The organism is Streptomyces sp. NPDC004111, from assembly GCF_042874215.1.
GTDB lineage: Bacteria > Actinomycetota > Actinomycetes > Streptomycetales > Streptomycetaceae > Streptomyces.
On record NZ_JBIAMU010000022.1, the window covers coordinates 57,672 to 112,484 of the forward strand.

Below are 54,813 nucleotides of genomic sequence, written 5' to 3' on the forward strand. Positions count from 1 at the left end.
TCCCGGCACGGGGCCGCACAGGTCGGCCGGGAACCGATTTGCATCACACCCCGGTTGTTGGGCTAAAGTCTGGAGCACGCCGAAGGGCAAGGCCGAAAGGCCCGGCCCCAAGCAGCGTGCGGGTGTAGTTCAGTAGCAGAACATCCTCCTTCCAGGGGGAAGGCGCAGTGTGCAATTCCTGTCACCCGCTCTGCATCGCTCAACCGGTTACCGGGCACTCCGGTGGTTCGGGTAGGCTGATGCCGCACCACCAAGCAGTGCCTTGCGGACGTAGCTCAGTTGGTAGAGCGCAACCTTGCCAAGGTTGAGGTCGCCAGTTCGAACCTGGTCGTCCGCTCAGAGAACGAAGGCCCCAGTCGTCACGACTGGGGCCTTCGTCGTGTTCCCCTCCTCCGCACCCGCCCCGGGCTCCCGGGCCCGATGACATTTGTCATCGGGAGCGATGACAGCGCGCACTGCCGACGGCCCCGGGCCGACGGGAGCCTTGAGACATGACCACCAACGAGCTTGTCATCGACGTCGAAGGGCTCCGGCGGACCTACGCCGGAGGGTTCGAGGCCGTCCGATCCGTGTCCTTCTCCGTGGCGCGCGGCGAACTCTTCGCGCTCCTGGGCACGAACGGCGCGGGCAAGACCTCCACCCTGGAGCTGCTGGAGGGCCTGGCCGAGCCGACCGACGGTGCCGTACGGGTACTGGGGCACGACCCGTACCGGGAGCGGGGCAAGGTCCGTCCGCGGACCGGAGTGATGCTCCAGGAGGGCGGCTTCCAGGCCCAGTTGACGGTGCTGGAGACCGCGCGGATGTGGGCGGGGTGCACGAGCGGCGCCCGCCCCGTCGAGGAGGCCCTGGAGCTGGTCGGGCTCGGCAAGCGCGGTTCGGTGCGGGTGAAGCAGCTGTCGGGCGGTGAGCGGCGCAGGCTCGACCTGGCGATGGCGGTGCTGGGCCGACCGGAGATCCTCTTCCTGGACGAGCCGACCACCGGCATGGACGCCGAAGGGCGGCACGACACCTGGGAGTTGGTGCGCGAGCTGCGCGAGCAGGGCACGACCGTGCTGCTCACCACGCACTACCTCGAAGAGGCCGAGGAGCTGGCCGACCGGCTGGCGATCATGCACGAGGGCCGGATCGCCGCCGAGGGGCGGGTGGACGAGGTGGTGGCCGCGCACCCGTCCCGGATCAGTTTCGAACTGCCCGCCGGGTACCACCTGGGCGATCTGCCGCCGCTGGGCCAGCTGGGCGTCACCGCGCACCAGCTCAACGGCAGGACGGTGCAGTTGACGACTCCCGAACTCCAGCGGGCGGCCACCGGGCTGCTGGTCTGGGCACAGGGCGCCGGGCTGGAGCTGCGCGGGCTCGACGTGCGCTCCGCCTCGCTGGAGGAGGCGTTCCTGCACATCGCGCGGGAGGCGAAGGACTCGTCGGGGCCGGAGGCGGCACGGCGGACCAACACGACGACGAGGGAAGAGGTGGCGGCGCGATGAGCGGCACACTGACACGGGCCGCGCACGCGGCGACCGGGAACGCGGCACCGACCACCACGGCGGCGGGCCGGATGAAGGCACTGGCACGCACCGAACTCGCCCTGCTGACCCGGAACAAGGCCGGGCTGGTGATGGCCCTGGTGCTGCCGCTCGCCCTGACCTTCACGACCTGGACCACCGCCAAGGGCATGGACCTGGGCAAGGCCGGCCTCTCGCTCGGCTCGATGGTGATCCCGACGGCCGTGGCGTACGTACTGATCTTCACCGTGTACACGACGCTGGTCGGCACGTACGTCACCCGCCGCGAGGAGCTGGTGCTCAAGCGGCTGCGGACCGGCGAGCCCGGTGACATCGAGATCCTCACCGGGACCTCGATCGCCGCCCTCGCCACGGGGCTGATCCAGGGCCTGGTGCTGCTGGTGCTGGGCGCCGTGGTGCTGGACGCGGAGATGCCGTCCAACCCGCTGTTCGTGGCGGTGGGCATCCTGCTCGGCGTGGCGCTGGCCACCCTGCTGGCGATGGCCACCTCGGCCTTCACCAGGAGCACCGAGAGCTCGCAGCTGACGATCGCGCCCATCATGCTGATCTCGATGTTCGGCTCCGGGCTGGCCTTCCCGCTGGAGTCGCTGCCCGACAAGGTGGCCTCGATCTGCCACCTGCTGCCCTTCTCCCCCGTCGTGGAGCTGATGCGCGGCGGCTGGTCGGGCAATCTGACCTGGTCCGGGGGCATGGGAGCGATGGCCGTCGCGGCGGCCTGGATCGTACTGTCGGTGTACGCGGTCCAGAAGCGGTTCCGCTGGGAGCCGCGGCGCTAGAGCCGATGTCCGGTCCGGAGCCGGGGTCCGGTCCGGAGCCGAGGTCCGGTCCGGAGCCGAGGTCCGGTTGTACTGCCCGCAGACGGTCCGCCGCTGCGGGCAGCGGCCGGTTACTAGGGAGTGGTGACGGGGATGAAGGGCTTCTGGCGGGGGCGCAGCAAGGCCGCCAAATTGGATCTGTACATGCGGATCACCCTGTACGCGCTGCCGTGGCTCCTGCTCCTCGGTGTCATGGCCCCCTTCGCCAGCGATCTGGTGCGCGAGCCGGGTGCGATCGCGATGGCGCAGGGGCTGCTGGCGCTCGCCTTCGTGATGACCCTGCTGTCGATGCACGCCATCAACCGGGGTATCGCTCATCACCGGCACGGAAGTCCGGCACCCTGGCGGACAGCGGTGCTGTCGCTGGTGCTGGGGGCGATGTTCACGGCCCTTGCCGTGACGCTCCAGGTCACCGGGGGCCTCGGGGCCAAGGACAACGACGGTTCGGGCCTCAGCCTGACGCTGTGGTTCGGTCTCTCCCCAGTGGTGATGTGCGTGTACGCGCTCTCCACGGTCCGTCGGCTGTTCCTGTTGACACTGGCGGCTTCGGTCCTGGCCGGTGCCGTCGTGCAGGTCGTCACCGGGGACGGGCCCACCGCCGTGATCACCGGCGTCGGCGTCGTCCTGTCGGGTGTCTACGGCCTTGGCGCGTACCGCTCCTCGCTCTGGTTCATCGCCACGATCTGGGAGCTGGACAAGGCCCAACGCATCCAGGCCCGCCTCGCGGTCGCCGAGGAACGGCTGCGCTTCGGACGGGACCTGCACGACGTGATGGGCCGCAACCTCGCCGTCATCGCGCTCAAGAGCGAGCTGGCCGTGCAACTCGCCGAACGCGGCAGGCCGGAGGCCGTCGCGCAGATGGCCGAGGTGCAGCGGATCGCGCAGGAGTCGCAGCGGGAGGTGCGCGCGGTGGTGCGCGGGTACCGGGAGGCCGATCTGCGCAACGAGATAGAGGGCGCGCGCGGCGTACTGGCCGCGGCCGGGATCAGCTGCGTGGTGGAGGACCGGCTCGCCGCCGAGCTGCCCGCCGCCGTGCAGTCGGCGCTCGGCTGGGTAGTCCGCGAGACCACCACGAACGTGCTGCGGCACGGCAACCCGAAGCAGTGCACGCTGCGGCTGTTCTCCGACGGGGACCGCGCGGTGCTCGTCGTCGAGAACGACGGAACGACGGCCGACGGCGGCGTCGCGTCGTCGGGCACCCCCGGATCGGGTCTGGCGGGCCTGCGCGAGCGGCTGGCCTCGGTCGGCGGCACGCTGGTCGCGGGGGCCACGGACACGGGACGGTTCCGGGTGACGGCGGAGGTCCCGCTGACCGCCGCCGACGGGCCGTCGGGGAACGGAGAGAGGGAAGTGGGGCTCATGGACCCGGAATCACCGGAGCGGCCAGGACCGGAGCGCAAAGGGAAGGGACGGCCCGGGGCCTCCGAGGGCACCGCGGCCTTCGGGTCCTTGCTCGGCGGCAGGTTCCTCGGCGGCGGTCTGCCCGGCGCGAGGTTCTTCCGGCGCTCCGCACGGACGGGGGCGGATGCCGGATGAGTGCCGTGCGCATCCTGCTCGCCGACGACGAGCACCTCATCCGGGGCGCGCTGGCCGCCCTGCTCGCGCTGGAGGACGACCTGGAGGTGGTCGCGGAGGCCGCCACCGGGCCCGAGGCGCTCGCCATGGCGCTCCAGCACCGGCCCGACGTGGCGGTGCTCGACCTCCAGATGCCGGGGCTCGACGGTGTGGCGGTGGCCACATCCCTGCGGACCGAACTCCCCGACTGCCGGACGATGATCGTGACCAGTCACGGGCTGCCCGGACATCTGAAGCGGGCCCTGGAGGCGGGCGTGCGCGGGTTCGTGCCGAAGACCGTCAGCGCCCAGCGGCTGGCCGAGATCATCCGTACCGTACGAGCGGGAAACCGTTATGTGGACCCGGAGTTGGCGGCCGATGCCATCGCGGCGGGGGACTCCCCGCTGACCGTGCGGGAGGCCGAGGTGCTGGAGCTGGCGGCGCACGGCGCACCCGTCGCGGAGATCGCCCAGCGGGCGGCGCTGAGCCAGGGCACCGTACGGAACTACCTGTCGTCCGCGGCCTCGAAACTGGGGGCGGAGAACCGTCACGCGGCAGTGCGTCTCGCACGGGAGCGAGGTTGGGTATAGTTGTCCTCGCGCCACGGCGCAACGCGGACGTAGCTCAGTTGGTAGAGCGCAACCTTGCCAAGGTTGAGGTCGCCAGTTCGAACCTGGTCGTCCGCTCCAGTTGATCCAGAAGGCCCCGGTCATCGCGACCGGGGCCTTCTGCGTGTCTGCTGTCCGGACGTGCCTGCCGCTCGTCCGGGTGCGGCTCTCTCCCGGGGGTTCGGTCCCGCCCCCGGCGTGCCTGGCCGGGGGCGGGTGCCGGACTACGACCAGCTCTGGCCGGTGAGGCGCTCGTACGCCTCGATGTACTTGGCGCGCGAGGCGTCGACGACCTCCTGCGGGAGGGCCGGCGGCGGGGTCTCCGACTTGGCGTTCCAGCCGGAGGCGTCCGAGGTCAGCCAGTTGCGGATGAACTGCTTGTCGAAGGACTGCTGGGTGCGGCCCGGCTCCCAGTCGGCGGCGGGCCAGAAGCGCGAGGAGTCCGGGGTGAGGACCTCGTCCGCGATCACCAGCCGCTCGCCGCCCGCCGGGTCCGCCTCGAAGCCGAACTCGAACTTGGTGTCGGCCAGGACGATGCCCCGGTCGCGGGCGATGTCGCGGGCCCGGCCGTAGACGGCGAGGGTGGTCTGGCGCAGCTGGGCGGCGGTCTCCGCGCCGACCTGGCGGGCGACCTCCTCGTAGCTCACGTTCTCGTCGTGGTCGCCGACGGCGGCCTTGGTGGCGGGGGTGAAGATCGGCGCGGGCAGTTCCGAGCCGTCGACCAGTCCCTCGGGCAGGGCGAGCCCGCAGACCGTGCGGGACTCCCGGTACTCGGCCAGGCCGGAGCCCGTGAGGTAGCCGCGGGCCACGCACTCCACGGGGACCATCCGCAGGGACTTGCAGACCAGGGTGCGGCCCGCCCAGTCGGCGGGGGCTTCCGCGGGCAGTTCGGTCGACAGGACGTGGTTGGGGACGAGGTCCGCGAGCTGGTCGAACCACCACAGCGACAGCTGGGTGAGGACGCGGCCCTTGTCGGGAATGTCGGTGGGCAGCACCCAGTCGAAGGCGCTGGTGCGGTCGCTGGCGACCATCACGAGGTCGCCCGCCTCGTTCTGGTACAGGTCGCGCACCTTGCCGGTGTGCAGGTGTACCAGGCCCGGCACCTGCTGGGGCTCGGGCTTTACTACGAATCCGGACACGGTTCCTCCCCGTGGTTATGGCCAATCGTGTCGATTCTCCCGCACGCGCGGAGGAAGTCCCCGGTCAGGGTGGCCGGGGCGCGCGGACGGTGCGCAACGGAGGGATGGGGCGCACGGGGTCGGCGGCGGCCTCGTGGCGGGATTTCCACGGGGTCGGGGCGGGGCCTGCGGCGGGATTGCGCGGGTGGGGCCCTCGGGTCGGGACGTGGCGCTCAGGGGCCCTTGGCGATGCGGTCCAGGAGGTTCGCGGTGGCGCGCTGGATGCGTGGGTCCACGTGGCCGGGGCGGTCCAGCGCCGGGGACCACGCGAAGGTGCCGGAGGCGAAGACGAGGGCGCCGCTGGGGGCCCGGTAGAGCGAGGTCTCCTGGTGGCGCAGGGCGCCCTCGCTGTCCCGGTACGGGGAGTGCGCCAGCAGGATCCGGCCGCGGTGCTCGGGCAGGGCGGTGCGCGGAAAGTAGCGGTCGGCCTCGCCCGCGACCAGTCCCTCGATCTCGTCTCCCTCGCCCGCGCCGGTGGCCTCCCAGAGCCAGTGCTCCGCGTTGCGCACGACGAGCGGGCTGGGCTCGGGGACCCGGCCCGCGTACTGGATGCCCATCAACTGCTGTTCGGGGCGGTCCACTTCGCGCCACAGGGCGGCCTTCCCCGGGCCGCGCCGCTTGCGGCAGGTCAGGAAGCGGTCGGGGACGCCGGAGGGCGCGGCGGTCAGTTCGACCTGCCAGTACATGGTGTTGGCGGAGAGGAAGACCAGCGAGGTGCCCTCGTCGCGGGCGCGCTCGGCGGCCCGGCGCATGGGCACCGACCAGTACTCGTCGTGGCCGGGGAAGACCAGGCCGCGGTACTGGGAGGTGTCGATGCGGCCCGCGTGCAGGTCGCGGGCGTCCGCGTAGGCGAGGTCGTAGCCGTACCGCTCGGCCCAGCGGATGAAGTCGTAGGCGTGCCCGACGTGCAGGGGCAGGCCCTGGCCCGCGTACGGCCGGTCGAAGGAGACGGTGGTGGCGGCGTCCTCCTCGCCGAGCAGCCGGCCCCGCTCGTCCCAGGCGTGGTAGAGGCTGGCGCCGGTGCGGCCGTCCTCCGGGAAGAGGTTGTACGCCTGCCAGGTGACGTCGGGCATCAGCAGCAGGAAGTCGGCTGGGCGGTCGTCGCGGACCGTGAAGGGGATGTGGCTGCGGTGGCCGTCGGCGCTGGTCAGCACGGCGACGTACGCGCCGAGGCTCCAGTACTCGGGGATCTGCAGGCGCCAGGACTGCCACCAGTGGTGGCAGGAGACGGTGCGGTCGGCGGTCAGCGGGGCGGGCTGGACGATGCCGGAGAGCCGGGGGCTGGTCTCGACGTTGAGTGCGCCGGCGCCGCTGTAGTGGCCGATCCGGTAGACGTACGCGGAGAACTCCTGCGGCGGGTTGACCGTGATGTGGAAGTCGACGGAACCGCCGGGGGCGACGGAGCCGGACGAGGTGAAGCCCTTGATCTGGCAGTTCACGTCGTCGGCGGTACGGGGGCCCTCGTGCCGACGGGGCTGGGGGACCTTGGCGCCGGTGGCGGGATCCAGTTCGGCGTACCAGGGGGCGACCGTGCCGTCCGCGTCGAGGTACTGCTCGCCGCCGCGCAGCCACGGCAGCGGGCCCTGGCCGAAAGGGTCCGAGACGGCGTGCGCGAGCGCACCCGATTCCCAGCGGATCTGCTCCGTCCCCATGTCACATCCCTCCCTCGGTCCCCCGAGACAACAGCGGCCCCTCAGAAGCGCAGTGGTGCATCGGCTGTCAGCTCCAGGACCCCAGCACATCACATAACGCACGCACTCCGTCACCGTTCGTCGCGAATTGGCGTGAAACGGAACCCAGTAGTCCGTTCGTGCGACGTGTCGGCGGTTCTGCGCGCCGTACGGACACATCCGGAGTACGGGGTTCGATGCTGCTGCCGGGTGTGCCGGATGCCCTGCTCATACGAGGCGCACGGGCTTTTCCGGCCGTACGCCGACGGCGGCGAGCCAGCCGCGCAGCGGGCCCGCGTCGCCGTCCTCCACCAGGCTGAGCACCGGTCCCGTCAGGTCGGAGCGGCGCTTGCCGTCGACGAGCAGGGCCGGGCCGTCCAGCCAGTCCAGGCCGGGCGCGGCGCCCGCGGTGTCGACCGCGGCGCAGCAGACCATCGCGGTGACGTGGTCGGCGAGCAGGTCGCGGCCGGTACGGGGCGGCTGGATCGGGAACACCGGCAGCGGGCCCTCGTCCCAGGAGCCGCCGTCCCACAGCTCGTGCCCGTCGCCCAGCGGGACCGGCTCGGGCCGCGGGGCCAGGGCCTCCTCGCGGGCGGCCTCGGCGGTGATCCCGGCGGCCAGCGCGTCCGTGCGCTCCTCGTCGCCGCGCCCGTCGTCGGGGCCCGGCGCGCCGTCCAGCACGAGGGGTTCGGCGGCGAGGTGGTCCATGACGCGGGCGAGCGTCGGGCCCGTACCGGCGGTGCGGCCGGTGCCGCCGCCGGTGCCGTCGCCCGAGCGGGCGGCCAGGGCGTCCAGCACGCGGTGCAGCCGGGCCGCCTCGGTGCGCCACTTGCGGTCGACGACCTCTTCCGGGTACGCCTGCCAGTCGACCGGGGACCAGTCGGGGCCCGGGGTGGCGGGGCCGCCGTGGAAGAGCCGGGCGGCCAGCAGGGACGCGGCCTCGTCGACGGCTCCGGGCTCTTCGAGGAGGTCGCAGGCGGGGCGCTCGCCGAGCCGGGAGGCGAATCCGTCCGCGAGGCGGTCGCGGCGGGAGAGCTCGGTGAGGGCGGAGACCACTCCGGCGTCGAGCCGGGACGGCCAGCGGCCCATCCGCCAGGCGGGCAGCGCGACCCGGGTGAGCAGCCGGTCCCAGCCCGCGTAGGCGAGGCCGACCTGCTCCTGGGCGACGATCCGCAGCCCGTAGTCCACGGCCTGGGCCCGCTCGGACGCGGCGGCGGCGACCCCGCGCTCCAACTGGGTGATGTGCTCGCGGCAGGCGCCGAGCAGCAGCCGGGAGATCCGGCCCAGCGGCGCCAGGGCCGGCCTTCGCAACAGGCCGAAGGGGCCCTGTCCCGGCTTGGCCGCCAGGGCGACCGCCGCGTCCAGGCCCCGTACGAAACGGCGGGCGGCGGCTATGTCGGGGTGCGCGGCGGGGCCGGTGCCCGCCACGACGGGAGCGAGGACGGCCCGCAGCTCGGCGACGCGCATCCACCACAGGAAGGGCGAGCCGATGACCAGGACGGGGGCGGTGGGCCCGGTACGTATGGACTCGGCGGAGCCGGAGCCGGCCGGGCGGGCCGTCGCGTTGGTCCGCTCCTCCAGCCAGCTGTCGCAGTCCGGGGTCAGGGCTATCGCGGACGGCGCGGGCACGTCGAGCCGCTCGGCCAGGTCCTCGACCAGGCGGTACAGGTCGGGGGCGGAGGACTCGGTCAGCTCCACCGTGGGCGTCATGGCGGGCCGCGCCCGCGCGACCACCACGGCGACCAGCAGCCCGGTCAGCAGCACCACCGCCGCGACGCCGGACACCGCCCAGCGCGCCGCGTCCCAGCCTGGCCCCACGAGCCGTCCCGAGGCGCCGCCGGCCAGCAGCACGACGGCCACGGCGGCGGGCAGCAGGGCACCGGCCAGCGCCCGGCCGCGCACCCGCAGAACGGCGAGCGCACGCTCCCGCGCGGCCTGCGCGCCCTGCTCCTCGCCCAGGCCCCGTGGGGCGCGCGGCGCACCCGCGCCACCGCTCGAACTCAGCCCCTCGGAACCACCGGAACCACGGGAGCCATGGGAACCACCAGAACCGGACCGAGAACCGGGGCCAGTGGAACTGGCACCGGAATCAGACACACCGGACACGACCGGATTCACCCCCTCTGCCCTGCGACGGGTTGCTCACTCCCCCACTGTGGCACCCGCCACCGACATCGCAATGTCGGTGGGCCAAGTGCCGGAACCGCTTGCGCGGCACCCTAGTTGGGGCTTTGGCACCAGTCATCCGGATGGGCGAGCCGTCACCCGATTGAATGGCTTTGGGCAAAGGTGCTGGCTTCCGGGGCGGAACCGGGCTCTCCCCCGCGGACCGGCCCGTACGCGACAGGGGCGGACCGGGCATCCGCCCGGTCCGCCCCTGTCGGCGTCCTGCTCAGCCCCGGGCGTCCTGGGCGGCCTTCTGCGCGATGTCCGTACGGTGCTGCGAGCCGTCGAGCCGGATCCGGCCGACGGCGCGGTACGCGCGCTCCCGGGCCTCGGTCAGGTCGGCGCCGGTCGCGGTCACGGACAACACCCGGCCGCCGGCGCTCAGCACGGCGTCGCCGTCCCGCTTGGTGCCCGCGTGCAGGACGTACGCCTCGGGGGCGTCCTGGGCGGCCACCTCGGCGAGGCCCTCGATGGGGTCGCCGGTGCGCGGGGTGCCGGGGTAGTTGTGCGAGGCGACGACGACGGTCACGGCCGTCTCGTCGCGCCACTTCAGCGGGGGCAGGGCGTCCAGGGTGCCGTTGGCCGCGCCGAGCAGCACGCCCGCGAGGGGGGTGCGCAGCCGGGCCAGCACGACCTGGGTCTCCGGGTCGCCGAAGCGGGCGTTGAACTCGATGACCCGCACCCCGCGGCTCGTGATCGCGAGACCCGCGTACAGCAGACCGGAGAACGGGGTTCCGCGGCGCCGCAGCTCGTCGACCGTCGGCTGGAGCACGGAGTCCATGACCTCGTCGACCAGCTTGGGGTCGGCCCACGGCAGCGGCGAGTAGGCGCCCATGCCGCCGGTGTTGGGGCCCTCGTCGCCGTCCAGGGCACGCTTGAAGTCCTGCGCGGGCTGCAGCGGCAGCACGGTGACCCCGTCGGTGATCGCGAACAGCGACACCTCGGGCCCGTCGAGGAACTCCTCGATGACGACGCGCTCGCAGGCCAGCGCGTGCGCCCGCGCCTCGTCGACGTCGCCGGTCACGACGACGCCCTTGCCGGCCGCGAGACCGTCGTCCTTCACGACGTACGGAGCGCCGAAGGCGGCCAGCGCGGAGTCGATCTCCTCCGGCGTCGTACAGACGTAGCTGCGCGCGGTGGGCACCCCGGCGGCGGCCATCACGTCCTTGGCGAACGCCTTGGAGCCCTCCAGTTCGGCGGCCTCCCTGGACGGCCCGAAGACCGGAATCCCGGCTTCGCGGACGGCGTCGGCGACTCCCGCGACGAGCGGGGCCTCCGGGCCGACGACGACGAGACCGGCGCCGAGTTCGGTGGCGAGGCGCGCGACGGCGGCCCCGTCGAGGGCATCGACCGGGTGCAGCTCCGCCACTTCCGCGATGCCGGCGTTGCCGGGGGCGCAGTAGAGAGCGGTGACGTCGGGGTCGAGGGACAGAGAGCGGCACAGGGCGTGTTCGCGGGCGCCGCCGCCGATGACGAGGACCTTCACGGGGTGCAGCCTAGCCGTGCCGGAACACCCCGAATCCCGGGGCAGCCCTTTCGACGCCCCGCCACGGGGAAACCCCCGGCCCCACAAGGGGCGCGGGGAACTGCGCGAACGACCAGCCACACCTCCGCCGCCGAAGAACAGCCCCGCAAGGGGCGCGGGGAACTGCGCGAGCGACACAACACCTCCCGCGGGGAAACCCCGGCCCCGCGGCGAGCGGTTCAGGGAAGGGGCGGGGAGGGGCAAAACCCGCCGCAGGCGCCCCCCCACCTACTCGTTCACGAACTCCTCGACCACCGTCGCCCCCAACTCCCGCACGATCAGGTCGTGCCCGGACAGCGCCGAATCCACCAGGTCCGGATCGTCGTCCTCCGGCACATCGTCCTCGACGGAGACCGGCTGCCGCTGCGGTACGGGCTCGGGGCGCGGTGCCTCGGGAGCCGGAGCCGGATTCTGCGCCTGGTGCTGCGCCTGCGCGGGATGCACGGCCGGGGCCTGCGCGGCCCCCTGCACCGGGCCCCCGCCCCCCTGCGGCGCCGAGGCCTGCGGCGGACGCGGCGCGGCCGGGGCCGGAGCCGCGGGGGCACCGCCGTAGCCGCCCCCGCCCCCACCGAATCCCCCGCCTCCGCCACCGCCGCCACCGAAGCCACCGCCACCGCCGCCTCCGCCTCCGTAACCGCCGGAAGGCCCGCCCGACGGCTGGCCGCCACCGCCCCCGCCGGTCGCGTCGACGACGGACTCGATCCGCCACTGCACGTTGAAGGACTCGGCGAGAACTTGCTTCAGCACGTCCTCACTGCCGCTGCTGGCGAAGTTGTCGCGGGCTCCGGCGTTGATGAAGCCGACCTGGAGGGTGGTCCCGTCGAAGCCGACGACCTGGGCGTTCTGGCTGAGCAGGATCCAGGTGAACCGGCGGCGGTTCTTGACGGCCTCCAGGATTCCGGGCCACATGTTCCGCACCTGGGCGGCACCCTGCGCGGCGGCGGCGCTGGGCCCCGCCTGACCGGGCGCACCGCCACCCGGCGCACCGGCCTGCGCCTGTGGAGCCGGGGCCTGCGCCTGGGGCTGCGGCGCCACCGGCTCGGGCCGGCCCTGCCCGGGAGCGGACGCGGTGGGCCAGCCACCGGGCCGCCGCGCGGGAGCTTCGGCGGGCGGCGCGGCAGCCGGGGGTGCGGCAGCGGCGGGCGCGTACGGAGCCTGCGCCCCCGGCCCCCCGGCACCCGGGTCCACCCCCGCCGCGGGAGCGGACGCCGCGGGAGCAGCAGCGGGCACCGCCCCCGGAGAAAAAGCAGCCCCAGCACCAGGGCCGGCCCCAGAACCAGGACCTGCCACGGAACCAGGACCTGCCACCGGACCAGCCCCCACCGCAGGACCAGCCCCAACCGCCCCGGACCCGGCCCCATGCCCCTGCCCCGGCATCTGCCCCGCCGCATGGCCCTCCGCGCCCGCCCCCGGCACGTACCCCATCGGCGGCATTCCGGGCATCGGCCCGCCGGCGACGAACGCACCGCCGCCGCCCCCGCCGTTCCGCTCCAGCCGGTCCAGTCGCGCCTGCACGGAGCGCTCGTCGTCGAAGGCGGCGGGCAGCAGCACGCGCGCGCAGATCAGCTCCAGCTGGAGCCGGGGCGAAGTGGCCCCGCGCATCTCCGTAAGACCGGAGTTGACCAGGTCGGCGGCCCGGCTCAGCTCGGCGGCGCCGAACACGGAAGCCTGCGCCTGCATCCGTTCCACCACGTCGGCCGGGGCGTCGATCAGCCCCTTCTCCCCGGCGTCCGGCACAGCGGCCAGAATCACCAGGTCGCGCAGCCGCTCCAGCAGGTCGGCGACGAACCGGCGCGGGTCGTTGCCGCCCTCGATGACCCGGTCCACGACCTCGAAGGCCGCGGCCCCGTCCCCAGCGGCGAAGGCATCGACGACGGAGTCCAGCAGGGACCCGTCGGTGTACCCGAGCAGCGCGGTCGCCATGGCGTACGTCACACCGTCGTCGGCCGCGCCCGCCAGCAGCTGGTCCATCACCGACATCGAGTCACGCACCGACCCGGCGCCGGCCCGCACCACCAGCGGAAGCACACCGTCCTCGACGTGGCTCTCCTCCTTGGCGCACACCTCGCCGAGGTAGTCGCGCAGCGTCCCTGGCGGCACCAGCCGGAAGGGGTAGTGGTGGGTCCTGGAGCGGATCGTCCCGATGACCTTCTCGGGCTCGGTCGTCGCGAAGATGAACTTGAGGTGCTCCGGCGGCTCCTCGACCACCTTCAGCAGGGCGTTGAAGCCCGCCGAGGTGACCATGTGGGCCTCGTCGATGATGTAGATCTTGTACCGGCTGCTGGCAGGCCCGAAGAATGCCTTCTCCCGCAGGTCACGGGCGTCGTCCACACCACCGTGGGACGCCGCGTCGATCTCGATCACATCGATCGAACCGCGCCCGTTGCGCGCCAGGTCCACACAGGACTGGCACTCGCCGCAGGGGGTCGGGGTGGGCCCCTGCTCACAATTGAGACAGCGCGCCAGGATCCGCGCACTGGTCGTCTTTCCACAACCGCGCGGCCCGCTGAACAGGTACGCGTGATTGACCCGGTTGTTCCGCAGGGCCTGCATCAGCGGGGCAGTGACATGCTCCTGACCGATGACCTCGGCGAAGGACTCGGGGCGATAGCGGCGGTACAGCGCAAGGGACGACACACATACGAGGTTATCGGGACCCACTGACAACGGGTCCCGCCGACAACCGGTAGCACCGACAACCGGCCCCGCACCCGAGAACAACCGGCCCCGACCGCGCCCCCGGCCCGCCCCCGGCCCGCCTCCGGCGCCCGACCTCACGGAACCCGGCCCTCCGGGAACGCAAAGACCCCCCACGCACCCGCCAGAGCCAACCTACCCTTGCTGCCTTCCGGCCCTGGGGGAGTTCAGTCAGATAGCGCCACGTGAGGGGCTGACCCCCACCCTAGCCGATCCCCCGGCCCAAATACGACCGGCTCCCACCTCGGAACTTCCCCGGAAGCCGCCCCCGGGGAACGTGGTCGCAAGCACCCCTCAACGTCTTGTATTGTTTGCGGCGGAGGATTCGCCTAGTGGCCTAGGGCGCACGCTTGGAAAGCGTGTTGGGGGCAACCCCTCACGAGTTCGAATCTCGTATCCTCCGCAGGCAGAAGGCCCGGACCGTGCAAACGGTCCGGGCCTTCGTCTTTTCCCGTCTCAGTTTCCGTCTCAGTCCGGGTCCGGCGAGCCCCAGAGCGCGACGCCCACTTGATCAGCCACCTTTTTCAGCATCGGGCCAGTGACGTGCATGTACCGGGCGCGCATCCGAGCGGCACCGCCAGGCTCCCAGCCCATGATTGCGTCGACCACCACATCGGGGACCCCGAGCAGGAGAAGGACCGTCGCGGCCGTGTGGCGGGCGTCGTGCAGTCGCCCGTCTCGTACGCCAGCGTCCGCCAGCAGTTGCTTCCACCGGTGGTAGTCGGTGTTCGGGATCAGCGGCGTCCCAATCTCCGAGGCGAAGACGTACCCCTTGTCCTCCCAGAGGTCCCCGGCGTCCTGCCGCTCCCTCTCCTGATCTTCCTGGTGCTTGCGGAGAATCTTGGTCACCGGGTCGGGCAAGCCGATCGTCCGTCGACCGGCGCGGGACTTCGTGTTCTTGAACTCCCGCCGGGTCTGTTCCCGCTTCGGGCAGTACCCGGGCTTGCGACCGCAGGTGTCTCCGCAGCCGTGCGCGTACTTCGGGCGCAGCCGGTTCTTCCGCGTGCGGATGTATCCGGCGTCCAGGTACACGTCCTCCCACTTCAGCCCGAGCGCTTCGCCCTGTCGCAGCCCGAGAGCCAGGGCCACGACCCACCGTGCGCTGTTGCGGAGCTTCGATGCCTCCAGCAAGAGGCTCTGCACTTCTTCGATCGAGTACGGCTCGATGTCCTCCTCTTCGAGACGCGGAGCCTTGGCGATCTCAGCGACGTTCCGAGTGACGTGCCCACGCTTGACCGCCTCACCGAGCGCAACCCGGATCGTCCGGTGAACGTGGTGGGCCGTTCCGGCGGCGCTTCCCCGCTTCTGCATCAGCTCGTAGAAGGCTTCCAGGTGTTCCGGCTCAAGGCGCTCCAGCTTGTGAGCCCCCAGGCCCGGCACCAGGTGGACGCGCACATCTACCTCGTAGCCGTCGTAGCTGTTCTCGCTCACGTACTTCTTGGCGATGTTGTCCACCCAGTGCTCAAGCCAGGTCTTGACCGTCCACCGCTGACCCGCCGAAGGAACCTTGCCCTCGTCCCGCAGCCCTTCCAGCTTCCGGACCGCCCTTGTGACTTCCGGGCGGGTCTTACGTTCCACATGCCGACGGTCGGGCCTGCCGTCGGGGCGTACGCCGACCGTGACGCGGCCGTGCCACTTGCCATCCTTACCGAGGTAGATCGATGAAGCGCCGTTGGGCTGCCGGGTCCTCTTCTGCTCAGCCATGGTCAGCCCCTCAAGCGGCCAGCGCGGAGGCGCGCAGCTTGGCGACGTAATCGGGCACGGCGTTGGCAGGTACGCGGCGGAGGCGGCCCACCGTGACCGACTCAAGCTCTCCGGTGCTCACGAGCTTGAAGCAGGTCGTACGCCCGACACTGAGGCGGCGCGCAGCCTCGTCAACGGTGAGGAGGGCCAACGTCGGGTCCACTGCCACGATGGCCAGCTCAGGTGTCTCGTTCACTGCCAGTCCCCCTCTTCTGAGTCGTCTAGGTCTGCGAGTGCTTCGCGTGCGGTGTCGCGGTTGGTCTTGAGATCGCGGGCGATGCTGGCAGCGAGCCAGGATTCACCCGGGGTGTGTCCGTGCCCGGCGTACTGCCAGTGCGCGAGGACGACCGTGGAGCCCTCCGAGTCGTCGTCCAGGACTTCCGGGAGCCCGCGCTCGCGGCGTTCCTGGCGGGCCCGGTAGTCGGCGCGCACGGCCCGGCGCTCGGTAAGGGTGGTGGAGTAGACGCGGGACTTGGTCATGAAGTGGCCGCGGAAGCCGAGCATGTGCGACCACTTGGCCAGCAGCCGATCCGGATAGGCGTCGTCCAGTTCCCAGCACGCTTCGATCAATCGGCGGGCATGGGCGGGCAGGCCCGGCAGCTTGGCAAGTTCGGCACGTTCCCCAATCCGCCGATCCACCGTGCCGGAGGTCTCGGCCGCCTTCGTGGCGTACTTCGCGACGTAGGAGGCAACCGCACTGTCGGTGAGTTCCACCTGATTCATGCCGCCGATGGCCTGGACGTCAACCTGTCGCCCCCAGCGCAAGGACCGGGCCGGGTGCCCGGCGGCCGGCGGGACCGTCACCGAGACCCGGGACGCCGCAGAGCGGATCGCATCGGTGAGCAGGCCCACCGTCGCCCAGGACGGCGGCGCGTCCTCATGCCCGGCAGGGCCGTCGAGGCGCACCACGGCATGGAAGTGGACCGCTCCGCGCTTCTGGAACTCCGCGACCTTCCCGAAGGAGACCCGGCAGAAGTCCGGCAGCTCCCGTTGGGTGAGGCCCGCACGGGCGGCGATCTCCCGGCGCAGGTAGATGCTGAAGCGCTGCCACAGGGCCCCGGCGAAGTTGTTGAACAGCACCGCCCCCGCGTAGTCGTAGGTGGCCGGGTCCAACGCGGTGCCCAACAGCGGAGAGTCCTCCTGGTGGGCGGTGCCGCACCGGCAGCGCCCCGTGTCCGGCCGGTTGTGGACGGGCCCGAACGACGGAGCCGTCAGCGTCGCGAACACTCCCGGGTGCTGACGGACCCGACTCGTGACACCCATCCGGGAATCGCCAGTGATCCCGGCCCTGATCAGGTGGTAGACATCCCCGGCATACGTCCAGGCGCACGAGGGGCAGCGGGAGGCCCGCCGGTTGCCGCACGCGATCCGTAACCGGCCGCCCGGCTCTTGGTCCGTCGCGTAGGAGTGCAGCACCTCACCGGTAGCCGCGTCCCGGGTAACGGTCGAGCCCGTCAGGTGGATCGGGTCCGAGCAGCCACCCGTACGGCGGACCTGCTCACGCCACCGGTCGAAGTCCGGGGAACCAGCCACCCGCAGCAGATCAGCCAGGGTCAGGGGGTCGGTGCCCATGGAGGCCGCAGCATCAGCCACGGCCCCAGGAGCGACGGGGAAGACCGTCACGCGTCCTCCCTCGGATAACCGTGCCCGAGAGGCGGGTAGAGCCCGAACAGCTTGGCCTCTTCCTCCGCGTAGTGCGCATCGTCAATCACCATGAAGAACCGGCTGTACGGCCGCACGTCGTACGCGTCGAGGTACAAGGCGATCCGCTCGGTGCGCTTTTCGTCTGCGATCTCAGCCGCGTGCAGGGCGTCGTCGAAGGGGCTCACGCGAACACCCCCACCGGACTCGGGATGTGCCCGTCAGGGTTGTGTCCCGGGCAGTTCACCTTGGCGACCGAGGTCGGCTCATCAAGTTCGTAGCGGAACTCAGTCCACCCCGTGCCCGCGCACCGGCATGCCCCCTCGACCTGCGGGCGCTTCCCCCGCTCACAAGCCTCATCACTCATCCTGAAGATGAGGACCGTGAGGGACGCCAGTTCCCCCACCCGACGCAGACGGCCCTTCTTCGGGAAGCGAACTCGGTGGGCCTTCGTCTGCTCGCTCGTGGCGAAGCGGCCCAGCAACTGGAAGCCGCTGAGAAAAGCAGCCGACTGGTGCAGCTCGTCCAAGCCCAGACGAACGGCACCCTCAACGATCCAGGACTCAAGTTCCTGATCATCGTCACGAGACCGGTGGCGGTACGCGTCGGGCATGTCCGAGGCGTAGAGCGCCACAGCCCGCTCACTGTTCGACAGATCGCGTACGGACAGCGCTGGCAGCGCATCGGGAGACCTCAACGGAGATCGCGACGGCTGAAAGGCACCCGAGACCTGCACCGGTAAAGACAGAACCGTCATGATGGGACCACCCCTTCGGGGTCAGGGGAGCGGCTGACTGCTTGGCGGTAGGGAGCCGCTCCCTGCTCTTGGAAGCCGCAAGTTTGTGGGCAAACCCGCGAACTATTCAAAAGCTAGGCCTACTTGACCGCACACGCAAGGGGTTTGCCCACAAACCCGCGAAGTCGCATCATGAAGGCATGGACCCACGGCCGACGGCGGTAGACCGTCCCATCCAGTTGCAGATCGCAGACGACATCCGGATGCAGATCGAACGGGGCGACCTTGAACCCGGTGCCTCGCTTCCGACGCTCGATGAGCTGCGCCAGAGGTGGTCATGCTCGATGAACTCAGCTCGGGGAGCCGTTGCGCTGCTGAAGTCGCAAGGGCTGATCACCTCTGGTCGTGGGAAGGCACCTCGCGTACGCATCCCGCCAGCGCGAGTGATCCGGTCCTCAGAGCGTCACCAGGCGGAAAAGGACCTCGCTCGCCGCCCCGAGAAGGAACGGGCGACCGTCGGCGAGGCAGAAACCAACCTCGGCATGTCCATACAGGAGCAGTCGTTCCGGACCGAGTACTCCACCATCGAGGCCAGTACTGAACTGGCCAAGTCGCTTGAAGTGACCGCTGGCACGCTGGTGCTGCAACGGCTCTACGAGTCGACGGATACCCGCACCGGTCACTTGCTCTCTCACAGCACGTCGTACATCCCGCTTGCTCTCGTCGAGGGCAACCCCGAGTTGCTTGACCAGAACCGGGAACCTTGGCCCGGGGGCACACATCATCAACTCTCAACTGTGGGTATCGAGATCAAGACCGTCGTGGACGAGGTGACCGGCCGCATGCCGACCACCGTCGAAGCGCGAGCGTGGGGCCTGTCGGACGGCATCCCGCTCCTGATCTGCCGCCGCATTTCACTGGACGCCGATGATCGAGTGGTCGAAATCTCGGATGCCGACTACCCCGCTGATCGGACAGAACTGCGCTTTGTCACGCCCCTGAAGGCATGGCGGAAGGCGTCCCGTACGACTCGCTGAAAATCGAGCGGAACAGGGAGAAGCAACGTATGAGTACTCAGCTCAGCAGTACGGATGAAGAGTTCCTTGAATACGCTATTCGCCTCTCGCAGCACTCTCTCGAACAGGGAGGAACCCCCTTTGGTGCGATCGTCGTAATTCAAGGGGAGATCGTCGGGAAGGGGACGAGCAGCGTCGTAGAGCTGCGAGATCCAACCGCTCACGCCGAGGTCATGGCCCTGCGCGAGGCGGGCGCGAAGCTCGGACGGCACCTGTTCGAGGATGGAGTGATGTACGCCAGCAGTGAGCCGTGCCCTATGTGCTTGGTGGCCTGTTATTGGGCGCGAATTCCCAGGCTTGTGTACGCCGGGACAAGCACAGATGTGGCGGTGAATGGATTCGAAGACTTGCAGTTCTACAGGGAGCTTTCAATGCCCGCGACGCAACGCACTCTGATTGAGCAGGCACAGAGCCCAGCCCTGCAAGAGCAAGCCACTGCGGTGCTTGAAGCGTGGGCGGCACGACTCCCCGAACCGGTGCAGCCGAAGCTCTGACGGAAACGGCAAGCCCGGAGCCCAGCGGCTGTTACAGGTTTCTCTACATCATCAAGTGGCCCGCTCACGCGGGCCTGGCCCCTTGGCTGCGGGCTCTGTGCCTTCGGCACCCGCCCGCGCCCTGGGGCCGGAAGCAACCGGCCAGGGATGGGAAACCACGCCTTGGCTGGGGCGGCCGGCTCCACGGCTTTAGGCAGCCACTTTGGGGCGAGCCTCTACGATCATGGCCCCGATTCGGGCTATTGCGGGCAGGCTAGGTGCTGCCCGAATCGCGGCCAGCGTAAGGGGCCATGATCACTCGCCCCAAAGCAGCTCCAGCCCAAAGCCGCTCCACCAGCCTCATGCCGTCCGTAGAGTGCGGGTATGACTATCCCACGTGAAGCCAACGGGCGTCCGCTCACGTTCTATACGTTGGATCTAGAGGCCGCCCTTGCTTACGCTCGCGACGCGCTGTCTGAAGGACTGAACGTCAAGGTTCTGGACCAGGACCTTCGCGACACGAAGACCTATAGAAGCTTCCAGGAATCCCCGATCCTGGTGAAGTACTGGGCCGTCGAGGTCAGCGAGCATGACAGCGCGAGGGGGTACCGGTCACATTCCGCGCATCAGATCATCGATGCTGTCGAGGCTTTGAAGCCCGAGGAGTACGGGGCCATCCACGCCGACGACCTGGTGACGTTCTGCCGAGTTCACTACGACAAGGCCAGCAGCAACCGGAAGTAGGGCCCTCCTCCGTCTCAGTTTCCGTCTCATTCGCCAAGGTCCAACAGCGTCCACCGAAGTACGCGGCCGGTTCGAGAGACTCGCTGCGGCAAGGCATGAACGCAGGTGAACGACCCTGCACCGACGCATCAAGGCGACGATCAGACTTGGAAAGCGTGTTGGGGGCAACCCCTCACGAGTTCGAATCTCGTATCCTCCGCAGCTAGAAGGCCCGGACCGTGCAAACGGTCCGGGCCTTCTGCTTTGGCAGTCTCATCCACAGTCTCAACGAGGCTGTTCAGGATCTTTCTCGTCCGCCCCGCCGTCGCTCTTCGCGACCTCCCAAATGAGCCCGCCGACCTTCTGCGCGACGTCTTGCAGGATGCCGCCAGTCACGTGCTGATACCGGGCCGCCATCGCGGTGGACGACCACCCCATGATCTGCATGACCACTCGTTCCGGAACCCCGAGGATCAGCAGCACCGTGGCGGCGGTGTGCCGCGCGTCGTGCAGTCGCCCGTCACGGACCTTGGCGTCGGCAAGCAACGTCTTCCACGCGTCATAGTCCGTGCTGGGTACAAGAGGGGCCCCGAAGGGTGAGGTAAAGACGAAACCCCTCTCGACCCACTCTTGGGCGGCTCGTGCTCGCTCTCTCGCTTGCTCCTGCCGGTGCAACTCCAGCAGCCGGGCCAGTTCGTCGGGCACACCAATCACCCGTCGGCCAGCGCGTGACTTTGTGTTCGCCGTGTCCTCGTTCTTCCGCACCCGCTGCTTGCAGTACCCGGGCTTGGTCCCACAGTCCCCGCCACAGCCGTGCAGATACTTGGGCCGGAGACGGTTCGTACGGACCCGCAGAATGCCCGCCGGTAGGTCGACGTCAGACCAGCGCAGTCCGAGCGCTTCGCCTTGCCGCAGACCGAGCGCGAGAGCGATGGACCAGCGGGCACTGTTGCGGAGCTTGGCCGCTTCGGAGAGGAGCCGCTGGACCTCCTCGATGTCGTACGGCTCAACTTCCTCGTCTTCAATCCGGGGCGGCACAGCAAGCGAAGCAACGTTCCGGGTTACGTGGCCACGCCGCATCGCGTGGTTAAGCGCCGTCCGGAGCGTGCGATGCGCCTGGTGGGCCGTGGCTGGTTTGCTGCCGTTGGCCAGCATCTTCGAGTAGAAGCGTTCCAGGTGCTCCGGCTCAAGCTTGTCCAGCCTGTGCGCCCCGATACCTGGCGTCAGGTGCACCCGGACGGCGACCTCGTAGCCGGCGTAGGTGTTCTCCCGTACGGACGGCTTGGCAATCTCTTCCACCCAGTGGTGAAGCCATGCCTTAACGGTCCAAGGCTTGCCGGGCTTGCGGACCTTGCCGGCATCCCGCTGCTTCTCCAAGGCGCGAACCTTCTTGATGACCTCCCCTTCACTCACCTTGCTCATGACGTGCCGTCGGTCAGGCGTGCCGTCATCGCGGACGCCGACCGTCACACGGCCGTGCCAATAGCCGTCCTTGCCGAAGTAGATGGACGACGCTCCGTCGGGACGCTTCGCGCGCTTCTCCATGAGTCTCCTTAAGCGGCCAGGTGCTGGCCGTGCGGCTGCATTCGAGCGGTGAGGTAGTCGTTGAGTGCCTGCACTGGCACGCGGCGGAGGTGCCCAATGCGCACGGTCTGGATCGCCCCGTCACGGATGAGGGCGAACATCGTGGTCCGGCCGATGCTGAGGCGTCGGGCCGCTTCCTCGACCTTGAGAGCAATGAGCGTGGGGTCTGGCCCGCTGTCGATGGGGGCGGGGGTCGGCTGGGGGGCGGTCGTCACGTTGAGCCTCCTTGGCGGAGTCTTCGGGGCGAGGGAGAGGCGAACTCTGCGGACGTCGTGAGCCGTGTGCGTCCGAGGTTCGGATTTCTGCGTCATTGCGACATGCACGTCATTCAGGGCTCTGACCTGCGGGTTTTGATGACGCAGGGCGGTCGGGGGTGCGTCATGGATGACGTGGGTGCGTCATGGGCCATGACGCAGATGACGCAGGATGACGCAGCCGTCTGTGTCTGCGTCATGCTTCTTTCCGCAGCTCACGGGCGGTTTCCTCGCTTGCATGACGCGGATGACGCAGGTCTTTCCTACTTAGGAAAAGAGGGGGCGTGTTTCTGTCTTTGGTGGGGTGCGTCTTCGCGCGTGAAGGGCGAAGAGCGGGCCGCTGCGCGGCGCGTCTTGTGCAGCGGCGGCGGTGCCGCCGGAACAACAAGAGGAGCACCCGGGGCGGGGTGCTCCTCTTGCTCTTTCACGGTCCGCGTGCGCGCTCGGTGGGTCAGAATGCGGCCTGCTGCTGTGGGGGCGGTGGCGGGGCGGGGCGGGCCATTTCGATGTAGCGGGCGGTCATGGTGCGGCCCCAGTCGACCAGGACGCCGCGGGCGGCCAGGGTGGGTTGGAGGCGCTTGAGGCGGTCGGAGAGGACTTTTCCGGTGGTGGGCCACCCTTTGGGCAGCGGGTGGTAGTCCTCGCCGGTGTAGAGCTGGGTGAGGGCGTGCAGCCATTCCGCGGCCGTCATCCGCTGCTCGGTGCCCGCCTCCATGCCGGCTGCGTGCTTGAGAACGGTCTGGGCGAGGAGGTCGCCCTCGATGACGTCGTCGTTGAGTTCGTCCAGGCTTGCCCGGTAGGCGGCGAGCACTCCCCAGCTCTGCGCCGCATCGAGCTGTGCGCACAGGTGGGCGAAGTCCGCCATCCGCAGATCGGTCGGGGTGTCCGCCTGTGCGCTGCGCACCTTCACGGTCAGGTCCAGCAGCGATCCGAGCACGATGGGCAGGGCTTCCGCGTACTCCGCCCACAGTTCGGCTTCGGTGCGCCGCACCTGGGGCCGCTCCAGGCGTAGGGGCAGGAGGCGTTCGGCGAGGTCGGGGCGGATGATGCCGACGTCGATGCCGGTGAGCAGGAGCGGGCGGCGGTAGCGGGAGCGGTAGACGTCGCCGTCGCTGAACAGGGCCCGCTTGATGCTCTCGGCGCCGGTGACGACGCAGCACATCAGGTCCGAGAGGTCCGGCGGGAGGTGGGACAGGTTGTCCAGGGCGGTGATCCACCCGGCGGCCACCGCCGTGATCAGGTTCTCTTCGTCCTTCGGGGCGCGGCGCAGGTCGCCGGTCATGCCCTCGATGATGCGCACGAGCATCCGTCCGCCGGTGGACTTCCCCGCCCCTTGCGGGCCGGTGAGGAAGGGGGCGGGGACGGGGACGGACGGCTCCAGGCAACCGATCAGCCAGGCCAGGGCCAGGCATTCCGTGTCGGGCCCGGCGAAGTTGCACAGCCGCATCAGCAGGTCGATGCCCTTACCGTCGGTGTCCTTGGCGGGCAGGGGCAGTTCCCCGGTGAGCTGGGTGCGCCGCCAGGACACCTCACGCGGGTCGGGGGTGCGGATGTCCCACCCGGTGGGGTGGATCCGCACCGACTGCCCGTCGTCCCTGCCCAGGTCCAGCCAGGTGGCCCCGTCGAAGCCGGGGGCGACGCGGATATGGGTGGGCTGCACGTCCTGACTGAGGGCGAGTGCTTCGATCAAGTCCAACGCCTCCTTCATGGCCGTCCCGTTGAACACGCCCAGACCGGCGTTGAACAGGTCGACCATCAACTCCTGCCGGTGACTCCCGGTCGTGCCCTGGGAGCGGATCGGACGGGCCACGGGGTGCCCGTTGCGCTGCGCGTACACGGTGCCCTCGGTGGTGCGGAAGTACCGGAAATGCGCCTGCGCATAGTCGGTGATGACCTCCCGCGCGGGAGTCTTGTCGTCCTCGGACATGACTCACACCCCCAACGCGGTGCGGGCGTTGGCCCACGCGTCCGCACAGTGCCGGAGCGATTCCCCCTTGGCCTGCGCCGCGGTGAACAGCCGGGCCACGTGGCCGTCCGTGAGGCACCCGCACCGCCCGTGCGTGGACAGCACGGCAAGGAAGGTGCGGTAGACGGTGGTGTGCACCGCGTCGTGCGCCGTGGTGATGCGTTGCTCCGCCATCGTGATGCCCCGCTCTAGGTAGGCGGGGGTGCGGTGGCGGCACCCACCACCCGCCGGTGCGGGCACCATGTTGGCGGGTACCGGCCGGGCCGCGGCCGGCTTGTCAGCCAGTGCGCGCACAACGTCCGGCAGCGGGACGGTGGTGCCGGTGCCGTGGTCGCGCCACCGGGCGTAGGACATGGACGACTTGAGGTCGACCCCGGAACGTACGGCGTTCACCGACCGCATGGTGCCCTGGTAGATCCAGTGCTCGCCGCGGCTGGTGGGCACGGTCTGGGTGGCGGGCAGGATCTCGCGAGCCCATGCGACGGCGGCCGGGTTGTCGAGGTCAACGACGGTGAGGCCGGCGCCGCCGGGGTGGTAGGCCACCGCCTCCGCTCGCTCCCAGGCGCGGGCCCATGGCGGGGAGGTGATGACGTCGGGGTCGGTGGTGGCGGCGGCCCACGCGTGGCACGGCGCCGGGCAGGTGCAGGGGCCGGGGGTCTTCATGTGGGGGCGCCCGCCGCAAGCGTTGCGGGTGCAGGTGGGGCAGTTCCCGAAGGGGACTTTGCCCGCGCGCAGGGGGAGCACGGGCAGCCCGGTGCGGGCCAGATCCAGGGCGGTGGTCAGCAGAGTGTTCATGCCGCCACCGCCCCGGTGGCGAGGTGGGCGAGTGCGGCGGTGCCGATGTGCTGGGTGTAGGCCGGGGGGATGGCTTCGGTGAGTTCCTCGCGGACGTCGGTCCAGGTGATGCCCATGGCGTGCTGCATCTCGGGGACGGTGGCCTTGCCCCCGCCGGAGCCGTAGGCGGCGACGTAGGGGCCGTCGAAGTACTGGCCGTGCCGCCAACCGCGCACCCTGCCCCGGTGGGGACGGTGGACGGGCTGTGCGGTGGTCCAGCCGCCCAGTTCGAAGGTGCGGTGGCGCAGGACTCCGAGACCGAACATCTCCCCGCACAGGTTCAGGTCCTTGCGGACCGGGGCCCGCCCGTTCGGTTGTTCGATCACGTACGGAAGCCCCGTGGCATCCAGCAACTCCCGCAGGGTGGGGATGAGTTGGACGTGGGTGCGGCCCCAGCCCATGGCCCGGTTGGTGCCGACGGTGAGTGCGCATCCGTGCTGGCACGGCGGGGAGGTGTGCACGGCCGCGTACTGGCGGATCTCTCCGGTGGCGATCAGGTCCGCGAGGAATTCCAGGGCGTCGCCCTGGTGGAAGGTGAAGGGGTAGGCGGGGCGGGCGACGATGTCGACGCCGGTGACGTCGAAACCGGCCCGGTGGTAGCCCATGGCGGCGCCGCCGGCGCAGCAGAACAGATCCAACAGGCGGGGTCGCCCATTGTCGGTGGGTTGCGTCATGCTGGGTGTCACCTGCTTCTCTCGGTAGAAGTGGTTGGACAAGGGCGGCCCCGGACTTGTGGCGAGAAGGGGGCCGCCCTTGGTGTTGCTACTCGCAGATGCAGTCGGGGCGTTCGCTGGACCCGTTGGCCCCGCAGCCGGGGCAGTGCGGCGTCTCCCAGGTGTCGGGGTCGTCCGGGTCGTACTCGGTGTCGTCGTCGAAGTCGTCGAAGAGGTCGTTGTTCACGGGGTTCCTCACAGGTTGGGGATGGCGTTCAGGACGGATTCGATGACCTTGTTGATGGGCTCGGAGGCACCGGTGGAGGCCAGGAGGAAGCCGAAGCCGGCGGCGATGAACGCGGCCCCGTAGCCGAGGGACTTGCCGCGCAGGAGGAAGAACAGAACCAGCGCGAAGAGCACGACCAGCGAGACGGTCACAGCCATGACGGGAGTCCTTCTCTGTTCAGGGAGCGGGGCGGTTGAGGGGCGGGCGGCGGGTGCCGGCCGTGTGGACGCGGCGGGCACTGTTGGTCAGACGCCGCCCTGCGCGGAGCCGGTAGCGGGAGCCGCGGCAGCGGCGGCAGACCTTGGCCTTGCGGCGGTTGCCGACGTGCCGGACACCGATGCCGTCGCACGCGCGGCAGGAGGCGAACGGCTGCACAGCGCACAACGCTGCGTAACCGGCGAGGCAGAGCAGGACGGCGAGGCTAGCGAGGAGCACGACGGCTCAACTCCCTTCACAAGGCGGGTTTCGGGGGTTTGCGCAGGTGGGCCGCTAGGCTCTAGTTCCCTGATCACAGGGGGTGCGGGCTGCTAGCGGGGGTGCTAGACCTAGCAGGTGCGGGTGCTAGGTCTAGCACCCGCTGCTGACCTCAGGCGGCGGCCCGATCGGCGTCACGGCGGGTGATGGCGGCGGTGAGGTCGGCCCGCTTGATGCCGCGCCTGTTCTTGCCCTCCCCGGCGTCGGTCTGGCCCCAGACCTGTCCCGCCTTGATGCCCCAGGGCTTGAGGGTGGCAGTCACGTTCTCGCCCTTCCACCCGGCATAGACGTCCGGGTTGTGGGCGGCGAGGCGGGTGGCGATGCGCTCGCACCACACGGCGTCTTCGCCGGGCGGGATGACGGCGAGAGCGTCGGTGAGAATGTCGCTGGTGCGGGCGGCTGCGGGGTCCAGGCCGATGGCGTGGCCGGTGACGTTGCCGTACTCCTCGCGCAGCACCCTGGCCCGTGCGACGACCTTCTCCGCGCCGACGGCGTCCACGAACGCGGAGGCGACGATGCGCGGGTCGTCCCCTTCACCGGCCATCCAGCAGATGCCGCGGTCGGAGCGGGAGAACATGGTGGCCCGGTAGCCGGCCTTGTAGGCGCCGGTGCTGAGGACCATGTCGTTGACGGTGTGGCTCATGACCTTCAGGCAGAACCGCAGGATCGCGTTGGAGGAGATGCCCGGCGGCAGCGACTTCGCGTCCGGGCGCTGGGTGCCGAACATGGCGACGAACCCCAGAGCCGGGCCCCGCTTGGCCAGGTCGGTGCAGATCTCCTCGATCTCCGCCCCGTGCTCCTTGTGCTCGAACGGCACCTGGCACTCGTCGAACGACACCACGATCGGGTGCAGCCGCAGGGCCTTGTCACTGGCCAGCTCCGGAGTGACCTTCGACTCCGGGCACCGGGAGCGCGGCAGACTGCGCACCAGCTTGGTCCGCCGACGCAGCTCCTCGCGCAGCTCCCGCAGCGAGTTGAGGACGTACTCGATGTCTTCGTCGTCGTCTCCGGCCCGGTAGCGGTGGCAGACCGGTTCCAGGGCGCCGAAGTCGCCGGTGCCCTTGAAGTCGAACGCGTGCAGTTCGGCCCGCGGGTCCAGGGCGGCGATCAGCAGGAGCAGCCGCATGAGGAACGTCTTTCCCATGCGGGGGACCGACGCGATGATGATGGACGCGAACATGAGGGTGACGTCGATGTCCCGCATCCGCTGGTCGTTGCCGAAGACGACCGGGCGGAACAGGTCCACCGTCCCGGACCGCAGCAGTGGCCAGGCCGGTTTGGTGGTCTCGTTCATCGGCTTGTCGCCGACCCACAGGACAAGCCGTCCCTCGTGCTCGGTGGGGTCCGGTGCGGGCCACACGCAGCCGACCTTGCGGCGCAGCCCCGAAGCCAGTGCCTCGCGCTGCTGCATCACATCGTCCGGAGTGACGCCGTACGGGAGATCCAGATCGGCGCGGTAGCCGGGGCCGTCGCGCACGATCTCCGAGGTGAAGCGCATGCCGTTCATGTCGCCGCCCTTCTTGATGGCGGCGCTCACCTTCTGGTTGCCGATCGCGTCCAGCGCCCGCAGCACGATCGACCCGGTGAGCTTCTGCAGCTCCGTCTTCATCACGGCCGGGCCGACCACGGGGGCGTCCGGCTGCTGGCCGGCCGTGCCCAGCAGCAGCACCCCGCCGGCCGCGAACGCGTACAGCAGCCCGGGGGCCATGACATACAGCCACAGGGCGAACCCGAGCCCGAACACGGCGGCCACCAGGGTGACCAGGCCGCGCAGCCGCACCCGCCCGGAGCGCAGCCGGGCCAGGCGCATGTACTCCTCCACATCCTCCTGCCGCACCGCGAAGTCGCGCAGCGGGGCCGCCTCGCGGTCCCACACCCACCGGTTCGTCGACGCCACGAACCGGCACGCCCCGCGCGGCGCCATGGTGGTCAGGCGGGCGGCGTAGACGGGCAGGCGCACGGTGTGGAACAGCGAGGCGTACGCGACGTTGGCCCCGGCATGCTTCGCGTTGGCCAGGAAGTCGCGGCGGTTGGTCAACCATCCGGCCAGCACCGGGCGCCGCTTGTCGTTGCGCACACCGGGCTTGGGCAGCTTCGGGTTGTCGACCGCGGCCGGGGCGGTCGTCTCCTCCGCGGTGGCCGGATCGGGGTCGGGGACGGCGTGCAGGCGCGGGGCGTCGGTCATGATGGGGTTCTCCTGCTTCTCTTCGTTGGGTGGGCAGGGGCCCGGGGCGGCCGGAATCCTTGGCCGGGTGAGGCCGCCCCGGGGCACTGCTACTTGGACTGTTCGCGCTCCTCGCGCTGGCGGGCGCCGTCCAAAATGCGGTCCATCTTGCGTTCCAGGTCGCGCCGGTCGACGGCCTCACCGGCGAACTCCCGCTTGCACATCCGCGCCGTCAGCAAGGCAATCCGGGCCTTCTCACCCGCCGTCAGACGCGGGTCACCGGTGTTCTTCACGCGGCAATCTCCGATCCGGTCGCGGTGCCCGGCACGGCGGTGGCGGGCCGGGTGGTCTCCTCGATCGCGGCGGCGGTCGCGAGCTGCGCCCACACCCGCGCCTGACGGATGTAGCGCTCGGGCACGTCGTGCGGGTGGCGGCCGGTGAGGAGCTGTTCGGCGCGCTCCCGGTACTCCTGGCTGGTCACAGCAGGTCTCCCGTTCCGGGGCCGGACTGTCCGGCTCCCCGCCCGCCCCGAACCGCGGGGTCCGGGGCGGACGGGCAGCCGTCAGCGGCGGCGGCCCCGGCGGGTACGGGCCACGGTCTTGGCGGCGGCCTTGCCGTGGGTGCCGCCGACCGTCTTCACGACGGTGACCACACCCCAGGCCATCGCCACGGCCAGGAACGCCAGCAGGGCGAGGTTGGCGGCAATTGCGGTGAGCGCGCCGACCAGCAGCGGCCCGAAGTACACGCCCGCGGCCACCGCGCCGGCGCCGACACCGGAACCCAGTGCAAGGCGGGCCACGGTGCGGTCCGGGGGCGCCTGGTGGACGTGCACGACCTGCGGGGCCGCCGGCTGGTAGGTGGCGGGGAGTTGGTTGCTGTAGGTGTGGGTGCCGTCGGGAAGCTGCACCACATGGGGCAGCTCGGGCAGGGATTCCATGACTCTCCTTGACGTCCGCGCAGCTCAGGCAGCGCGCTGCTCTTCGGGGTAGGCGCAGGGCACGCACATGCCGAGCGAGGCGGGGATGACGTATCCGGCATCCCGGCGGCAGGCGGGGCAGGTGCGGCGGGCGGCATTCGCCTTGGCGAGCGCGGCCCGTTTCGCGGGGGTCATCGGCCGTTTCGGCTTGGCCAGATCGACCCGGTACAGGTAGGCGATCAGCGGGCCGCGCCGGTAGCGGGGGCGGAAGAGTTCGATCTGCACGCCCTGCCCGCCGGGCCGCAACCCCATCGCGTCCAACTGCCGCAGCGTGGCGTAGCCGGTCGGGGCGCACCGCCACAGCACCCGGGGTATCTCACCGTGTCCGGCCGGTGCCGGAGCTTTCGCCAGGCACCGGCCGTAGAGGGTGCCCATCAGGCACTCACCAGGTCGTCAAGGCGGGGCGGGCGCTGTTCGGCGTAGCGGTTACTGACCCAGCCCACCGACCAGCCGGACAATTCCGCTGCGGCCCGCACCGGCAGACCGAGCGCGAACGCCTGACCCACCAGCGAGCGCGCCTCGTCCTCAGCCAGCTTCTCAGTGGCAGGACCGCGGGCAAGGAGTTCGGCGCGTTCACGCTCCGCCCGCTCCTCACGTTCACGGTGTTCACGAGCGGCGCGCTCCGCGGCGTCGCGGCGCTGTTTCTCGGCGCGCTCCGCGGCCTGGCGCTCACGCTGTTCACGCTCACGCTCGGACTGTTCACGGGCGCGTTCACGGCGTTCACGCTCCGCCCGCTCTGCTTGCTCCGCCGCCGCGATCCGGGCCTGTTCCTCGGCCCGCTGGCGGTCCTCGCGTTCACCGGCCTCCCGCGCCAGACGGGCCTCGTGCTCCCGCTGTTCACGGGCGAGCTGCGCGGCGTGCTCGCGCTCCTCGCGGGCCTGCGCCCGCACCGCCTCCGCCCGCTCCCGGGCGACCCGTTCGCGGCGCTCCCGCTCCTCCTGCGCGTCCTTCTCCAGGGCGTGCACGGCCGCGGTGATGGCCCGCCGGTAGGCGAGTCCGGCCTCCGCGGTGACGATGAGCAGGAGCGGCGCCACCGCGTGGATGGCCATGCCCACCAGGTCCCCTTGCAGGGCCGCATCGCCCGTGTTGAGGGCCAGGGTCATGGCGCCGGTCATCCACCGCAGCACCACCGGCCAGCGGCCCCCGTGCCCGCCCAGCCGGGCCAGCACGGAATCCAGGCGGACCACGATGACCACGGCCGCGTCCACGACCAGTGGCAGGATCGGGGCCGTCCACCGCCACGCGGGGGCCGTGTGGGCGGCCATCAGCGGGGTGACGGTGAGGATCGAATAGAGCATGGCCCCGGCCACGATCAGCCAGGAACCCACTGACAGTGCCGTCTCCGCTGAACGGATCTGAACACTGTTCATTGCGGTCTTCATCCCGCCGCCTCCAACGCGCTCACCGGCGGCGCCACCACGCTCACGAAGTAGTCCTGCCCGACGTCGAAGATGAACGGAACCGTCACCCACCGGGAGGCGGCAGAGGGAAGCTTGTCCTCGGGCACCCACGTGTTCAGCGGCGCCCCGTGGGTGGCCGCGAACGCGCGGGCGGCCGCGTCGTCGCGGTGGAGGCTGTGCGGCTGGCCGTAGTGGAGCAGCAGCACCGGCACCGTGTCCGGCGGCGCCTGAAGAGCTTCAATCTGCCGGGCGCGGGCGGCCAGCTCCGTACGGGCGTCGGCCAAGTCGTCCCGGGCATCATCCAGGTCGGCCGCCGCAGCCTCCAAGGCCACCTGGAGCATGCGCATGTCGGCCCGCAGCACACTGATCTCCTGCTCTGCGGACTCGGCTCGGGCGGTGGCCGCGTACAGGGACCGGATGTGCTCGGAGAAAGCGGTATCCGCCTGCTCCCGCACCTCCATCGCCTCAGCGCGGGCGTCCTCCGCATCGGCGGTCAGGCGCTCGATACGGGACTGGGAAACGAGACGGATCACAGCGCACCGCCCGCAGCGATCAGAGCGGCCAGGATCAGCAGGGCCCCACCGGCACGGGTCAGGTCGACCGCGCGCTGTAGACGGGTGAACTTGGCGACGGCCAGCCGGGACAGTCCGGCGATGTCCGCCGCAAGGTCGTCGGCGTCCAGTGCACTGATTTCCTCGGCGGTGAGGGTGGCCCACAGCGGGAACCCGTGGCCCCCCTTCAAGCTGGGGCGCACCGACCCCAGCAGCATCCCGGCCGCCACGACCAGCACCAGCAGACCGGCCACACCCGCGATGGTGGCGGGCCAGTTCAGCGGCAGGTCCCGGCCCGCCGTCCACGCACCGGCGATGACCGCACCGACGAACGCCAACAGCAGCGCCGTCTTGGTGTCCGTCCGCGTGATCTCCGCCTTCACCTCAGCGTGCTGCGTGCGAAGACCGGTGTCGGTGGCACTCATGCGGCACCCCCGGACAGGCTCGCCGCAGCGTTGGTGCGGTTGAGCAGGGCGACGCGGGCAGCGAGGGCGCGGCGGCGGGCCCGGCGGATACGCCGGTCGTCCAGCTCACTCGGGGCGCGGTCCAGGGTGACGATCTGGGCGTCCAGCAGGTCGACGTCCGCCAGGATGACGGGCATCTCCACCTCGATCGCGTCCAGCTCCGCGTCGGTGGGCTCCATGAAGTCGGCGAACGCGGTAACAGCGTCCTGAAGTGTGACGATGTGGTCCATGGGTCGTATCTCTCCTTAGACGGTGGGCGGCCCGAAGCGGCCCCGGATCTAGCCATCCGGGGCCGCACGGTTTGTGGCGATTGGCCCTGCCGCAGAGCACGGCGGGCAGTGCCCCGGACCGGAGTCGAACCAGTCCTGCGACCATCGGGGCGGTGACTGCTAGGCGGTGAGGTGGCGGGCCGCAGCCTCGGTGAGGGCATCTGCGGCGCGCAGAGCCTCCGTACGGGCGTCTGAGAGCTGAGTGGCGCTGGTGGCGTCCCGCAACGCGTAGGCAGCCTTCGCGGCCTCGGCGGCGGCCGGCGCGAGCGCCGGAAGCAGGATCGACACGAGGGTCTGCGGGGCGGTCACGGCCGACCGGGTGGCGTAACTGGCATCGCGGGCGTCGGCTATCGCCGCCGCGTCGGCCCCGGCCAGACGCAGTGACTCGCGGTGCCACATCGTCCGGCGGTGGTCGGCCAGTGCAGCGGCCAGATCGGCCACGGCGGCAAGACCCTTGTCCCGCAGCGCCTCACGTCGGGCGCGGCGGGCGGTGGCCTGCTGAAGTCCGCCAGCGACGATGGCGCCAAGCAGGGTGCCGATCACGGCGATGATGCTCGCGGTCATGGGGTGCTCCTTCTGCAAGATGTGGATACTCCGGCTCCCTGCAACCCCACCCGTACGGCACACCCGGTCAAGGACGGCCGGACGGGTGAGGGAGGCAACAGGCCCCGTACTTCGCTAGCGCGCCGTTGCCACGGCGGGCCGGACCCGAGACGGGGAGATCGGTGCGTCATCGTCACTGCTCTGACGCCAGCAGGGCGGCGTGCACCAGGTGGCAGACCAGCGGGTTCGCCCCCGTGACGGCGGGGAGCCCAACGGCTGTTCTCCAGAGCTGGCACACATCAAAGGGGCCGCCAACACGGTCATCACCCGGACCGTTACGGGGCAGGGGTTCGAGCCCTGCTCTTCAGCTCACTGTTCAGTTCTCAAGCAACCCCCAGCGCGGGGCCCCTAGTTAAGGCAGGCCATCCCGAACCAGAACCGCTTCGCCGTGAGGCGGTGCAGCGTTGCCTCTACAGACTGGACCGGTGGACCGGTCCAGTCAAGCGTTGAAAATGAAGTTGGTGAGCGAGGAGAATCATTTGCCCAGTTCAGCGGCCCTAACGAAGCATCAAAAAAGCTGGACCGGCGGACCGGTCCAGCTTGTCGATGCGGTCTTGCCTACATGGCGTAGGTGTCCACTTGCTCGAAAAGTGCGGCCGGCGTGACGCCCTCTTCGCAGACCAGTGGGTGCCCCTCCTGATCGTGTGCCGTGTGCAGCAGGACCGCGACCGCGCTACCTTGCTCGATCCCCAGTCGCTCGGCCTCAACTTCGTTGGCCAGACGGACGGTTGTAACGTCCACGCCTTCCACGGGGAAGCGCCCGGTCTGTCGACGGACGTAGCGGGTTGTTCCCTCTGCGATGGGTGCCGTGTCGGAAAGGCGAGGTGCAGCCTCTCCGACCTCCGGGGGGAACCACGCTTCCACGCAGCTATTGGCGCTCCCATCGGGAAGTTGGAGAACTCGCACACGGCGCAGAGCCATGGCGCCGGGCGCGAGGCCCAGGGCGGTGGCGACGCGCGTGGGCGGTTCGGCCCAGTCGGGCGTTCCGATCCTCAGGAACGGCATCCCGCCCAAGATGCGTGCCGATCCGGCCCGCCGGGCGCCAGCGGGCCGCGCCACGGGCGTTTCCGTGACCACGAAGCCGGTCCCCTGCTTGGCCACGACGACACCATCGCCGCGGAGCACATCCACGGCTTTGATCGCGGTGGCCCGTGACACACCCCACTGCTCGGCCAGGTCTCGACCGGACGGGATTACCTCGCCAGGGGCGTACTCACCTGCGGCGATGCGGGTCCGAAGTGACTCGGCGATCTCCTCGTACTTCAGAACAGCCATTGGCTTCCCCTACCTTGCACGCTGGACTGGTCCACCGGTACACACGATACTGCGGGCATGTCGAATCTCGAATTGGCTCCCTCCGTGATGCGGTTCTATGGCGAGACAGTGAACGAGGACAGCCGTCTGCGCAGCTCGGCAGACGGGCGGATGGAGCTGGTCAGGACTCAAGAGCTTCTCCGACGATTTTTGCCCCCCGCTCCGGCCCGTGTGCTCGACGTTGGCGGAGGGACTGGGATTCATGCCGAGTGGCTGGTGAAGGATGGCTACGAAGTAACAGTCGTGGACCCGGTGCCCCGCCACGTCGATCACGCTTCAGCCGTGTGCCATGCGGTCGTAGGCGATGCCCGTGACCTGAGCGAGCCGGACGACAGTTACGACGTAGTGCAGCTCCTTGGACCGCTCTACCACCTGCCGGACCCAGACGATCGGCGTACTGCGCTGGCAGAGGCGAGCCGCGTGGTGAAGCCGGGCGGACTTATCGCAGCGGCAGCCATCAACCGGTACGCCTCGCTGTTCGAGCACGTGACGTACGCCCACCTGCACACGGAGCGGATCCGGGACTCTGTCTCAAAGATCCTTGAGACATCCGTCTATGACGGCGTCCGAGGGTTCACCCTGTCTTACTTCCACAGGGCTGAGGAACTGGTCTCAGAGCTGGTTGCCTCTGGGCTCACCGAAGTGCAGGTTTACGGGATCGAGGGCCCGGCCTGGTCCCTCGTCAAAGCAGCCGAGCAGCAGCCCGGCGACGGGCCCACAGATGAGCTGATCGCATCGGCCATGGAGGCGGCTCGTATGGCTGAGCCGTACCCGGAATTGCTGGCTGCCAGCTCGCATCTCTTGGCCGTTGGACGGGCCCCGGTTGACATCAACGGTGGCGCACGCTAGCGGACAGTCACGGCCAATCCACCTCGGGCGCGGGCCACTTTAGCTGGGGGCAGCAGGGGGCGTCCGGCGCGCGCACGCGCCGAGGGCACACCTGCGGCTCAGTTTGGGGAGCCGCGCATAACCGACGTTGCCGATGTTGCCGGAGCAGGAATCGAACCGCCACTACTCTGATCGGCTTCAACTCCCAGTAGTACAGCGAACACTGCCGCTACTGCCGCTCCCGCCATTACCGCTGTACCAAGGTCACCCCGGGTTGCCGTTCCGTCGTGCCCACGTGCGGAGTTTCGAAAGACGAGGATTCCGGCAACACTGCCGATGATCAGAACCATGGCAACGCTTTGAGTGATGTGTACGGTCATTCCTGGGCCTTCTGGCTCGGGGGGTCTGCTCGTCGTGACCGCCAGATCCAGCGGGCAGGCCCCTACTCGCATCTCACCCCAGGTCAGGGCGAGATCTCCTTAAGGAGAAGAAGGCTCGGAACTACAAACGGGCCCAACTCTCCCTTAAAGGAGTTGGACCCGACGACGACCAACAGATCGTCTGTCACCGCACCGACAAACCCGTGACTAACCGCCCTCGTTCCGTCAGGTGCGGAAACTACGTGCAGTTCAAGGGCCCTGCGACCTCGTGACTGCTCTGGTTTCCAGGAGCGCCGCGAAGTCGTCAGCCACCTTCTCGACCACACGGACCTCTTCATCGCTCATGACGGCTCCGTGCTCAACAAGCGCTTGGAGAAACCGCGCTGCCTCTCCGGCACGCCGAATCGTGTGTAGCAATTCCTTCGCGCGCTTACGGCCTTCCGCGTACGACTTCTTGCGGCAAGCATCGGAACAATATTCTCGGAGTCTGCCAGTGGGAGCTTCCTTGACCCGGAGGCCACAGAGCGAACACAGGAAGAAGCCTCGCCCCCCACCACGGTAAGTACTGCGCCGACACTTTTCGGAGCAGTACTGTCGGGGCCTTCCGATGCGATTACGTGGGTACTGCTCTCCGCAAACGGCGCAGTGCAACGGCCAGTGATGAGCGAGCGGACTCTTCGAGGCATCCACACGCCCAAACTACCCTCATGTCAGACGAGTTGCCGCCCCAAGCACCAAGCACTTCTGACGCCCGGCAGTCTGATGCGCGGCCGGGATGACCTTGGAGATTCACAGTCTCATCTGCAGTCTCGTCCGTACCCGTTCAGGGCCGTCCGGAGGGAAGCCTCAGCTACCGTCATGCCCAAACGGGACGGCCTTGAACGGGTACGAACAACCTCGCGCAGAGTTGGAAAGCGTGTTGGGGGCAACCCCTCACGAGTTCGAATCTCGTATCCTCCGCAGGCAGAAGGCCCGGACCGTGCAAACGGTCCGGGCCTTCGTCTTTCCCCGGCTCAGTTTCCGTCGGGGACCCCGAACAGAAGCAGGACCGCCGCAGCCGTGTGCAGAATCTTGGTCACCGGGTCGGGCGGGTCCGACCGCTCGGCGGTCGGGCCCTGCGTCGTCGTACGGACCGCGGGCACAGGGGGGCTAGCCCCCCTGGGGATCGGCCGGGTCGCACCATCGTGGTGTGCGGGCGTTTCCGGGATCGTCTTTCTCGTCAGACGGAACGTTGCGAGACGTCCCCACCGCGATGATTCGAGGCCCGCCATGACCACCGCCACCGTTCGCTCCGCCGCTTCCCACTCCCCCTCGTACGAGGACTCGGGCCGGGCGCCCGTCGTCGGGTTCCTGCGGGGGCCCTTCGACCCGGCGACGTACCGGGAGATCGGGTACGCCCTCACCTCGCTGCCGGTGGCGATCGCCGGGTTCGTGTTCGCGGTGACGATGTTCTCGCTGGGGACCGGGCTCGCGGTGACCGTGCTCGGGCTGCCGGTGCTGGCCGCGATGCTGGTGGCGGCCCGGGGGCTCGGGGCCGTCGAGCGGGGGCGGGCCCGGTACGGGCTCGGGCTGTACGTGGAGGGCCCCGGGGCGCTGCCCGAGGACGGCCGGAGCGGGTTCTGGGCGGCGATGACTCGCCGGCTGAAGGACGTGGCCGGGTGGAAGGCGCTGCTGTTCCACGTGCTGATGTTCCCGTGGCGGGTGCTGAGCTTCGTGCTCTCGCTGACGTTCCTGACCGTGGGCTGGACCGTCGCGCTGCTGCCCGCCTACAACTGGGTCTTCGCCCGGTACGTGGACGGCTGGGCCGGCTACCGGGTGTACGACTACACCTCGGGCGGCATCCGCCACGTCTACGAGATCACCACTCCCGCCCAGCTCGCCGCGGTGTCGCTGGTCGGCCTGGTGATCGTCTTCCTCACCCCGAAGCTGGTCCGCGCCCTGACCAACGTGGACCGTGCCGCAGTGCGCGGGCTGCTGGGGCGGTGAGGGACGTACGGGAGACGTAGAAGAGGACGAGACGCGCGCAGGGCCCGCGGCGGAACGTATCCGCCGCGGGCCCTGCCGTGTCACCGCTTCCGCGGCGTCAGCCCTGCTGGTCCGCCCTGCGGCGGCGGACGACGAGGACCGCGCCAGCGCCGAGGACGACCGCCGCGCCCGCCGCGAGGGCGAGCTGCGGGGTGCCGGAGGAGCCGGTCGCGGCGAGGTTGCCGGAGGCGTCCGTGGTGACCGGGGTGGTGCCCGCGCCGCCCTGCGGGACCGGCACCTGGGTGGCGTCCTTCACCTTGGAGGGCTTGGAGTCCTCGACCTTGCCGGGCTTGCTGCCCGCGGCGAGGATCTCGAAGCCGTACTCCTTGAGGTCGTTGCCGCCGCAGGAGCCGTTGTCGTTCCAGTAGTCACCGGCGACGAAGGCGATGCCCTCGGCGGCCGGGGCCTTCGCGTCGACGGTCAGCCGCATCTTCAGGTCGGCGGAGGCGCCGGCCTTCAGGTGGGTGATGGTGCCCGCGTACTCGGCCTCCTTGACGTCCTTGAAGGCGTTGGAGCCGGCCGGGGCGGACTGGAGGCGGAGCAGCTTGCCGATGTCCTTGAAGTCGGCGTTGGCGTTGGCGTAGACGGCGGCGAACGGCTTGACCTCGTCTATCTCCTTGCCGGTGCCGTTGGTCACCCGGATCGTGAAGTTGACCGTGGTGCCCGCGACGACCTTGGACGGCAGGCCGTTCAGGGTGGTCGAGAGGGCTTCGTCGAGCTTGCAGTCCTCGTCGACCGGCGGCTCGGTCGGGTCGACGGGCGGCTTGGTCGGGTCGACCGGGGGCTTCGTCGGGTCGACCGGCGGCTTGGTGGGATCGGGCTTGTTGGCCTCGTCCTGCGCGGTCTTCAGCGCCTTGTCCGCGGCGTCCTTGGTCGCCTTGGCGTTGGCGGTGGCGGCCTTCGCGGAACCGTAGACGCGGGCCGCGTCGACGCGGGCGTCGTCGTTCGCGGTGACGGCGGCCTTGTGGGCCTCCGCCGCCTCGGTCCGGGTGGTGGCCGCGGCGTCGGCGGCCTTCTTCGCGTCCTCGACGGCCTTCTCGGCGGCGGCCTTGTCCGCCTCGGGCGCGTCCTTGGGCAGCGCGGCGAGCGCGGCCTCGGCGTCGGCGAGCTTCGTGTCCGCGGCCTTCTTCGCGGCGTCGGCCGCCTCGAACGCCTTCTTCGCCTCGGCGGACTTCAGCGCGAGCGGGGAGTCGTCCGCGAGCGCGGCCTCAAGGGCGGCGTACGCGGTCTTCTCGGCGGCGACGGCGTCGTCGTACGCCTTCTTCGCGTCGGCGGCGGCCTTCTCGAGTGCCTTCAGCTCGTCCGGGGTCGGCTTGGCCTTCTGGTCCTGCGACTGCGTGGCGGACGGCGCCGGGTCGGCGGCGAACGCCGTACCGGCCGAAAGGAAAACGACGGGCGTGGTGACGGCGGCGGCAACGGCCGTCGCGAGCATGCGGCGAATTTTCACGCGAGCCCTTATCTGGGAGGAACGAGAAAACGAACGAAAGAAAAGGCAGAAGGGGAGCCGCCGCGGAGCCCTGCCTCACGCGGGCGACTGCCACGTGATCGTATGACCGGAGCACGCCAGGGAAAAGGAAGAATGGGCGGCCTGGGCAGCACCGTCCTGACCGCCGAGTAATTAAATGCGGTCATTTCAGGACAGTTGCCCACGGGTCCGGTGTTTTCTCTGTGATCTAATTCATATACCGGGCGTGGGATACGCACATCGCTTTCACACGGTGACGGGCTCGGCGACCGCCTTCACCGGCTGTTGACGCCACCCCCGCGCGACCTCCGCCGCCGTCCGCGCGAAGACCCGCAGCGCCTGCGTCTCGTCGCCCGCCCGCCACACCAGACCGTGCCCGACCGGCGCCGCGTCCACGAGCGGTACGCAGACGACGCCCGGCCGCCGGTAGTAGAACTCCGCGTGCGCGGGCGCCAGCAGCGCGCCCTTTCCGGCCGCCACCATCACCAGCGCCTCCTGCATGTTGGTCACCGCGGGCCCGCGCGGGATCTCCCGGCCACCGGGGGTGCGCGTCGGCGCCAGGTATTCCTGCCAGTACTCCGGAAGCACGCCGAGCGCGGGCATCAGCGGAACTCCCGCCAGGTCCTCCAGGGAAAGGGCGGAACGGGCGGCCAGGGGATGTCCGGCGGCGACGGTGAGGACACGCCCCTCGGTCAGGAGCGGTGCCTCGCTCGTCCTCAGGTCCGTCTCACGGGCCGGGAATTCGGTCAATTGCAGGTCGAATTGCCCGTCGCGCAGCAAGCCGTACGGGTCGGAAAGCGGAACTTCGCAGATCTCCACGGCCATTTCCGGATGCTTTTCCCGCAGCACATCCGCCGCTTTCAGGACGATCTCCGCACCGAGCGGGCTGGAGAAGCCGACGAAAAGGGTCGATTCGATGCCGCGCGCGGTCTCCACCGCCCTGGCGAGCGCCGCGTCGATGGCCCGGTGGTGCGGCTCCAGTTCCGCGCGCAGCTGCCTGCCGAGCGCGGTGAGGGCGACCCGGCGGCTGGTCCGGACGAACAGCGGGGCCCCGACCCGGCGCTCCAGGCGCTGGATCAGCTGGCTGACCCGGGCGCGGGAGAGCCGCATGCGGTCGGCGGTGCGGCCGAAGTGGAGTTCCTCGGCGAGCAGCAGGAAACTTTCGAGTTCGTCGCGTTCCATCGTGCGTGCACCTCGGAGGGGTCGGGGATCTGGCGGGTGGCGGGGGGCGCCGAGCGGTTCGAAGCAGGTGGGCGGTGGGCGGTCTGTGGCAGTTGAGCGGTGGTTCGCGGGGGTGCGGGCGGATCGGTAAGCCTGGTTGAACGAACGTTGCGTTCTTCGCCGTTGTTCCGCCCCGGGGCCCGGCCGGAGGGTTGCCGCATGACCACCGAACCCTCCGCACCGGCCCTGTCCGGCATGTCCGCCCGCCAGTGGGGCGTCCTCCTCGTGCTCTGCGGCGCGATCTTCCTCGAAGGCATCGACATCGGCATGCTCAATGTCGCGCTGCCGTCCATCCGCACCGATCTCGGCCTGGAGACGGGCGAGTTGCAGTGGGTGGTGAGTGCGTACGTGCTCGGCTACGGCGGCTTCATGCTGCTGGGCGGACGGGCCGCCGACCTGCTCGGCCGGCGCCGGATGTTCGTGCTCGCGCTCGTCGTCTTCCTCGGCTTCTCCGGGCTCGGCGGGTTCGCCACCGAGAGCTGGATGCTGCTCCTCTCGCGCTTCGTGACGGGTGTCGCCGCCGCGTTCATGACCCCGGCGGGCCTGTCGATCATCACCACCGGTTTCGCCGAAGGGCCGCAGCGCACCAAGGCGTTGCTCGTCTATTCGGGCACCGGGGCGGCCGGGTTCACGGTCGGTCTGGTGGCGGGCGGGCTGCTCACCTCGTTCGGCTGGCGCTGGGTGTTCTTCGCGCCGGTCGTGCTGGCGGCGGTGATCCTGCTCGCGGCGCTGACCGTCGTACCGAAGGGCCCGCGGCCCGAGCGGGACGGGCAGCGGATGGACCTCGCGGGCAGCGCGCTGCTCACCACCGCGATCGTGCTGCTGGTGCTCGGCGTCGAGCGGGCACCGCACGCGGGCACGGCCGTGACCGCGGCCACGATCGTCGGGGCGCTCTCGCTGCTGGCGCTCTTCACGGTGGTCGAGCGGCGCATCGAACGGCGCGGCGGAACTCCGCTCATCCGGCTCGGCATCCTCCGCTCGGCGACGCTGATCAGGGCGAACGTGGCGACGATGCTCTTCATCGGCGCCTTCTTCTCCTTCCAGTTCCTGGTGGTGCTCTACCTCCAGGAACTGCGCGGCTGGTCCACCCTCACCACCAGCCTCGTCATGCTCGTCACCGGCCTCGACGTCCTGCTGGCGCCGACACTGACCCCGGTGCTGGTGGCCCGGTTCGGCAACGCCCGGGTGATCTTCGGCGGGCTGCTCTCGGCGGTCCTGGCGTACGCGCTGTTCCTGCCGGTCGGCGCGGAGTGGGGGTATCTGGCGATGCTGCCGAGCCTGCTGCTGGTCGGGTTCGCCTTCGCGCTGGCGTACGGGCCGCTGACGATCTCCGCGACGGAGAACATCGCGGAACAGGAGCAGGGGCTGGCCGGCGGGCTGCTCTACACCAGCTCGCAGTTCGGTGCCGCCCTCGGGCTGTCCACGGCGAGCGCGGTCAACACGGCCGCCACGCACGGCACTTCACCGGCCGCCCTGCTGGAGGGCTACCGGACGGCGCTGTGGGTCCCGCTGACGGCGGTTGTGCTGGCCGCGGTGGTGGGGGCCTTCGGCCTCCGGCGCCGGGGTGCCAAGGCCGCGGCCGGGGAATCGGCGGTACGGGAGTCCGGGCACCCCGGCGCACCTGTCCCGCGGGAGGCCGCCGTCGCGCCGGCCGCCCTCGTCCCGCAGTCCGTACCCAACTCCGCCCACACGCCCACCGGGTGACACAAGGGCGCCATTCGGCCTCCCTCCGCGCGCCGGGACGCACACGCATCCGCACACTCGGTCACACGATTTGTGGCACAAGCATTCCCAGAAGCTCCGCGACTCGCTAGCTTCCCCTCACATTTGTTCGCACCGAGAGGATCCCTGTGAACGCTTCATCCCGCAGTCGCAGAGCCGTGGCCGCCCTCGCGTCCCTGGCCATCGCCACCCCGCTCCTGCTCGCCGCCGCCTCTCCGGCCACCGCGCAGCGCGCCGGGTCCGACCCCGCCAAGGACGCGGCCAAGCTGGCGAAGAAGCTGGTGCAGGACTCGTCCGGGCAGGGCGCGTACCAGCACCTGAAGCAGTTCCAGGCGATAGCGGACTCGGCCGGCGGCAACCGCGCGGCCGGGTCGCTGGGCCACGACGCCTCCGGGGCGTACGTCTTCGGCCTGCTGAAGAAGGCGGGCTACGACGTCCACTACGAGACGTTCGACTTCACCTACATCGAGACCCAGGCCGAGAAGCTCTCGGTCGTCACGCCCGCCCCGCGCGATGTGAACATCATCGCGATGTCCTACACGAAGTCGACGCCCGTCGGTGGCCTGAAGGCGCCCCTCGCGGCCGTCCCGGTCGACGCGACGACCGGCTGCGAGGCCACCGACTACGCGGCCGGGTTCACCGGCAAGGTCGCCCTGATCCAGCGCGGCGGCTGCTCCTTCGCGCAGAAGCAGGCGACCGCCGCCGCGGCGGGCGCGGTCGGCGCGGTGATCTACAACAACACGGCGGGTGACCTGAACGGCACCCTCGGCTCCCCCGAGGACGGCAAGATCCCCACCGGCGGCATCACCCAGGCCGACGGCGTGGCCCTGACCGCCGACCTCGCCAAGGGCCCGGTCACCATCAACCTGGACATCCGCCAGCTCCAGCAGAAGAAGACCACCCGCAACGTCATCGCCGAGACCAGGGGCGGCAACGCCGACAACACGGTGATGCTCGGCGCCCACCTGGACTCGGTCGCCGACGGTCCGGGCATCAACGACAACGCCTCGGGCTCGGCCGGTCTCATCGAGGTCGCCCTCAAGCTCGCGAAGGCGACCAAGAACGGCAAGCAGCCCGCCAACAAGGTGCGGTTCGCCTGGTGGTCGGCGGAGGAGCTGGGTCTGCTCGGCGCCGAGGACTACGTGGCCAAGCTCTCCCCCGAGCAGCTGAAGAAGATCAAGCTCTATCTGAACTTCGACATGATCGCCTCGCCGAACTTCGGCCAGTTCGTGTACGACGGCGACAACTCGGACGGCGTCGGCGAGGGGGCGGGCCCGGAGGGCTCCGCGCAGCTGGAGAAGGGGATCAACGACTTCCTCGACAGCCGGAACTTCCCGCACGAGGGCACGGACTTCGACGGCCGCTCGGACTACGGTCCGTTCATCGCCGTGGGCGTTCCCTCCGGCGGTACGTTCACCGGCGCCGAGGGCATCAAGACCGCCGCCCAGGCCGCCAAGTTCGGCGGCACGGCGGGCGTCGCGTACGACAAGTGCTACCACGCGAAGTGCGACGACCTCTCCAACGTGAACATGAAGGCGCTCGACGTCAACGTCGACGTCATCGCGAACGCGGTCGGCACCTACGCGCACGACATCAGCGCGCTGAGCAGGCCGGTCGTCTCGAAGCCGACCACCGGCGGCGACGCCGGCACGGGTGGCATGCACGGCCACGACGACGCGCTCACGTCGTAACGGTCCGGCGGAGCGGCGCGGCTCGCCGCAGCCGCTCCGCCCGGTGCGCGCCAGCGCGGCCCCGCGTCCCCGGGGCCGCGCTGTCGTCCTGGCGCGCTGTCGCCCTGTCGCGCCGTCGTCCTGTCGCGCCGTCGTCCTGTCGCGCCGTCGCGCTTCGCGGTACGGACCCACCGGACTCCGCCGAGCACGCGCGGCCTCTCGTGCGGCCGTCGCCCCGCCCCGCTCAGGCCACCGCCGACGACCGGGCCGGGCACAGGTCGAAGTGGCTGATCCGGCAGGTGTCGGCCGGTATCGACGAGCCCAGGTTGACGGCCGTGCCGTCGCCCGCGATCCGCCACCGCTTCCCGGCGGGAACGGACCCGACGGCCCGCTCCCCCGGCTCGATCAGGATCCACTTGCCGCGCACCGTCCGGTGCCACTCGGCGCGGGCACCGCACCGCTTGCAGGCCGTGCCCGCCGGACCGCGCGGGTCCGGCACCGCCCGCAACCGACGTGCCGCGGAGCCCAGTTCGATCGCCGTGCCGGCCAGCACCTCGGCGAGCAGCACCGGCTCCCGCTCGCCGCCGCCCCGCTCGCACGACGTACACACCGACCGGCCCAGGGCCGGGCGCCACCTGCCGTGCGGACCGCCGCACGCGTCACATCCGTACGAAATCATGACCCCCACCCGCAAACCACTTCGTTCACAGCTGACGTGAAGAATGCTTCCACAGGGGTCTGACAATCAGTCCTGCCGACGGTGTCCCCGCAGGTCGGGCGCAGTTCAGCCGTTGTTCGCCAACGCCCCGACCGGCGCCCGGCGCAGCACGTCCACCAGCGACCGGTCGGTGATCTTCAGGCTCGGCGACACGGCCAGGGTCAGCGTCGAGACGCTCATGAAGGGGTTCAGGTGGTCCCAGCCCCAGCCCACCAGCGCCCGGCGGACCTCGCCCGAGCGTGCCGCGATCTCCCGCGCCGACGCCGGTGACATCACCCCGCCCACCGGCAGCGGCAGCCGTGCGGCGACCTGTTCGCCGCGTACCACCGCCACCCCTCCGCCGTCCGCCACGACCGCGTCGGCCGCCGCCGCCATCGCGGCGCGCGAGGTGCCGACCGTCACCAGGTTGTGGCTGTCGTGGGCGTACGTCGTGGCGATGGCGCCCGCCGACAGGTCGCGGCCCAGGAGCGGGGCGAAGACGGTGCCGGGGCGGCCGTAGCGGTTGCGCACCCGGACGAGCACGACGCGCCCCTCCCAGTCCACTTCGCCGTTCACCACCGGGAGTTCGACCTCGGCCGCCTCCGTGTAGGTGTCGCGCGGGTTGACCCGCATGGCGCGGAAGGTGTGCGTGCCGTCGGGCAGCCCGGGTTCGCGCCAGCAAAAGCCGTCGGCGGTCTGCGGCTCGACGTCCACCGTCCCGGCCAGGCCGCCCCCGTCCGGCTCCCCGCTCGCGTACACGGCCGCCCCGTCGCGGGCGACGAGCCGGCCGCCCGCGAAGACCCGGCCGACCCGGAAGTCGGCGAGTTCGCCGCGCAGCAGCACCAGGTCGGCCCGCTTGCCCGGGGCCACCACGCCGCGGTCGTACAGCCGCATCCGCTGCGCCGGGTTCCAGGTCAGCGCGCGCAGGACGTCGACGGCGGGCAGTCCGGCGGCCACCGCCACACGGGCGATGTGGTCGAGGTGGCCGGTGGTGAGGATGTGGTCGGCGGCGAGGTCGTCGGTGACCAGGCACAGCGGCGGCAGCTGCGGCAGGGCACGCAGCGCCTCGACGACCTCGGGGAGCAGGCACTTCTCCTGGAGCATCATCAGCATGCCCATCCGGGCCTTCTCCAGGACGACCTCGGTGCGGTTCTTGGTGTGGTCGGAGTCCACCCCGGTCGCCATGTAGGCGCTGAGTTCGGCGCCGCTGAGGTTCGGGCAGTGCCCGTCGAGGACGACGCCCCGCTCCCTGGCCGCCCCGACGATCCCGCGCATCCGGGCGTCGTCGGCGACCACGGCCCGGTAGTCCATGACCTCGCCCAGCGCGATCACGCCCGGCCAGCCGAGCATCTCGTCGATGTCCTCGGCGGACAGGCTCGCGCCCGCGTGCTCCAGCCCCTCCAGCGCGGGGACGCAGGAGGGCACGCCCCAGAGCTGGGTCTGCGGGGTGTCCCGGCCGGCCTCGATCATCCAGCGCATGGCGTCCGCACCGGCGACGTTGACGATCTCGTGCGGGTCGGCGAGCACGGTCGTCGTACCGCGCGCGAGGGTCAGCGCGGCGAAGGTCCGCGGGGTGAGGAAGGAGCTCTCGATGTGCATGTGCGCGTCCACGAAGCCCGGCACGACCAGCATCCCGGCCGCGTCCACCTCCTCGTGCGCCTCGGCCGGGGTGCCGGGCGGGACGACTCCGCTGATGGTGTCGCCGCGCAGCAGCACGTCGGCGGCGAACTCCTCGCCGGTGAAGGTGGAGACGACCCGACCGCCGGTGATGCGGACGTCGTGAACGGTGCTGGCCATGCGGTCAGTGCTCCTCATGGGGCTTGGGGTGTACGGGGGATGGAAGGGGCGAGGGGCCGGGAGGGGGCCAGGAGGGGGCAGCGGGATCGGCCTGCGCCCGAGGGGTCAGGGGATCAGCGTGTAGAAGTAGTAGCCGAGCGGGATCATCACGATCCACAGCCCGAGCGGGATCTCCTTGAACCGGCCGGCGCACGCCTTGACCAGCACGTGGGCGACCAGCCCGGCCGCGATGCCGGTGCCGAAGTTCCCGAAGAAGACGGTGGTGGCGACGACCAGCGCGGCCGGGACGGCGTCCGTCGGGTCCTTGAAGTCGATGTTGCGCAGCGCGCCGAGCATGGACAGCCCGATGTACATCAGTACGGGTGCGGTCGCCGCCTGCGGGATCAGCGTCGCGAACGGGGTGACCAGCAGCAGCGCCGCGAAGGCGCCCGCCGCGTACACCGAGGAGAGGCCCGTGCGGCCCCCGCTGTCCGCGCCCGCCGAGGACTCCAGGTAGGCGGTCATGCTCGGCGCTCCGAGCCCGGCACCGCCGATGACGGCCGCCGAGTCGACGTAGAAGGGGCGCCGGATGCCCGGCATGTTCCCGTCCTTGTCGGTCAGTCCGGCCCGCCCGGCGACCGCCAGCAGGGTGCCCGTCATGGAGAAGAACTCCGAGACGAAGAAGGCGAAGATGTACGGGAAGTACTCCGGCCTGAGCGCGCCCAGGACGTCGATGTGGAACGCGACGGCACCCGGGCTGTCCGGCGCCCCGAAGAGGTGGTCGGGCACCTCGGTGACGCCGAGCGGAATGCCGATCAGGGTGACGGCCGCGATGGTGATCAGGAACGCGCCGGGCACCTTGCGGGTCATCAGCGCGGTGAGCAGCACCAGACCGGCGAGCGCGAGCCAGGCCGTCGGCTGCGAGAGGTCGCCGAGGCCGAGCGCGTTGCTGGCGGGCTTGGCGACGACCAGGTCGCTGTCCCGGAAGCCGAGCAGCGCGATGAAGAGTCCGAGCCCGCCGCTGATGGCGTACTTCAGGTTCAGCGGCATCAGCTTGGTGATCAGGTCCCGGATGCCGAGCGCGGTCAGCACCAGGAACGCGATGCCCGACCAGAACACCATGCCGAGCGCCGAGTCCCAGGGCACCCCGTCCTGGCCCACGATCGTCACGGCGAGCAGGGCGACGCCGCCGAGCCCGGGGGCCAGGACGAACGGCAGGTTGGCGAAGAGGCCCATGGCCAGCGTGCCGGCCACGATCGCGATGATCACGGCGGTGGTCACCGGGCCGTGCGGGACCCCGGCCTTGGCGAGCTGACCGGGCACGACGACGACCGCGTAGGCGGCGGCGACGAACATCGAGAGCCCGGCGATGGCTTCGGTACGGGGCGTGCTGCCGCGTTCGCGGATCCGGAAGCGGCGCTCCAGCAGGGACGGCGCCGCGCCGGGCCCGGGGGTCGCGGCGGCGCCCGCGGAGCCGGCGGACGCGGCGGAGGCGTCGGACCCTCCGGACGCGGCGGGCCCGGTGTCGCCGGTCTCCGCGTCGGATCCGGACACATCGGCACGGGAGGTCATGGCAGGGCACCTCGGCATCGGGGAGAGGGGCGAGACACGGGCGGAACACACAGGATGCAACCGGTTGCAGAGACCGGTTGCACTTAGAATGACATGCCCCGGACGCGAGGAGAACCCGGACATCGGTCACACTGCGATCTCGGCGGAACGTACGCATCACTGAAGCGCGCAGGGGGAACCAGGTGTCGACACTGGCCGACGTGGCCCGCGAAGCAGGAGTCTCCAAGGCCACCGCGTCGCGCGCCCTGATGCGGCCCGAGATGGTCGCCGCGGCCACCCTGGCCAAGGTCAGGGACGCCGCCGACCGGCTCGGCTTCCACCCCAACCCGGCCGCCCGTGCCCTCACCACGGGCCGCACCGGGATGCTCGGCCTGATCGTGCCGACCCTCGCCAACCCCTTCTTCGCCCCACTGGTGCTCGGCGCCCAGCAGGCGGCGGAGGAGACCGACAACCACCTCCTGATCGCCGTCTCGGAGTACGACGCGGACCGCGAGGCGGCCCTCGCGGAGCGCGTCTCCGAGCAGGTCGACGGCCTGATCCTGGTCGCCCCGGTGGGCACCGACGCCTCGCTGCGGACCCGTGCGGACCGTCTGCCGCTGGTCCTGGTGGACCGCCGGGTGGGCCGGCTGCCCGCCGTCGTCCTGGACACCGCCACCGGCACCGCGGACCTGGTCGGCCACCTGGTCGAGCTGGGCCACCGGCACCTGGCCTACGTGTCGGGCCCGTCCGGCTCCTGGGCGGACACCCACCGGCAGGCCGCGATGAAGGCCCTCACGGACGCGGCCGGGGCCCGCCTCGACGTGCTCGGGCCGCTGCCGCCGACCTTCGACTCGGGCATCGCGGCGGCCTCCGCCGTCCCCGCGGCGGCGACCGCCGTCGTCGCGTACAACAGCTATCTCGCCCTCGGGCTGCTGCACGGCCTCAAGGCGGCCGGGCGGGAGGTGCCGGACGACATCAGCATCGCCGCCGCCGACGACCTCACCGCGCTCGCCTCGACCACGCCCGCCGTCACCGCGCTCGACGTGCCGGTCGCCGAAGCGGGCGCGGCGGCGGTCACCCGGCTCCTCCAGGTCCGCGAGGGGGTCCGCCGCACGGTCACCACCAGCCTGCCCACGACCCTGCGCCGCCGCGCCTCGACGGCGGCGCCGCGCGGGGCGGGCGGGTAGGACCCGGGCGGGCAGGAACCGGGCCGGTAGGAACCCGGCGGGTCGGAACCGGGCGGGTCGGAACCGGGCCGGTGGGAAGCGGGCCGGTGGGAAGCGGGCCGGTAGGACCCCTTCGACCGGCCCCGGCCCGGCCGTCCCGCCCGTCGCCGCGCCCTGTGCCTCCCCCGGTCCCGCCCCGCCCGTCGCCGCGCCCCGCGCCCCCGGTCCCGGTCCGGACCGCGCACCCCGCCCCCGGTCCGGACCGCGCACCCCGTGCGGCTCACAGCTCCACGAACCACTCCCGCCCCAGCAGCCGCCCGAACAGCGCCGTCGGCATCCGCACCAGGGCCCGGAAGGCCCCCGCGCTGCGGCCCGTCCCCCACACCTGGGAGCCGTGCGCCGCCAGCGCGGCCTGTTTGCGGGCCGCGTAGCGACGGCCGTCGATCGCGTGGGTGACCCTGGCGCGGGGTGTGAACGCGACCCGCAGCAACGCCGTCCGCCGCTCGTCGGGCCGCAGCACGACGCCCGGCCGCCAAAGCAGCGCGGTCAGCCGGAGCAGCCGGATCGGTGCCGTACGCACGACGGCCGCCGCCAGCACCCTGCGCACCCCCGCCAGTTCGGCCGCCCGTACCGCCACCTCGTGCGCCCGCACGTGGTCCCGGTGGCCGTAGGCGCCGTCCGCGTCGTGCGTCACCAGTACGTCCGTGTGCTCGTCCCGCAGCACCGCCGCCAGCCGCGCCGCCGCCTCCTCGACGGGTGCCCGCACGAAGCGCGCCCGGTCCGGCGGGTCCGGATAGAGCTCCCGGCCGTGCCCGCTGTCCGCGTAGCCGAGGTGCACGACCCGGGAGGCACGCAACTCCCGTGCCGCCGCGCGCAGTTCGTCGAGCCGCAGCGGGGTTTCCGGCGCCGGGCCCAGCTCCCCGTCCGTCGCGGTCACCAGCACCACCCGGTGCCCCTCGGCCGCCGCGCGGGCCAGGGTGCCCCCGGCGTGCAGGACCTCGTCGTCGGGGTGCGCGAAGAAAGCCACCAAAGTTGCCATGCCACCGGAGTGAACCACCCGGGCCCGATTTCACGTCAAGAAGAGTGGGCGGCTTTATGCGGACCCTACGCAGACCGAAGCCGCCCACACCGACCGAAACCGCGGGGGACCCAGAGATGAGCCACCACCAGTCGCCGACCCGGACCGTGCTGGGCTACCCCCGCACCCGTCTGCTGCGCATCCTCGCCGGATTCCCGGCCCTCGGGCTCGTCCTCGGCTTCGCGCTGCCGCCGGCCGCCCGGTGGCTGGACGGAATGTCGGTGCTGCCGCTGCGCAACGTCCTGACCTTCGTCGCGGACATGGAGGACACCTGGCAGGCCGTGGCGTTCGCGCTGGCCGCGACGGTGCTGGGGCTGCTCGCGGCGTTCGTCGCGGTCGCGGACTCGGTGAAGGTGACGCTGGACGGCGACACCCTGGGGATCGAGTTCGGCGACCGGCAGAAGCCGCTGGCGCTGCGCCGGGAGCGGGTGGCCGCGGTGTTCGTCGAGGGCCGGGACCTCGTGGTGCTCGACTCGGCGGGCCGGCCGCTGGCCCTGGCCCCGCACCGGGCGTCCCGCCACTCGCTGGCGCAGGCGTTCCGCGCGCACGGCTACCCGTGGTGCGACTCCCGCGCCGAGGCCGGTCTGCCCGCGCGCACCGCCGGGGCGAACAAGGCGCAGGCTCCTGCGCCGATGTCCCCCTCGGCCGCCTGACCCGAGCCCCGCGCCGGGCCGCCCGCCCGCCCCGCACCCGCCCTTCGCACCCGTACGGCGTCCGACGCCGTGCGGGTGTCGGCGTTCCGGGCCCGATAGCCCGGCCGCGCACACGGTCCCGCAGGCCCGCGCACACAACTATAGACACCACCAATAACTGTCATCCCCAACAACTCTTGGACTCTATAGCCACAGCTCATGCATGGTGGAGCACGTCGGACAGAACGTCCGGCGAAACGGGACGAAGTCCCGTGAAAACCGCCCCGTCGTGAGGAGTGATTCCGTGAAGGAGATCGCAGCAGGATTCGAGCGCTTCCGGCGCGAGGCCTTCCCGCCCAGAGCGGAACTCTTCCGGCGGCTGGCCACCAGTCACACCCCGAACGCCCTGTTCATCGGCTGCTCGGACGCCCGGGTGGTGCCCGAGCTGATCACCCAGCGGGAGCCCGGCGAGCTGTTCGTCATCCGTACGGCCGGCAATCTCGTCCCGCCGTACGGGCAGGACGCGGACGGCATCGCGGCCAGCATCGAGTACGCGGTGAACGCCCTCGGCGTCGCCGACATCATCGTCTGCGGCCACTCCGCCTGCGGCGCGATGACCGCGCTGGCCACCGGCACCGACATGTCGGCCCTCCCCGCCACTGCCACCTGGCTGCGGCACGCGGACGCCTCCCGGGCGCTGCTGGACGCCGCCCCGGCGGCCGAGGACCGCGTCTCCGCGCTCGTACGCAGCAACGTCCGCGCCCAGCTGGCCAATCTGCGCACCCACCCCTCGGTGGTCCGCGCACTCGCCCGGCACGAGGTCGCCCTGCACGGCTGGGTCTACGACATCGGCTCCGGCCGCATCGAGACCGTCGACGCCGAAACGGGCGCCGCCGCACCGCTCACCGTCTGACCCCCGCCGTGCGGCCCGTCTCCCGGCCCTGCACCACGGCCCACCCCGGACCCTTCCCCGGGTCCCGCCCCCTCCCCGAAGACCCCTCCCCGAAAAGGAACCCCTCATGAACCACCTGCACTCCCACGCCGACCAGAACGCCCGCCAGCAGCTGACCGTCGCCGCGATCGAGGCCAAGACCCGGCGGGACCTCTCCTGGAAGGAGATCGCCGAGCCCACCGGCCTCTCCGTCGCGTTCGTCACGGCCGCCCTGCTCGGCCAGCACCCGCTGCCCGCCGACGCGGCCCGCACCGTCGCCGGCCTGCTCGGTCTGGACGACGACGCGGTGCTCCTGCTCCAGACCGTGCCGATGCGCGGCAGCATCGCCGGCGGCATCCCCACCGACCCGACGATCTACCGCTTCTACGAGATGCTCCAGGTGTACGGCACGACGCTGAAGGCACTCGTCCACGAGGAGTTCGGGGACGGCATCATCTCCGCGATCAACTTCAAGCTCGACGTGAAGAAGGTCGCCGACCCCGAGGGCGGCGAGCGCGCCGTCATCACCCTGGACGGCAAGTACCTCCCCACCAAGCCCTTCTAGGGCGTGTCCAGGGCGCTCCCCGCGCCCCGCCGGGGGACTGTTTCACGTGAAACAGTCCCCCACCCCCCACACTCCGTCACCCCGTCAACCACCGGAGAAGGCAATGGACTTCGCACAGCGCACCATCGATCTCGCCCGCGCCAACGTCGCCGAGGGCGGCCGGCCCTTCGCCACCGTCATCGTCCGCGACGGCGAGGTCATCGCCGAGAGCGGCAACCAGGTGGCGCAGACGAACGACCCCACCGCCCACGCCGAGATCCTCGCCATCCGTGAGGCCTGCGCCAAGCTCGGCACCGAGCACCTCACGGACTGCACGATCTACATCCTGGCCCTGCCCTGCCCGATGTGTCTGGGCTCGCTCTACTACTGCTCGCCCGCCGAGGTGGTCTTCCTGACGACCCGCGACGCGTACGAGCCGTTCTACGTGGACGACCGCAAGTACTTCGAGCTCGACACCTTCTACGGCGAGTTCGCCAAGCCGTGGCAGGAGCGCCGTCTGCCGATGCGGCACGAGGAGCGCGCGGAAGCCGTCGACGTCTACCGCGACTGGAACGCCCGCAACGGCGGCGAGCGCCGGGTCCCGGGAATGCCGACCGCCTGACGGCCGCCGCTCCCCCACGACCGGCCCCATGAACCGCACGGGCCGGTGCCGGGAACCCGCCCTCGGGTCCCCGGCACCGGCCGTTCCGCACTCCGGGGCTACTCCCCCGCGTGCGCCTTCCGCACCGTTTCGAGGTCGATCTTCTTCATGGCGTACATCGCCTTGGTGGCCCGCGTCGCCCTGGCGCCGTCCGGGTCCGCGATCAGGTCGATCAGCTGCTCCGGCACCACCTGCCAGGACACCCCGAACCTGTCCTTCAGCCAGCCGCAGGGGCGCTCCTGGCCGCCGCCCTCGGTGAGGCGCGCCCAGTAGTGGTCGACCTCCGCCTGGTCCGCGCAGTCGATCTGGAACGACACGGCCTCGCTGAACTTGAACTCGGGCCCGCCGTTCAGCGCGATGAACCGCTGGCCGTTGAGTTCGAACTCCACCGTCACCACACTCCCCGCGGGGCCCGGCCCGGCGTCGTTGTAGTGCAGCGTCCGGCCGCGCGACGAGTCCTTGAAGACCGACAGGTAGAAGTCGACCGCTTCCTCGGCCCGGTTCTCGTCGAACCACAGGGTGGTGGCGAATCCTCGCTTGCTCATCGTGTGCTCCTCGTCGGAGATGAAGCCCTGCAACCGTCCTTGCCCACGTAATGACTCCCGGCGGGCGGCGAACTCATCGGCGGCGGCGCGAAGTGCCGAAGATCGACCGGCTGATCTCCCGGCCCAGCTGCGTTCCGATGGACCGCGCGAGCGACTTGAACATCCCGCTGCCCACCACCTGCTCGATCAGCGAGGGATCGTCCCGCCCGGCCTTCTCCGGAGCCGGGGCCCCGGGTGCGGGCGCGGGTGCCCCGGCAGCCGGCGCGGGGGCCTGGAGCTTCTCGTACGCCGACTCCCGGTCCACCGCCTCGGCGTAGCGCCCGTACAGCAGTGAGGACTTCACCGCCCGGTCCAGGGCCTCGTCGCCGACCGGGCCCATCAGCGACTCCGGCGCCCGCAGCCGCGTCGCCGCCACCGGGGTCGGTGCGCCCTTCTCGCTCAGCACGGTGATCACCGCCTCGCCCGTGCCCAGCCCGGTCAGCACCTCCTCCAGGTCGTACGGGGAGTGCGGGAAGGTCTTCACGGTCGCCCGCAGCGCCTTCGCGTCGTCCGGGGTGAACGCCCGCAGCGCGTGCTGCACCCGGTTGCCGAGCTGGGCGAGCACATCGGCGGGCACGTCCTTCGGCGTCTGCGTCACGAAGAAGACGCCGACCCCCTTCGAGCGGATCAGCCGCACGGTCTGGGTGATCGATTCGAGGAAGGCCCGGGAGGCCCCGTTGAAGAGCAGGTGCGCCTCGTCGAAGAAGAACACCAGTTTGGGCCGGTCCAGGTCGCCGACCTCGGGCAGTTCCTGGAAGAGGTCCGCGAGCAGCCACATCAGGAAGGTGGAGAAGAGCTGCGGCTTCTGCTGCACGGCCGCCAGCTCCAGCAGCGACACCAGGCCACGCCCGTCCGGCGCCTGCCGCAGCAGCTCGCTCGTGTCGAACTCCGGCTCCCCGAAGAAGTCCCCGGCGCCCTGCTGCTCGAAGGCGGTCAGCGCCCGCAGGATCACCCCGGCCGTGACCGTGGAGAGCCCGCCGATGCCCTTCAGTTCGGGCTTGCCCACGTCGGAGGTCAGGAAGGCGACGACGGCCCGCAGGTCCTTCAGGTCCACCAGCTCCAGGCCCTTGGAGTCCGCGTAGTGGAAGATCAGGCCGAGCGACTGCTCCTGCGTCTGGTTCAGCTGGAGGACCTTCGAGAGCAGTACGGGACCAAAGCTGGTCACCGTCGCCCGCAGCGGGATTCCGGGGCCGATCCCGCCGAGCGCGTAGAACTCGCAGGGGAAGCCCGTGCCCTGCCACTCCTGCCCGACGGCCGCCGCCCGCTCCCGTACCTTCTCGCTGTCCTCGCCGGGCGCCGAGATGCCCGAGACGTCGCCCTTGATGTCGGCCAGGAACACCGGCACGCCCTGGGCCGAGAGCTGTTCGGCGATCAGTTGCAGGGTCTTGGTCTTTCCGGTGCCGGTGGCGCCCGCGACGAGACCGTGCCGGTTCAGCACGGCGAGCGGGATGCGGATCTGCGCATCGGGCCGGCAGCTGCCCTCCCACAGCAGCGCACCAAGATCCAGAGCGGGTCCGGTGAAGGCATAGCCGCTCGCAATCGTCGCCTCAACGTCACCCATGTCACCGGAGGGGGTACTTCCGCTCATCGTTTGCTCCCGTTCTGGCGCTGAATACGACCTTTGCATCCCTCCCTCATGGCTGCGCCCGGAGCACCTTGACCGGTAGGCTTTCCGTGTGATCTTCAAGCGCATCGGAAACGGCCGGCCGTATCCCGACCACGGCCGGGAAAGCACCCGGCAGTGGGCGGATGTCGCGCCGCGCCCGGTCCGCCTCGATCAGCTCGTCACCACCAAGGGCCAGCTGGATCTGGAAACCCTCCTCGCCGAGGACTCGACCTTCTACGGCGACCTGTTCGCGCACGTCGTGAAGTGGCAGGGCGACCTCTATCTGGAGGACGGGCTGCACCGCGCGGTCCGCGCCGCGCTGCAACAGCGCCAGGTGCTGCACGCGCGCGTCCTCGAAC

At 70.7% G+C, this 54,813-nt stretch carries 54 protein-coding genes, 4 tRNA genes and 1 other RNA gene (1 of these 59 cut by a window edge); 21 read left to right on the forward strand and 38 right to left on the reverse strand.

Annotation, left to right across the window (positions count from 1 at the left end; genetic code table 11):
- The first annotated feature begins 118 nt into the window (after positions 1-118).
- From ACFYVL_RS35060 to ACFYVL_RS35090, 7 genes are all read left to right on the forward strand, one after another.
- A tRNA-Gly gene (locus ACFYVL_RS35060) sits at positions 119-190 on the forward strand.
- A 74-nt stretch (positions 191-264) separates the two neighbouring features.
- Positions 265-337: transfer RNA gene (locus tag ACFYVL_RS35065), tRNA-Gly, on the forward strand.
- Between the two features lie 154 nt (positions 338-491).
- Positions 492-1,481 (forward strand): ABC transporter ATP-binding protein, encoded by a 990-nt coding sequence (locus ACFYVL_RS35070; protein WP_389252254.1) that lies wholly within the window; start codon positions 492-494, stop codon positions 1,479-1,481.
- Positions 1,478-2,296: an ABC transporter permease gene (locus tag ACFYVL_RS35075; RefSeq protein ID WP_389252256.1), complete on the forward strand. Its 819-nt coding sequence runs from the start codon at positions 1,478-1,480 to the stop codon at positions 2,294-2,296. Before ACFYVL_RS35070 ends, ACFYVL_RS35075 begins: the two co-directional genes overlap by 4 nt.
- Positions 2,297-2,428: 132 nt before the next feature.
- Positions 2,429-3,871: a sensor histidine kinase gene (locus ACFYVL_RS35080; protein WP_389252488.1), complete on the forward strand. Its 1,443-nt coding sequence runs from the start codon at positions 2,429-2,431 to the stop codon at positions 3,869-3,871.
- The gene (locus ACFYVL_RS35085; RefSeq protein WP_389252258.1) at positions 3,868-4,479 is read left to right on the forward strand and encodes a response regulator; all 612 of its coding nucleotides are present in this window, start codon (positions 3,868-3,870) and stop codon (positions 4,477-4,479) included. The genes ACFYVL_RS35080 and ACFYVL_RS35085 overlap by 4 nt, the downstream gene beginning before the upstream one ends.
- A gap of 23 nt (positions 4,480-4,502) precedes the next feature.
- Positions 4,503-4,578, forward strand: a tRNA-Gly gene (locus ACFYVL_RS35090).
- A 143-nt stretch (positions 4,579-4,721) separates the two neighbouring features.
- Here ACFYVL_RS35090 and ACFYVL_RS35095 read toward each other — a convergent pair.
- From ACFYVL_RS35095 to ffs, 6 genes are all read right to left on the reverse strand, one after another.
- A complete protein-coding gene (locus tag ACFYVL_RS35095; protein WP_389252259.1) occupies positions 4,722-5,636 on the reverse strand; it encodes a phosphoribosylaminoimidazolesuccinocarboxamide synthase in 915 nt (304 codons plus the stop codon).
- A 212-nt stretch (positions 5,637-5,848) separates the two neighbouring features.
- Complete coding sequence (locus tag ACFYVL_RS35100; protein ID WP_389252261.1) at positions 5,849-7,327, reverse strand: N,N-dimethylformamidase beta subunit family domain-containing protein; 1,479 nt, start codon at positions 7,325-7,327, stop codon at positions 5,849-5,851.
- Between the two features lie 246 nt (positions 7,328-7,573).
- Positions 7,574-9,304 (reverse strand): hypothetical protein, encoded by a 1,731-nt coding sequence (locus tag ACFYVL_RS35105; protein WP_389252490.1) that lies wholly within the window; start codon positions 9,302-9,304, stop codon positions 7,574-7,576.
- A 433-nt stretch (positions 9,305-9,737) separates the two neighbouring features.
- Positions 9,738-10,997, reverse strand: coding sequence for a phosphoribosylamine--glycine ligase (gene purD / locus ACFYVL_RS35110; RefSeq protein WP_389252263.1), 1,260 nt, complete (start codon positions 10,995-10,997; stop codon positions 9,738-9,740).
- Between the two features lie 267 nt (positions 10,998-11,264).
- Positions 11,265-13,673, reverse strand: coding sequence for a DNA polymerase III subunit gamma and tau (locus tag ACFYVL_RS35115; RefSeq protein ID WP_389252265.1), 2,409 nt, complete (start codon positions 13,671-13,673; stop codon positions 11,265-11,267).
- A 164-nt stretch (positions 13,674-13,837) separates the two neighbouring features.
- Positions 13,838-13,928: signal recognition particle sRNA small type (ffs, locus tag ACFYVL_RS35120), an RNA gene on the reverse strand.
- Between the two features lie 123 nt (positions 13,929-14,051).
- Between ffs and ACFYVL_RS35125 the strand changes: the two genes are divergently transcribed.
- A tRNA-Ser gene (locus tag ACFYVL_RS35125) sits at positions 14,052-14,136 on the forward strand.
- 65 nt (positions 14,137-14,201) lie between these two features.
- On the opposite strand, the gene ACFYVL_RS35130 is transcribed toward ACFYVL_RS35125, so the two are convergent.
- From ACFYVL_RS35130 to ACFYVL_RS35150, 5 genes are read right to left on the reverse strand one after another with little or no spacing between them, the layout of a single operon-like run.
- A complete protein-coding gene (locus ACFYVL_RS35130) occupies positions 14,202-15,437 on the reverse strand; it encodes a tyrosine-type recombinase/integrase (protein ID WP_389252267.1) in 1,236 nt (411 codons plus the stop codon).
- 10 nt (positions 15,438-15,447) lie between these two features.
- Positions 15,448-15,672 (reverse strand): excisionase family DNA-binding protein, encoded by a 225-nt coding sequence (locus ACFYVL_RS35135; RefSeq protein WP_389252269.1) that lies wholly within the window; start codon positions 15,670-15,672, stop codon positions 15,448-15,450.
- Complete coding sequence (repSA, locus tag ACFYVL_RS35140) at positions 15,669-17,069, reverse strand: replication initiator protein RepSA (RefSeq protein WP_389252492.1); 1,401 nt, start codon at positions 17,067-17,069, stop codon at positions 15,669-15,671. Before repSA ends, ACFYVL_RS35135 begins: the two co-directional genes overlap by 4 nt.
- Before the next feature lie 26 nt (positions 17,070-17,095).
- Positions 17,096-17,305 carry a hypothetical protein gene (locus ACFYVL_RS35145; protein ID WP_389252271.1) on the reverse strand — a complete coding sequence of 70 codons (210 nt, stop codon included), beginning with the start codon at positions 17,303-17,305 and terminating at the stop codon, positions 17,096-17,098.
- Entirely contained in the window at positions 17,302-17,874 is a 573-nt protein-coding gene (locus ACFYVL_RS35150; protein ID WP_389252272.1) for a hypothetical protein, read from the reverse strand. Before ACFYVL_RS35150 ends, ACFYVL_RS35145 begins: the two co-directional genes overlap by 4 nt.
- 179 nt (positions 17,875-18,053) lie before the next feature.
- Here ACFYVL_RS35150 and ACFYVL_RS35155 point away from each other — a divergent pair, with 179 nt between their 5' ends.
- The 3 genes from ACFYVL_RS35155 to ACFYVL_RS35165 all read left to right on the forward strand — a co-directional run bounded on the left by ACFYVL_RS35155 (position 18,054) and on the right by ACFYVL_RS35165 (position 20,146).
- Entirely contained in the window at positions 18,054-18,890 is an 837-nt protein-coding gene (locus ACFYVL_RS35155; RefSeq protein ID WP_389252274.1) for a GntR family transcriptional regulator, read from the forward strand.
- Between the two features lie 29 nt (positions 18,891-18,919).
- Positions 18,920-19,423 carry a nucleoside deaminase gene (locus ACFYVL_RS35160; protein WP_389252276.1) on the forward strand — a complete coding sequence of 168 codons (504 nt, stop codon included), beginning with the start codon at positions 18,920-18,922 and terminating at the stop codon, positions 19,421-19,423.
- A gap of 363 nt (positions 19,424-19,786) precedes the next feature.
- A complete protein-coding gene (locus ACFYVL_RS35165) occupies positions 19,787-20,146 on the forward strand; it encodes a hypothetical protein (RefSeq protein ID WP_389252278.1) in 360 nt (119 codons plus the stop codon).
- Between the two features lie 264 nt (positions 20,147-20,410).
- Here ACFYVL_RS35165 and ACFYVL_RS35170 read toward each other — a convergent pair whose 3' ends face one another.
- From ACFYVL_RS35170 to ACFYVL_RS35260, 19 genes are all read right to left on the reverse strand, one after another.
- A complete protein-coding gene (locus ACFYVL_RS35170; RefSeq protein ID WP_389252280.1) occupies positions 20,411-21,670 on the reverse strand; it encodes a tyrosine-type recombinase/integrase in 1,260 nt (419 codons plus the stop codon).
- 8 nt (positions 21,671-21,678) lie between these two features.
- Positions 21,679-21,924, reverse strand: a complete 246-nt coding sequence (locus ACFYVL_RS35175; RefSeq protein ID WP_389252281.1) for a helix-turn-helix domain-containing protein — start codon at positions 21,922-21,924, stop codon at positions 21,679-21,681.
- A gap of 490 nt (positions 21,925-22,414) precedes the next feature.
- The gene (locus tag ACFYVL_RS35180; protein ID WP_389252283.1) at positions 22,415-23,890 is read right to left on the reverse strand and encodes an ATP-binding protein; all 1,476 of its coding nucleotides are present in this window, start codon (positions 23,888-23,890) and stop codon (positions 22,415-22,417) included.
- Between the two features lie 3 nt (positions 23,891-23,893).
- Positions 23,894-24,724 carry a bifunctional DNA primase/polymerase gene (locus ACFYVL_RS35185; RefSeq protein WP_389252285.1) on the reverse strand — a complete coding sequence of 277 codons (831 nt, stop codon included), beginning with the start codon at positions 24,722-24,724 and terminating at the stop codon, positions 23,894-23,896.
- Positions 24,721-25,437, reverse strand: a complete 717-nt coding sequence (locus tag ACFYVL_RS35190) for a DNA methylase (RefSeq protein WP_389252286.1) — start codon at positions 25,435-25,437, stop codon at positions 24,721-24,723. The genes ACFYVL_RS35185 and ACFYVL_RS35190 overlap by 4 nt, the downstream gene beginning before the upstream one ends.
- 88 nt (positions 25,438-25,525) lie before the next feature.
- Positions 25,526-25,663 carry a hypothetical protein gene (locus ACFYVL_RS35195; protein ID WP_389252288.1) on the reverse strand — a complete coding sequence of 46 codons (138 nt, stop codon included), beginning with the start codon at positions 25,661-25,663 and terminating at the stop codon, positions 25,526-25,528.
- Positions 25,664-25,671: 8 nt separating this feature from the next.
- Entirely contained in the window at positions 25,672-25,860 is a 189-nt protein-coding gene (locus ACFYVL_RS35200; RefSeq protein ID WP_389252290.1) for a hypothetical protein, read from the reverse strand.
- 19 nt (positions 25,861-25,879) lie between these two features.
- The gene (locus tag ACFYVL_RS35205) at positions 25,880-26,137 is read right to left on the reverse strand and encodes a hypothetical protein (protein ID WP_389252292.1); all 258 of its coding nucleotides are present in this window, start codon (positions 26,135-26,137) and stop codon (positions 25,880-25,882) included.
- Positions 26,138-26,288: 151 nt separating this feature from the next.
- A complete protein-coding gene (locus tag ACFYVL_RS35210) occupies positions 26,289-28,361 on the reverse strand; it encodes a cell division protein FtsK (RefSeq protein WP_389252294.1) in 2,073 nt (690 codons plus the stop codon).
- Between the two features lie 89 nt (positions 28,362-28,450).
- Positions 28,451-28,633: a DUF6257 family protein gene (locus ACFYVL_RS35215; RefSeq protein WP_389252296.1), complete on the reverse strand. Its 183-nt coding sequence runs from the start codon at positions 28,631-28,633 to the stop codon at positions 28,451-28,453.
- Positions 28,630-28,821, reverse strand: coding sequence for a hypothetical protein (locus tag ACFYVL_RS35220; RefSeq protein ID WP_389252298.1), 192 nt, complete (start codon positions 28,819-28,821; stop codon positions 28,630-28,632). Before ACFYVL_RS35220 ends, ACFYVL_RS35215 begins: the two co-directional genes overlap by 4 nt.
- An 81-nt stretch (positions 28,822-28,902) precedes the next feature.
- Positions 28,903-29,277, reverse strand: coding sequence for a DUF6251 family protein (locus ACFYVL_RS35225; protein ID WP_389252300.1), 375 nt, complete (start codon positions 29,275-29,277; stop codon positions 28,903-28,905).
- Between the two features lie 24 nt (positions 29,278-29,301).
- Entirely contained in the window at positions 29,302-29,691 is a 390-nt protein-coding gene (locus ACFYVL_RS35230) for an RRQRL motif-containing zinc-binding protein (protein ID WP_389252302.1), read from the reverse strand.
- Positions 29,691-30,686 carry a DUF2637 domain-containing protein gene (locus tag ACFYVL_RS35235; RefSeq protein WP_389252304.1) on the reverse strand — a complete coding sequence of 332 codons (996 nt, stop codon included), beginning with the start codon at positions 30,684-30,686 and terminating at the stop codon, positions 29,691-29,693. The genes ACFYVL_RS35230 and ACFYVL_RS35235 overlap by 1 nt, the downstream gene beginning before the upstream one ends.
- 8 nt (positions 30,687-30,694) lie before the next feature.
- Positions 30,695-31,249, reverse strand: a complete 555-nt coding sequence (locus ACFYVL_RS35240; protein ID WP_389252306.1) for a hypothetical protein — start codon at positions 31,247-31,249, stop codon at positions 30,695-30,697.
- Positions 31,246-31,692, reverse strand: a complete 447-nt coding sequence (locus ACFYVL_RS35245; protein WP_389252307.1) for a Pycsar system effector family protein — start codon at positions 31,690-31,692, stop codon at positions 31,246-31,248. The genes ACFYVL_RS35240 and ACFYVL_RS35245 overlap by 4 nt, the downstream gene beginning before the upstream one ends.
- On the reverse strand, positions 31,689-31,961 hold the full coding sequence (locus ACFYVL_RS35250; protein ID WP_389252308.1) for a DUF6284 family protein: 273 nt from the start codon (positions 31,959-31,961) through the stop codon (positions 31,689-31,691). Before ACFYVL_RS35250 ends, ACFYVL_RS35245 begins: the two co-directional genes overlap by 4 nt.
- A gap of 159 nt (positions 31,962-32,120) precedes the next feature.
- On the reverse strand, positions 32,121-32,564 hold the full coding sequence (locus tag ACFYVL_RS35255; protein WP_389252309.1) for a protein kilB: 444 nt from the start codon (positions 32,562-32,564) through the stop codon (positions 32,121-32,123).
- A gap of 597 nt (positions 32,565-33,161) precedes the next feature.
- Positions 33,162-33,878, reverse strand: a complete 717-nt coding sequence (locus tag ACFYVL_RS35260; protein WP_389252310.1) for a GntR family transcriptional regulator — start codon at positions 33,876-33,878, stop codon at positions 33,162-33,164.
- A 57-nt stretch (positions 33,879-33,935) separates the two neighbouring features.
- Here ACFYVL_RS35260 and ACFYVL_RS35265 point away from each other — a divergent pair, with 57 nt between their 5' ends.
- Complete coding sequence (locus ACFYVL_RS35265) at positions 33,936-34,766, forward strand: class I SAM-dependent methyltransferase (protein ID WP_389252312.1); 831 nt, start codon at positions 33,936-33,938, stop codon at positions 34,764-34,766.
- Between the two features lie 1,628 nt (positions 34,767-36,394).
- Positions 36,395-37,111, forward strand: coding sequence for a sensor domain-containing protein (locus ACFYVL_RS35270; RefSeq protein WP_389252314.1), 717 nt, complete (start codon positions 36,395-36,397; stop codon positions 37,109-37,111).
- 97 nt (positions 37,112-37,208) lie between these two features.
- On the opposite strand, the gene ACFYVL_RS35275 is transcribed toward ACFYVL_RS35270, so the two are convergent.
- Entirely contained in the window at positions 37,209-38,582 is a 1,374-nt protein-coding gene (locus ACFYVL_RS35275; protein WP_389252316.1) for an LPXTG cell wall anchor domain-containing protein, read from the reverse strand.
- A 279-nt stretch (positions 38,583-38,861) separates the two neighbouring features.
- Positions 38,862-39,797, reverse strand: coding sequence for a LysR family transcriptional regulator (locus tag ACFYVL_RS35280; RefSeq protein WP_389252318.1), 936 nt, complete (start codon positions 39,795-39,797; stop codon positions 38,862-38,864).
- 198 nt (positions 39,798-39,995) lie between these two features.
- On the opposite strand from ACFYVL_RS35280, the gene ACFYVL_RS35285 reads away from it, so the two are divergent.
- Positions 39,996-41,540 (forward strand): MFS transporter, encoded by a 1,545-nt coding sequence (locus ACFYVL_RS35285; protein WP_389252320.1) that lies wholly within the window; start codon positions 39,996-39,998, stop codon positions 41,538-41,540.
- 146 nt (positions 41,541-41,686) lie between these two features.
- The gene (locus tag ACFYVL_RS35290; RefSeq protein WP_389252322.1) at positions 41,687-43,249 is read left to right on the forward strand and encodes a M28 family metallopeptidase; all 1,563 of its coding nucleotides are present in this window, start codon (positions 41,687-41,689) and stop codon (positions 43,247-43,249) included.
- A gap of 223 nt (positions 43,250-43,472) precedes the next feature.
- On the opposite strand, the gene ACFYVL_RS35295 is transcribed toward ACFYVL_RS35290, so the two are convergent.
- The 3 genes from ACFYVL_RS35295 to ACFYVL_RS35305 all read right to left on the reverse strand — a co-directional run bounded on the left by ACFYVL_RS35295 (position 43,473) and on the right by ACFYVL_RS35305 (position 47,273).
- Positions 43,473-43,907 carry a DUF6083 domain-containing protein gene (locus ACFYVL_RS35295; protein ID WP_389252324.1) on the reverse strand — a complete coding sequence of 145 codons (435 nt, stop codon included), beginning with the start codon at positions 43,905-43,907 and terminating at the stop codon, positions 43,473-43,475.
- Between the two features lie 105 nt (positions 43,908-44,012).
- Positions 44,013-45,722, reverse strand: coding sequence for an adenine deaminase C-terminal domain-containing protein (locus tag ACFYVL_RS35300; protein ID WP_389252326.1), 1,710 nt, complete (start codon positions 45,720-45,722; stop codon positions 44,013-44,015).
- 105 nt (positions 45,723-45,827) lie between these two features.
- Positions 45,828-47,273, reverse strand: coding sequence for an NCS2 family permease (locus ACFYVL_RS35305; RefSeq protein ID WP_389252328.1), 1,446 nt, complete (start codon positions 47,271-47,273; stop codon positions 45,828-45,830).
- A 182-nt stretch (positions 47,274-47,455) separates the two neighbouring features.
- On the opposite strand from ACFYVL_RS35305, the gene ACFYVL_RS35310 reads away from it, so the two are divergent.
- Positions 47,456-48,439, forward strand: coding sequence for a LacI family DNA-binding transcriptional regulator (locus ACFYVL_RS35310; protein WP_389252330.1), 984 nt, complete (start codon positions 47,456-47,458; stop codon positions 48,437-48,439).
- Between the two features lie 259 nt (positions 48,440-48,698).
- Here ACFYVL_RS35310 and ACFYVL_RS35315 read toward each other — a convergent pair whose 3' ends face one another.
- The gene (locus tag ACFYVL_RS35315; protein ID WP_389252332.1) at positions 48,699-49,457 is read right to left on the reverse strand and encodes a PIG-L deacetylase family protein; all 759 of its coding nucleotides are present in this window, start codon (positions 49,455-49,457) and stop codon (positions 48,699-48,701) included.
- Positions 49,458-49,573: 116 nt separating this feature from the next.
- Between ACFYVL_RS35315 and ACFYVL_RS35320 the strand changes: the two genes are divergently transcribed.
- The 4 genes from ACFYVL_RS35320 to ACFYVL_RS35335 all read left to right on the forward strand — a co-directional run bounded on the left by ACFYVL_RS35320 (position 49,574) and on the right by ACFYVL_RS35335 (position 52,225).
- A complete protein-coding gene (locus tag ACFYVL_RS35320; protein ID WP_389252334.1) occupies positions 49,574-50,149 on the forward strand; it encodes a hypothetical protein in 576 nt (191 codons plus the stop codon).
- A gap of 283 nt (positions 50,150-50,432) precedes the next feature.
- Positions 50,433-51,041: a carbonic anhydrase gene (locus ACFYVL_RS35325; RefSeq protein WP_389252336.1), complete on the forward strand. Its 609-nt coding sequence runs from the start codon at positions 50,433-50,435 to the stop codon at positions 51,039-51,041.
- Positions 51,042-51,147: 106 nt separating this feature from the next.
- A complete protein-coding gene (gene cynS / locus ACFYVL_RS35330) occupies positions 51,148-51,624 on the forward strand; it encodes a cyanase (protein WP_389252338.1) in 477 nt (158 codons plus the stop codon).
- Between the two features lie 103 nt (positions 51,625-51,727).
- Positions 51,728-52,225 carry a nucleoside deaminase gene (locus ACFYVL_RS35335; protein ID WP_389252340.1) on the forward strand — a complete coding sequence of 166 codons (498 nt, stop codon included), beginning with the start codon at positions 51,728-51,730 and terminating at the stop codon, positions 52,223-52,225.
- A gap of 98 nt (positions 52,226-52,323) precedes the next feature.
- Here ACFYVL_RS35335 and ACFYVL_RS35340 read toward each other — a convergent pair whose 3' ends face one another.
- Entirely contained in the window at positions 52,324-52,809 is a 486-nt protein-coding gene (locus ACFYVL_RS35340) for a VOC family protein (protein WP_389252342.1), read from the reverse strand.
- A gap of 73 nt (positions 52,810-52,882) precedes the next feature.
- On the reverse strand, positions 52,883-54,436 hold the full coding sequence (locus tag ACFYVL_RS35345) for a helicase HerA-like domain-containing protein (protein ID WP_389252344.1): 1,554 nt from the start codon (positions 54,434-54,436) through the stop codon (positions 52,883-52,885).
- 88 nt (positions 54,437-54,524) lie between these two features.
- Here ACFYVL_RS35345 and ACFYVL_RS35350 point away from each other — a divergent pair, with 88 nt between their 5' ends.
- On the forward strand, positions 54,525-54,813 hold the 5' portion of the coding sequence (locus ACFYVL_RS35350) for a type II toxin-antitoxin system VapB family antitoxin (protein ID WP_003955420.1). It continues 8 nt past the right edge of the window; the window shows 289 of its 297 coding nt (coding positions 1-289); it begins with the start codon at positions 54,525-54,527; the stop codon falls past the right edge of the window.

What these genes read in the sequence shown, in the direction of transcription:
- ACFYVL_RS35345 (WP_389252344.1), bottom strand. Translation starts at nt 54,436, where the DNA reads ATGAGCGGAAGTACCCCCTCCGGTGACATGGGTGACGTTGAGGCGACG.
- ACFYVL_RS35260 (WP_389252310.1), bottom strand. Translation starts at nt 33,878, where the DNA reads ATGGCTGTTCTGAAGTACGAGGAGATCGCCGAGTCACTTCGGACCCGC.
- ACFYVL_RS35340 (WP_389252342.1), bottom strand. Translation starts at nt 52,809, where the DNA reads ATGAGCAAGCGAGGATTCGCCACCACCCTGTGGTTCGACGAGAACCGG.
- ACFYVL_RS35180 (WP_389252283.1), bottom strand. Translation starts at nt 23,890, where the DNA reads ATGTCCGAGGACGACAAGACTCCCGCGCGGGAGGTCATCACCGACTAT.
- ACFYVL_RS35315 (WP_389252332.1), bottom strand. Translation starts at nt 49,457, where the DNA reads ATGGCAACTTTGGTGGCTTTCTTCGCGCACCCCGACGACGAGGTCCTG.
- ACFYVL_RS35305 (WP_389252328.1), bottom strand. Translation starts at nt 47,273, where the DNA reads ATGACCTCCCGTGCCGATGTGTCCGGATCCGACGCGGAGACCGGCGAC.
- ACFYVL_RS35295 (WP_389252324.1), bottom strand. Translation starts at nt 43,907, where the DNA reads ATGATTTCGTACGGATGTGACGCGTGCGGCGGTCCGCACGGCAGGTGG.
- ACFYVL_RS35230 (WP_389252302.1), bottom strand. Translation starts at nt 29,691, where the DNA reads ATGGGCACCCTCTACGGCCGGTGCCTGGCGAAAGCTCCGGCACCGGCC.
- ACFYVL_RS35255 (WP_389252309.1), bottom strand. Translation starts at nt 32,564, where the DNA reads ATGACCGCGAGCATCATCGCCGTGATCGGCACCCTGCTTGGCGCCATC.
- ACFYVL_RS35070 (WP_389252254.1), top strand. Translation starts at nt 492, where the DNA reads ATGACCACCAACGAGCTTGTCATCGACGTCGAAGGGCTCCGGCGGACC.
- ACFYVL_RS35285 (WP_389252320.1), top strand. Translation starts at nt 39,996, where the DNA reads ATGACCACCGAACCCTCCGCACCGGCCCTGTCCGGCATGTCCGCCCGC.
- ACFYVL_RS35210 (WP_389252294.1), bottom strand. Translation starts at nt 28,361, where the DNA reads ATGACCGACGCCCCGCGCCTGCACGCCGTCCCCGACCCCGATCCGGCC.
- ACFYVL_RS35155 (WP_389252274.1), top strand. Translation starts at nt 18,054, where the DNA reads ATGGACCCACGGCCGACGGCGGTAGACCGTCCCATCCAGTTGCAGATC.
- ACFYVL_RS35150 (WP_389252272.1), bottom strand. Translation starts at nt 17,874, where the DNA reads ATGACGGTTCTGTCTTTACCGGTGCAGGTCTCGGGTGCCTTTCAGCCG.
- ACFYVL_RS35170 (WP_389252280.1), bottom strand. Translation starts at nt 21,670, where the DNA reads ATGGAGAAGCGCGCGAAGCGTCCCGACGGAGCGTCGTCCATCTACTTC.
- ACFYVL_RS35190 (WP_389252286.1), bottom strand. Translation starts at nt 25,437, where the DNA reads ATGACGCAACCCACCGACAATGGGCGACCCCGCCTGTTGGATCTGTTC.
- ACFYVL_RS35245 (WP_389252307.1), bottom strand. Translation starts at nt 31,692, where the DNA reads ATGAGTGCCACCGACACCGGTCTTCGCACGCAGCACGCTGAGGTGAAG.
- ACFYVL_RS35165 (WP_389252278.1), top strand. Translation starts at nt 19,787, where the DNA reads ATGACTATCCCACGTGAAGCCAACGGGCGTCCGCTCACGTTCTATACG.
- cynS (WP_389252338.1), top strand. Translation starts at nt 51,148, where the DNA reads ATGAACCACCTGCACTCCCACGCCGACCAGAACGCCCGCCAGCAGCTG.
- ACFYVL_RS35185 (WP_389252285.1), bottom strand. Translation starts at nt 24,724, where the DNA reads ATGAACACTCTGCTGACCACCGCCCTGGATCTGGCCCGCACCGGGCTG.
- ACFYVL_RS35250 (WP_389252308.1), bottom strand. Translation starts at nt 31,961, where the DNA reads ATGGACCACATCGTCACACTTCAGGACGCTGTTACCGCGTTCGCCGAC.
- ACFYVL_RS35275 (WP_389252316.1), bottom strand. Translation starts at nt 38,582, where the DNA reads ATGCTCGCGACGGCCGTTGCCGCCGCCGTCACCACGCCCGTCGTTTTC.
- ACFYVL_RS35235 (WP_389252304.1), bottom strand. Translation starts at nt 30,686, where the DNA reads ATGAACAGTGTTCAGATCCGTTCAGCGGAGACGGCACTGTCAGTGGGT.
- ACFYVL_RS35270 (WP_389252314.1), top strand. Translation starts at nt 36,395, where the DNA reads ATGACCACCGCCACCGTTCGCTCCGCCGCTTCCCACTCCCCCTCGTAC.
- ACFYVL_RS35075 (WP_389252256.1), top strand. Translation starts at nt 1,478, where the DNA reads ATGAGCGGCACACTGACACGGGCCGCGCACGCGGCGACCGGGAACGCG.
- ACFYVL_RS35335 (WP_389252340.1), top strand. Translation starts at nt 51,728, where the DNA reads ATGGACTTCGCACAGCGCACCATCGATCTCGCCCGCGCCAACGTCGCC.
- ACFYVL_RS35300 (WP_389252326.1), bottom strand. Translation starts at nt 45,722, where the DNA reads ATGGCCAGCACCGTTCACGACGTCCGCATCACCGGCGGTCGGGTCGTC.
- ACFYVL_RS35265 (WP_389252312.1), top strand. Translation starts at nt 33,936, where the DNA reads ATGTCGAATCTCGAATTGGCTCCCTCCGTGATGCGGTTCTATGGCGAG.
- ACFYVL_RS35080 (WP_389252488.1), top strand. Translation starts at nt 2,429, where the DNA reads ATGAAGGGCTTCTGGCGGGGGCGCAGCAAGGCCGCCAAATTGGATCTG.
- ACFYVL_RS35280 (WP_389252318.1), bottom strand. Translation starts at nt 39,797, where the DNA reads ATGGAACGCGACGAACTCGAAAGTTTCCTGCTGCTCGCCGAGGAACTC.
- ACFYVL_RS35130 (WP_389252267.1), bottom strand. Translation starts at nt 15,437, where the DNA reads ATGGCTGAGCAGAAGAGGACCCGGCAGCCCAACGGCGCTTCATCGATC.
- ACFYVL_RS35200 (WP_389252290.1), bottom strand. Translation starts at nt 25,860, where the DNA reads ATGGCTGTGACCGTCTCGCTGGTCGTGCTCTTCGCGCTGGTTCTGTTC.
- ACFYVL_RS35320 (WP_389252334.1), top strand. Translation starts at nt 49,574, where the DNA reads ATGAGCCACCACCAGTCGCCGACCCGGACCGTGCTGGGCTACCCCCGC.
- ACFYVL_RS35085 (WP_389252258.1), top strand. Translation starts at nt 3,868, where the DNA reads ATGAGTGCCGTGCGCATCCTGCTCGCCGACGACGAGCACCTCATCCGG.
- ACFYVL_RS35100 (WP_389252261.1), bottom strand. Translation starts at nt 7,327, where the DNA reads ATGGGGACGGAGCAGATCCGCTGGGAATCGGGTGCGCTCGCGCACGCC.
- ACFYVL_RS35225 (WP_389252300.1), bottom strand. Translation starts at nt 29,277, where the DNA reads ATGGAATCCCTGCCCGAGCTGCCCCATGTGGTGCAGCTTCCCGACGGC.
- ACFYVL_RS35160 (WP_389252276.1), top strand. Translation starts at nt 18,920, where the DNA reads ATGAGTACTCAGCTCAGCAGTACGGATGAAGAGTTCCTTGAATACGCT.